The organism is Pantoea sp. (genome assembly GCF_028283705.1).
In the GTDB taxonomy this organism is placed as follows: Bacteria; Pseudomonadota; Gammaproteobacteria; order Enterobacterales; family Enterobacteriaceae; genus Pantoea.
Genome location: NZ_JAPWKD010000034.1, coordinates 455,883 through 513,553, shown reverse-complemented (window position 1 = coordinate 513,553; position 57,671 = coordinate 455,883). Strand labels below are relative to the sequence as shown.

General features: G+C 55.7%; 45 protein-coding genes, 3 tRNA genes and 1 pseudogene (2 of these 49 cut by a window edge). 15 read left to right on the top strand and 34 right to left on the bottom strand.

The window, feature by feature from the left end; genetic code table 11:
• Both relA and rlmD read right to left on the bottom strand, forming a co-directional pair.
• Positions 1-1,575 carry the 5' portion of a GTP diphosphokinase gene (relA, locus tag PW844_RS29105; RefSeq protein WP_299460302.1) on the bottom strand. 660 nt of this gene lie to the left of the window's left edge, so only the first 1,575 of its 2,235 coding nucleotides appear in the window; it begins with the start codon at positions 1,573-1,575; its stop codon lies off the left edge, out of view.
• A 32-nt stretch (positions 1,576-1,607) separates the two neighbouring features.
• The gene (rlmD, locus tag PW844_RS29100) at positions 1,608-2,924 is read right to left on the bottom strand and encodes a 23S rRNA (uracil(1939)-C(5))-methyltransferase RlmD (RefSeq protein ID WP_299460299.1); all 1,317 of its coding nucleotides are present in this window, start codon (positions 2,922-2,924) and stop codon (positions 1,608-1,610) included.
• An 80-nt stretch (positions 2,925-3,004) separates the two neighbouring features.
• Between rlmD and barA the strand changes: the two genes are divergently transcribed.
• Positions 3,005-5,728: a two-component sensor histidine kinase BarA gene (gene barA, locus PW844_RS29095; protein WP_299460296.1), complete on the top strand. Its 2,724-nt coding sequence runs from the start codon at positions 3,005-3,007 to the stop codon at positions 5,726-5,728.
• An 81-nt stretch (positions 5,729-5,809) separates the two neighbouring features.
• Here barA and PW844_RS29090 read toward each other — a convergent pair whose 3' ends face one another.
• From PW844_RS29090 to PW844_RS29065, 6 genes are all read right to left on the bottom strand, one after another.
• Entirely contained in the window at positions 5,810-6,949 is a 1,140-nt protein-coding gene (locus tag PW844_RS29090) for a glycerate kinase (RefSeq protein WP_299460293.1), read from the bottom strand.
• Positions 6,950-7,035: 86 nt separating this feature from the next.
• Positions 7,036-7,920, bottom strand: a complete 885-nt coding sequence (gene garR / locus PW844_RS29085; RefSeq protein ID WP_299460290.1) for a 2-hydroxy-3-oxopropionate reductase — start codon at positions 7,918-7,920, stop codon at positions 7,036-7,038.
• Between the two features lie 20 nt (positions 7,921-7,940).
• Positions 7,941-8,711 (bottom strand): 2-dehydro-3-deoxyglucarate aldolase, encoded by a 771-nt coding sequence (gene garL / locus PW844_RS29080; RefSeq protein ID WP_299460287.1) that lies wholly within the window; start codon positions 8,709-8,711, stop codon positions 7,941-7,943.
• A 25-nt stretch (positions 8,712-8,736) separates the two neighbouring features.
• On the bottom strand, positions 8,737-10,068 hold the full coding sequence (gene gudD, locus PW844_RS29075) for a glucarate dehydratase (protein ID WP_299460284.1): 1,332 nt from the start codon (positions 10,066-10,068) through the stop codon (positions 8,737-8,739).
• A gap of 10 nt (positions 10,069-10,078) precedes the next feature.
• On the bottom strand, positions 10,079-11,425 hold the full coding sequence (locus PW844_RS29070) for an enolase C-terminal domain-like protein (protein WP_299460281.1): 1,347 nt from the start codon (positions 11,423-11,425) through the stop codon (positions 10,079-10,081).
• A gap of 9 nt (positions 11,426-11,434) precedes the next feature.
• A complete protein-coding gene (locus tag PW844_RS29065; RefSeq protein ID WP_299460278.1) occupies positions 11,435-12,781 on the bottom strand; it encodes an MFS transporter in 1,347 nt (448 codons plus the stop codon).
• Positions 12,782-13,292: 511 nt separating this feature from the next.
• Here PW844_RS29065 and garD point away from each other — a divergent pair.
• Positions 13,293-14,852, top strand: a complete 1,560-nt coding sequence (gene garD / locus PW844_RS29060) for a galactarate dehydratase (protein WP_299460275.1) — start codon at positions 13,293-13,295, stop codon at positions 14,850-14,852.
• 43 nt (positions 14,853-14,895) lie between these two features.
• On the opposite strand, the gene PW844_RS29055 is transcribed toward garD, so the two are convergent.
• The 4 genes from PW844_RS29055 to syd all read right to left on the bottom strand — a co-directional run bounded on the left by PW844_RS29055 (position 14,896) and on the right by syd (position 17,600).
• Positions 14,896-15,342, bottom strand: a complete 447-nt coding sequence (locus PW844_RS29055; RefSeq protein WP_299460273.1) for a flavodoxin — start codon at positions 15,340-15,342, stop codon at positions 14,896-14,898.
• Between the two features lie 12 nt (positions 15,343-15,354).
• Positions 15,355-16,134, bottom strand: coding sequence for a tRNA pseudouridine(65) synthase TruC (gene truC, locus PW844_RS29050; RefSeq protein WP_299460270.1), 780 nt, complete (start codon positions 16,132-16,134; stop codon positions 15,355-15,357).
• The gene (locus PW844_RS29045) at positions 16,134-16,463 is read right to left on the bottom strand and encodes a YqcC family protein (protein WP_299460267.1); all 330 of its coding nucleotides are present in this window, start codon (positions 16,461-16,463) and stop codon (positions 16,134-16,136) included. The genes truC and PW844_RS29045 overlap by 1 nt, the downstream gene beginning before the upstream one ends.
• Positions 16,464-17,051: 588 nt before the next feature.
• Positions 17,052-17,600 (bottom strand): SecY-interacting protein, encoded by a 549-nt coding sequence (syd, locus tag PW844_RS29040; RefSeq protein WP_299460264.1) that lies wholly within the window; start codon positions 17,598-17,600, stop codon positions 17,052-17,054.
• Between the two features lie 62 nt (positions 17,601-17,662).
• Between syd and queF the strand changes: the two genes are divergently transcribed.
• From queF to xni, 3 genes are all read left to right on the top strand, one after another.
• Positions 17,663-18,508 carry an NADPH-dependent 7-cyano-7-deazaguanine reductase QueF gene (queF, locus tag PW844_RS29035; protein WP_299460261.1) on the top strand — a complete coding sequence of 282 codons (846 nt, stop codon included), beginning with the start codon at positions 17,663-17,665 and terminating at the stop codon, positions 18,506-18,508.
• 186 nt (positions 18,509-18,694) lie between these two features.
• A complete protein-coding gene (ppnN, locus tag PW844_RS29030; protein ID WP_084876493.1) occupies positions 18,695-20,059 on the top strand; it encodes a nucleotide 5'-monophosphate nucleosidase PpnN in 1,365 nt (454 codons plus the stop codon).
• Between the two features lie 35 nt (positions 20,060-20,094).
• Positions 20,095-20,853: a flap endonuclease Xni gene (xni, locus tag PW844_RS29025; RefSeq protein ID WP_299460253.1), complete on the top strand. Its 759-nt coding sequence runs from the start codon at positions 20,095-20,097 to the stop codon at positions 20,851-20,853.
• A gap of 150 nt (positions 20,854-21,003) precedes the next feature.
• On the opposite strand, the gene rlmM is transcribed toward xni, so the two are convergent.
• The 4 genes from rlmM to PW844_RS29005 form a co-directional block, all read right to left on the bottom strand.
• Positions 21,004-22,104 (bottom strand): 23S rRNA (cytidine(2498)-2'-O)-methyltransferase RlmM, encoded by a 1,101-nt coding sequence (gene rlmM / locus PW844_RS29020; RefSeq protein WP_299460250.1) that lies wholly within the window; start codon positions 22,102-22,104, stop codon positions 21,004-21,006.
• Positions 22,097-22,492, bottom strand: a complete 396-nt coding sequence (locus PW844_RS29015; protein ID WP_208716287.1) for a DUF423 domain-containing protein — start codon at positions 22,490-22,492, stop codon at positions 22,097-22,099. The genes rlmM and PW844_RS29015 overlap by 8 nt, the downstream gene beginning before the upstream one ends.
• Before the next feature lie 50 nt (positions 22,493-22,542).
• Positions 22,543-23,460: a transcriptional regulator GcvA gene (locus PW844_RS29010; RefSeq protein ID WP_084876498.1), complete on the bottom strand. Its 918-nt coding sequence runs from the start codon at positions 23,458-23,460 to the stop codon at positions 22,543-22,545.
• A 336-nt stretch (positions 23,461-23,796) separates the two neighbouring features.
• Positions 23,797-24,021: a YgdI/YgdR family lipoprotein gene (locus PW844_RS29005; RefSeq protein WP_013510266.1), complete on the bottom strand. Its 225-nt coding sequence runs from the start codon at positions 24,019-24,021 to the stop codon at positions 23,797-23,799.
• A 211-nt stretch (positions 24,022-24,232) separates the two neighbouring features.
• Between PW844_RS29005 and csdA the strand changes: the two genes are divergently transcribed.
• A complete protein-coding gene (gene csdA, locus PW844_RS29000) occupies positions 24,233-25,438 on the top strand; it encodes a cysteine desulfurase CsdA (protein WP_299460237.1) in 1,206 nt (401 codons plus the stop codon).
• A gap of 4 nt (positions 25,439-25,442) precedes the next feature.
• Entirely contained in the window at positions 25,443-25,889 is a 447-nt protein-coding gene (gene csdE / locus PW844_RS28995) for a cysteine desulfurase sulfur acceptor subunit CsdE (protein ID WP_299460234.1), read from the top strand.
• Here the strand turns inward: csdE and tcdA are convergent.
• Together tcdA and mltA are read right to left on the bottom strand one after the other, a co-directional pair.
• Positions 25,886-26,692: a tRNA cyclic N6-threonylcarbamoyladenosine(37) synthase TcdA gene (gene tcdA, locus PW844_RS28990; RefSeq protein WP_299460231.1), complete on the bottom strand. Its 807-nt coding sequence runs from the start codon at positions 26,690-26,692 to the stop codon at positions 25,886-25,888. The two genes, csdE and tcdA, sit on opposite strands and share 4 nt — an antisense overlap.
• A 44-nt stretch (positions 26,693-26,736) precedes the next feature.
• On the bottom strand, positions 26,737-27,885 hold the full coding sequence (gene mltA, locus PW844_RS28985) for a murein transglycosylase A (RefSeq protein WP_299460228.1): 1,149 nt from the start codon (positions 27,883-27,885) through the stop codon (positions 26,737-26,739).
• 204 nt (positions 27,886-28,089) lie between these two features.
• On the opposite strand from mltA, the gene PW844_RS28980 reads away from it, so the two are divergent.
• From PW844_RS28980 to PW844_RS28970, 3 genes are all read left to right on the top strand, one after another.
• Positions 28,090-28,166: transfer RNA gene (locus PW844_RS28980), tRNA-Met, on the top strand.
• Between the two features lie 55 nt (positions 28,167-28,221).
• Positions 28,222-28,298, top strand: a tRNA-Met gene (locus tag PW844_RS28975).
• 55 nt (positions 28,299-28,353) lie between these two features.
• A tRNA-Met gene (locus PW844_RS28970) sits at positions 28,354-28,430 on the top strand.
• Between the two features lie 75 nt (positions 28,431-28,505).
• Here PW844_RS28970 and amiC read toward each other — a convergent pair.
• A complete protein-coding gene (gene amiC / locus PW844_RS28965; protein WP_299460225.1) occupies positions 28,506-29,750 on the bottom strand; it encodes an N-acetylmuramoyl-L-alanine amidase AmiC in 1,245 nt (414 codons plus the stop codon).
• 232 nt (positions 29,751-29,982) lie between these two features.
• On the opposite strand from amiC, the gene argA reads away from it, so the two are divergent.
• The gene (gene argA, locus PW844_RS28960; RefSeq protein WP_299460223.1) at positions 29,983-31,311 is read left to right on the top strand and encodes an amino-acid N-acetyltransferase; all 1,329 of its coding nucleotides are present in this window, start codon (positions 29,983-29,985) and stop codon (positions 31,309-31,311) included.
• Between the two features lie 43 nt (positions 31,312-31,354).
• Here argA and recD read toward each other — a convergent pair whose 3' ends face one another.
• From recD to rppH, 12 genes and pseudogenes are all read right to left on the bottom strand, one after another.
• Positions 31,355-33,184, bottom strand: coding sequence for an exodeoxyribonuclease V subunit alpha (gene recD / locus PW844_RS28955; protein WP_299460220.1), 1,830 nt, complete (start codon positions 33,182-33,184; stop codon positions 31,355-31,357).
• Positions 33,181-36,720 carry an exodeoxyribonuclease V subunit beta gene (gene recB / locus PW844_RS28950; RefSeq protein ID WP_299460216.1) on the bottom strand — a complete coding sequence of 1,180 codons (3,540 nt, stop codon included), beginning with the start codon at positions 36,718-36,720 and terminating at the stop codon, positions 33,181-33,183. The genes recD and recB overlap by 4 nt, the downstream gene beginning before the upstream one ends.
• The gene (gene ptrA / locus PW844_RS28945) at positions 36,717-39,614 is read right to left on the bottom strand and encodes a pitrilysin (RefSeq protein ID WP_299460213.1); all 2,898 of its coding nucleotides are present in this window, start codon (positions 39,612-39,614) and stop codon (positions 36,717-36,719) included. The genes recB and ptrA overlap by 4 nt, the downstream gene beginning before the upstream one ends.
• Positions 39,615-39,720: 106 nt before the next feature.
• Positions 39,721-43,102, bottom strand: a pseudogene (gene recC, locus PW844_RS28940) (exodeoxyribonuclease V subunit gamma).
• 82 nt (positions 43,103-43,184) lie between these two features.
• Entirely contained in the window at positions 43,185-43,448 is a 264-nt protein-coding gene (locus PW844_RS28935) for a prepilin-type N-terminal cleavage/methylation domain-containing protein (RefSeq protein ID WP_299460210.1), read from the bottom strand.
• The gene (locus PW844_RS28930; protein ID WP_367187774.1) at positions 43,375-43,884 is read right to left on the bottom strand and encodes a DUF2509 family protein; all 510 of its coding nucleotides are present in this window, start codon (positions 43,882-43,884) and stop codon (positions 43,375-43,377) included. The genes PW844_RS28935 and PW844_RS28930 overlap by 74 nt, the downstream gene beginning before the upstream one ends.
• The gene (locus tag PW844_RS28925; protein WP_299460207.1) at positions 43,881-44,420 is read right to left on the bottom strand and encodes a prepilin peptidase-dependent protein; all 540 of its coding nucleotides are present in this window, start codon (positions 44,418-44,420) and stop codon (positions 43,881-43,883) included. The genes PW844_RS28930 and PW844_RS28925 overlap by 4 nt, the downstream gene beginning before the upstream one ends.
• Positions 44,411-44,881: a prepilin-type N-terminal cleavage/methylation domain-containing protein gene (locus PW844_RS28920; protein WP_299460204.1), complete on the bottom strand. Its 471-nt coding sequence runs from the start codon at positions 44,879-44,881 to the stop codon at positions 44,411-44,413. Before PW844_RS28920 ends, PW844_RS28925 begins: the two co-directional genes overlap by 10 nt.
• A gap of 180 nt (positions 44,882-45,061) precedes the next feature.
• Positions 45,062-45,856: a thymidylate synthase gene (gene thyA / locus PW844_RS28915; RefSeq protein ID WP_299460201.1), complete on the bottom strand. Its 795-nt coding sequence runs from the start codon at positions 45,854-45,856 to the stop codon at positions 45,062-45,064.
• The gene (lgt, locus tag PW844_RS28910) at positions 45,853-46,734 is read right to left on the bottom strand and encodes a prolipoprotein diacylglyceryl transferase (protein WP_084876511.1); all 882 of its coding nucleotides are present in this window, start codon (positions 46,732-46,734) and stop codon (positions 45,853-45,855) included. The genes thyA and lgt overlap by 4 nt, the downstream gene beginning before the upstream one ends.
• Before the next feature lie 111 nt (positions 46,735-46,845).
• On the bottom strand, positions 46,846-49,092 hold the full coding sequence (ptsP, locus tag PW844_RS28905; protein WP_299460192.1) for a phosphoenolpyruvate--protein phosphotransferase: 2,247 nt from the start codon (positions 49,090-49,092) through the stop codon (positions 46,846-46,848).
• A gap of 12 nt (positions 49,093-49,104) precedes the next feature.
• Positions 49,105-49,632, bottom strand: a complete 528-nt coding sequence (gene rppH, locus PW844_RS28900; RefSeq protein ID WP_208716303.1) for an RNA pyrophosphohydrolase — start codon at positions 49,630-49,632, stop codon at positions 49,105-49,107.
• Between the two features lie 684 nt (positions 49,633-50,316).
• Between rppH and mutH the strand changes: the two genes are divergently transcribed.
• The 4 genes from mutH to PW844_RS28880 all read left to right on the top strand — a co-directional run bounded on the left by mutH (position 50,317) and on the right by PW844_RS28880 (position 53,405).
• A complete protein-coding gene (gene mutH, locus PW844_RS28895) occupies positions 50,317-51,003 on the top strand; it encodes a DNA mismatch repair endonuclease MutH (RefSeq protein WP_299460184.1) in 687 nt (228 codons plus the stop codon).
• A 171-nt stretch (positions 51,004-51,174) separates the two neighbouring features.
• Positions 51,175-51,885, top strand: a complete 711-nt coding sequence (locus tag PW844_RS28890; protein WP_299460180.1) for a TerC family protein — start codon at positions 51,175-51,177, stop codon at positions 51,883-51,885.
• 117 nt (positions 51,886-52,002) lie between these two features.
• Entirely contained in the window at positions 52,003-52,221 is a 219-nt protein-coding gene (locus PW844_RS28885) for a YgdI/YgdR family lipoprotein (protein WP_084876516.1), read from the top strand.
• 143 nt (positions 52,222-52,364) lie between these two features.
• Positions 52,365-53,405 carry an NADP(H)-dependent aldo-keto reductase gene (locus PW844_RS28880; protein ID WP_299460175.1) on the top strand — a complete coding sequence of 347 codons (1,041 nt, stop codon included), beginning with the start codon at positions 52,365-52,367 and terminating at the stop codon, positions 53,403-53,405.
• 58 nt (positions 53,406-53,463) lie between these two features.
• On the opposite strand, the gene lplT is transcribed toward PW844_RS28880, so the two are convergent.
• The 3 genes from lplT to PW844_RS28865 form a co-directional block, all read right to left on the bottom strand.
• On the bottom strand, positions 53,464-54,654 hold the full coding sequence (gene lplT, locus PW844_RS28875; protein WP_299460172.1) for a lysophospholipid transporter LplT: 1,191 nt from the start codon (positions 54,652-54,654) through the stop codon (positions 53,464-53,466).
• Positions 54,651-56,801, bottom strand: coding sequence for a bifunctional acyl-ACP--phospholipid O-acyltransferase/long-chain-fatty-acid--ACP ligase (gene aas, locus PW844_RS28870; protein WP_299460170.1), 2,151 nt, complete (start codon positions 56,799-56,801; stop codon positions 54,651-54,653). The genes lplT and aas overlap by 4 nt, the downstream gene beginning before the upstream one ends.
• A gap of 178 nt (positions 56,802-56,979) precedes the next feature.
• Positions 56,980-57,671 carry the end of an efflux transporter outer membrane subunit gene (locus PW844_RS28865; RefSeq protein ID WP_299460167.1) on the bottom strand. 715 nt of this gene lie beyond the right edge of the window, so the window shows 692 of its 1,407 coding nt (coding positions 716-1,407); the start codon falls outside the window, past its right edge; its stop codon occupies positions 56,980-56,982.

Below are 57,671 nucleotides of genomic sequence, written 5' to 3'. Positions count from 1 at the left end.
CAGGCTGATATCCAGCTGAGTCAGCTCAGTATCCAGAATCTGACGACCGGCGATAATATTCTTGTCGCGATCCTGTTTACGGAACCAGTTATGTATCTTCGAACGACCACGGCTGGTGGTGATATAGCCGAGATTCGGGTTCAGCCAGTCACGGCTGGGGTTCGGCTGCTTCTGGGTGATGACCTCAACCTGGTCGCCCATCTGCAACTGATAGGTGAACGGGACGATACGGCCACCAATTTTGGCACCGATGCAGCGGTGACCAATATCGCTGTGGATGTGGTAAGCAAAATCGAGCGGCGTTGAACCCGCAGGCAAATCCACCACGTCGCCCTTCGGGGTAAACACGTAAACCCGGTCGTCAAACACCTGGCTACGCACCTCTTCCAGCATTTCGCCAGAATCTGACATCTCTTCCTGCCAGGTGATCAGCTTACGCAGCCAGGCAATACGTTCTTCATGACCTGCCGCACCACGCGCGTTGCTGCTGGTTGGGCCTTCTTTGTATTTCCAGTGCGCCGCCACGCCCAGCTCAGCATCTTCATGCATCTGCCGGGTACGGATCTGGATTTCAACCGTTTTGCCCTGTGGCCCCAGCACCACGGTATGGATGGACTGATAACCGTTAGGTTTCGGGTTGGCAACGTAGTCGTCGAACTCACTCGGCAGGTGGCGATACAGGGTATGCACCGTACCCAGCGCGCCATAGCAATCCTGCAAGCGTTCCGCCACGATGCGCACTGCTCGCACATCGAACAACTCATCGAACGCCAGCGATTTTTTCTGCATCTTGCGCCAGATGCTATAGATATGTTTCGGGCGACCATACACCTCGGCACGCACACCCTCTTTCTGCATCTCTTTGCGCAGGTTATCGACGAAATTTTCGATGTATTGTTCGCGATCGATACGCCGCTCATGCAGCAGCTTAGCGATACGTTTGTATTCATCAGGATGGAGATAGCGGAAACAGTAATCCTCCAGTTCCCACTTGAGCTGGCCGATACCGAGACGGTTGGCGAGTGGCGCGTAGATGTTGGTGCTCTCTTTGGCCGCCAGCACGCGTTCGTCTTCAGGGGCATCCTTCATTTCACGCAGATGCGCGATACGTTCTGCCAGTTTGATGACCACGCAGCGGAAATCTTCCACCATCGCCAGCAACATGCGGCGCACGTTATCGACCTGCTCGGAAGCCATCGAATCGTTGTGGATCGCTTTCAGCTGACGAATCGCATCCATATCGCGCACGCCATGCACCAGCGAGACGATACCTTTACCGACGGTCTGCTCCAGCTCCTCTTCGCTGACCACATCCGCATTGGCGAGCGGGAAGATCAGCGCGGCGCGCAGGCTGTCGATATCCATACTGAGCATGGTGAGGATTTCTACCATCTCAATACCGCGCCACAGCAGCAGAGCCTGTTCAGGATGGTCGTGCGTTTCGGCTTCACAGTAGCGCCAGGTGTCAGCCAGACGCTGACAGGATTGCGGGTTAGCAATACCTAAACTGGCAATCCACTGGTCGAGGGCAAATTCCCCTGCCGTATTCAAATGCGCACTTCTAACCGCAACCATATCCTCTCCTGCCACAGCGACATGAATGTCGCTTATGTTTTGCTGAACAGCACCATGGATTCGAGATGACCGGTATGAGGAAACATATCCAGCATCGCGACCCTTTCCAAATGGTAGCCTGCTGACAGTAATGTCTGACTGTCGCGGGCAAGTGTCGTTGGGTTACAGGAAACATAGACCACGCGTTCCGGCGCAAGTTTAACAATGTGCGACATCACAGCTGCCGCCCCGGCTCGCGCCGGATCCAGTAACACCTTATTAAATCCCTGCGCAGCCCATGCCTGGCGCGCAACATCTTCCTCCAGGTTGTGCTGGAAAAAGCGGACATTTTTCAGATTATTCAGGTCTGCATTATACGCTGCCTGCCGTACTAATGCTGCAACGCCCTCCACACCCACGGCATTTTCTACGAACTTTCCTACAGGAAGCGTAAAGTTACCCATACCGCAAAACAGATCCAGCACCCGGTCATGCGGCTGTAAATCGAGCCAGTCGATGGCTTTTGCCACCATTTGCTGATTCACTGCATCATTGACCTGAATGAAATCCTGCGGACTGAAGGTCAGCTTCAGGTTGAACGACTGATAATACGGCTCGCTGGCGCTCAGGGCCGTCAGATCATCGCTGCCATCGGCGAGAAACAGCATCAAATCATGTTCATGCGAAAAACGTTCCAGTTTTGCACGATCCGTTGCGGACAATGCATCAAGATGGCGCAGCACCATCATCGGGCCATTATCCGCCAGCACCAGCTCAACATGGCCCAGCCGCTTCACCGCATTTAATGTGCTCAGGCAACAGTGCAACGGCGTCAGCAACGCTTCAAGGTCGGGCGCCAGAATGGGGCACTGGGTTAACTCCACCAGGTCGTTACTGGCGGCTTTGCGGAACCCCATCTGCAAACGTTGTTGCTTCGGCTGCCACTGCAATCCCAGGCGGGCACGGCGGCGATACCCCCAGTCGGGGCCGCTGATGATCTCATCGACCGACACCGGCAAAGGCGCATCGCGGCTCAGCATGCGTGCCAGCGCTTTGGCTTTACTCTGCTGCTGGAGCGCGACGGAGACGTGCTGCTGCTGACACCCGCCACAAACGCCAAAGTGTGGGCAGCGCGGCGTCACGCGTTCCGTACTGGGGTGGCTGATGCGCGTCGCTTTCGCTCTGGCGAACTGACGTTTATCTTCCACTACCGTGACTTCTGCCTGCTCACCCGGCAGTGCGCCGCTGACAAACATCGCTTTACCATTATGGCGCGCCACACCTTGTCCAAAAGGATCAAGGTCTTCAATGGTGACGGTAATGCGTTGCTTTGTCGTCACCCGCTGTTTTGCGGAGTAAAATTGCGCCATAGTGTTGTAAATTCTCTATTCTGATTGGGTTGTGCAGTTTGCACAGGGATAAACTTGCCAGGAGCCGCCAGGCCTTAATTATGACCAAATACAGCCTGCGGGCGCGAATGATGATTTTGATACTGGCACCCACGCTGATGATCGGCCTGTTGCTCAGTACTTTTTTTGTGGTTCATCGTTATAACGAATTACAGCATCAGGTGCGCGACGCAGGGGCGAATATTATCGAGCCGCTGGCGGTTTCCGCCGAATACGGCATGACCTGGCACAACCGCGATGCGATTCGCGAACTGGTCAGCCTGCTGCATCGGCGACATTCCGATATTGTCCGTGCGATTACGGTTTTCGACAACAACAATCACATCTACGTCACCTCGAATAACAATCAAAACCTCAGCCTGTTACAGAAGGAGGATATCTCCACGCTGGAAGATGGGGTCTCGGTGGAACGCCGTGGCAATCTGATGGTGCTGCGCACCCCTATCGTCGCGGAACGTTATTCGGTGGATGAATTGCCCGGAGAAGACGCTAAACCTGCCGGGAATCCGCTGGGTTATGTGGCGATTGAGCTGGATCTGCAATCGGTGCGCCTTGAGCAATACAAAGAGGTGTTTGTCGCCACCCTGCTGCTGCTGTTTTGCCTGTGCATCGCGATGCTGTTTGCCTATCGCCTGATGCGCGATGTCACCGGCCCGATTCGTAATATGGTCACCACCGTTGACCGCATCCGTCGTGGCCAGCTCGATAGCCGCGTCGAAGGTTACATGTTGGGTGAACTCAGTATTCTGAAGAATGGTATCAACGCCATGGCCATGTCGCTGACCGCGTACCATGAAGAGATGCAGCAGAATATCGATCAGGCCACCTACGATCTGCGTGAAACGCTGGAACAGCTGGAGATTCAGAACGTAGAACTGGATCTGGCGAAGAAACGCGCCCAGGAGGCGGCACGCATCAAATCCGAGTTCCTCGCCAATATGTCGCACGAGCTGCGCACGCCGTTGAACGGGGTGATTGGCTTTACCCGCCAGATGCTGAAAACCGGTCTGAGCACCAACCAGCGCGATTATATGAGCACCATCGAGCGCTCAGCCGCGAACCTGCTGAGCATCATTAATGACGTGCTCGACTTCTCCAAACTGGAAGCGGGAAAACTGGTGCTGGAATCCATCCCCTTCCCGCTGCGCGCAACGCTGGATGAAACCCTGGTGCTGCTGGCTCCCTCGGCACACGAGAAGGGGCTGGAAATCACCGTCTGCCTGGAAAAACAGGTGCCGGACAACGTGATTGGCGATCCGCTGCGTCTGCAACAGATTCTGATCAACCTGATCGGCAACGCCATCAAGTTTACCGAGCAGGGCCACATTGACCTGCGTGTCGAGCTGCGCAACGCCAATGCCACCCGCGTTGCGCTGGAAATCCAGGTACACGATACCGGCATCGGTATCTCCGGGGAACAGCAAACACAGCTGTTCCAGGCGTTCCGTCAGGCCGATGCCAGCATTTCACGCCGCCACGGCGGCACTGGACTGGGGCTGGTGATTACCCAGAAGCTGGTACACGAGATGGGGGGCGAAATTGCCTTCCACAGCCGTCAGGGGCAGGGGTCCACCTTTTGGGTGCATATTCAGCTCGATCTCAATCCCAACGCCCCTTCCCTGCCGCGCGCGCTGGAGGATTTGCGCCCATCACAGTTAGCCTACGTGGAACCGCATCCGGCGGTGGCGAAAGCGGTGCTGGAGATGCTGAGCGGCACACCGTTGCAGGTCCATCACGTCGAAAGCCTTGAGGCTCTGGGGGATGAGCACTCCCCACTGCTGCTGATGGGTCTGCCGGTGTCGGCTAAAACTACGCCCGTCATGCCCGATGAGATGATTAACCATTTGCTAAGCCGCGCTGATTCGGTGCTGCTGGCGTTGCCCAGCGAAATGATGCTGCATGCCGACGAGCTGCGTAAACGTGGTATCGCGGGTTGCCTCACCAAACCGGTGTCACTGACCCGGCTGTTGCCGATGCTGCTCGATTTTCATAGTCGCCAGCGCGAAGCGGTGCCGCGTCACAGCCGTCAGCCACTGACGGTCATGGCGGTGGATGACAATCCGGCCAACCTGAAGCTGATCGGCGCACTGCTTGAGGAGCAGGTTGAACACATTATTTTGTGCGATAACGCCGAACAGGCCATCCGCCAAGCGCGCACCCACGCGCTGGATGTGATTCTGATGGATATTCAGATGCCGGAGATTGACGGTATCCGCGCCAGTGAAATTATCCGCAGCCTGCCGCTGCACGCATCAACACCGATCGTGGCAGTCACCGCCCATGCGCTGGATGGTGAACGTGAGCAGTTGATCAATGCCGGTATGAACGATTATCTGGCGAAGCCGATCGATGAAGACAAGCTTAGCCAGCTGCTGCGGCGTTATACCCCACAAAGCGTGCCCGTTACCCCGGCTCCTGCGCTGGCCCCGTCGCTGGACTGGGCGCTGGCATTACGCCAGGCGGCAAACAAGGAAGACCTGGCGCGCGATTTGTTGCAGATGCTGCTGGATTTCCTGCCGGACGTGGCTGAGCGCGTGGAAGGTTGCATGGAAAACAATGACGTGACCGGACTGCGGGAAATTATTCACAAGTTACACGGCAGCGCCAGTTACAGCGGCGTACCGCGCCTGAAGGCGCTGTGCCAGCAACTGGAAAAGAGCCTGCATCAGGAGAGTGATATCGCCGCGCTGGAGCCGGAACTGCTGGAACTGAGCGACGAAATGGAGAATGTGGCCCGCGAGGCAAGGAAGTTACTGCACACATAAAGTGAAAATGCAGGGTGCGCATTAATGCGCACCTTATTGATATTAGGAAATTTTTAATCATCGGCGGCATAAATGCCGCCGCTACAGACCTTGTCCGGCTTTGAGAGTGGCCGCCACATTACGTGCCGTCATACGCACATTTTGCGCGGCGTTTGCCAGCGCCTCCTCCAGCGTACAGATACCAAACAGCACGCTAAACACTGCATCCAGCCCGTGTTCATGCACCACACCGACATCGGCCGTCAGGCTGCCCGCAATGCCAATCACCGGCTTATTAAACTGTTTCGCCACCTGCGCGACACCGATAGGCACCTTACCGTTGATGGTCTGGCTGTCGATGCGCCCTTCCCCGGTAATCACCAGGTCGGCATCCTGCACTTGTTCGGCTAAGCCCAGCGCTTCGGTGACAATTTCTATACCGCGCCGTAACTCGGCCTGGCAAAAAGCGTGCAGAGCCGCCCCCATCCCCCCCGCCGCGCCGCCACCCGCGATATGCAGCACATCAATATCCAGATCACGATGGATAATGTCGGCATAGTGCGCCAGCGCCTGATCCAGCTGCTCAACCAGCTCCGGCGTCGCCCCCTTCTGCGGGCCAAAAATCGCCGAGGCACCTTTTTCGCCGGTCAGCGGGTTGGTGACATCGCAGGCCACTTCAAAACGACACTGTCGGATGCGCGCATCTAAACGATCGATTTCAATTCGCGCCAGCTGCGGCAACGCTCCCCCGCCGTAGGCAATTTCGTGGCCCTGATTATCCAGCAGACGAGCGCCTAGCGCCTGCATCATGCCGGATCCACCGTCGTTGGTTGCGCTGCCGCCAATACCAATGATGATGTGACCCACCCCTCTGTCCAGCGCGTTTTTAATCAGTTCTCCGGTACCAAATGAGGTGGTGATCAGCGGGTCGCGGCGTGACGCAGGAACCAGCTCCAGGCCACTGGCGGCAGCCATCTCAATAAACGCGGTACGCGTGTCGCTAGATAAACCGTAGAACGCATCAACAGGCTCTCCCAGCGGTCCGGTGACCGTCAGCCTGACAATGCTTCCCTGCGTTGCCGCCACCATCGCTTCTACCGTGCCTTCTCCACCGTCGGCGACCGGTATTTTTACGTAGTCAGCTTCAGGGAAGATGTCGCGGAATCCCGCTTCAATCGCTGAAGCCACTTCCAGGGCGGATAAACTCTCTTTATATGAATCCGGTGCGATTACGATTTTCATAGGCAATCCGAGCGCGGTTGATGACGGAAATCCGTCCTGCTAAGGCAACCAGGCCGTCCGGTATCAGCAGATACCGGACGTGCGAGTTACCGGGTGATCTCAACTTTCGCTAATTTTTCATAATAGCAGGCCAGCGCGCTGTGGTCGGCCGTACCCAGACCATCGACCTTCAGCACCTGCATCATCTCCATCACCGCAGCGGTGAGCGGCAGATGTGCACCGATACCATGCGAAGTATCCAGCGCATTGGCCAGATCCTTGATATGCAGATCGATACGGAAGCCGGGTTTGAAGTTACGATCCAGCACCATCGGCGCTTTGGCATCCAGCACCGTGCTGCCTGCCAGCCCGCCACGAATCGCCTGATAAACCAGCTCCGGGTCCACGCCCGCTTTGGTTGCCAGCGACAACGCTTCAGACATCGCGGCAATATTCAGCGCCACAATCACCTGATTCGCCAGCTTAGTCACGTTGCCCGCGCCAATCTCACCGGTGTGCACCACTGAACCCGCCATCGCTTTCATGATGTCGTAGCATTGGTCAAACACCGCTTTATCACCGCCCACCATCACCGACAACGTACCTTCGATGGCTTTCGGCTCGCCACCGCTGACTGGTGCATCCAGCATTTTGATGCCTTTCTCTGCCAGCGCAGCGTGCACTTCACGGCTGGCCAGCGGCGCGATAGAACTCATGTCGATGACGATCAGGCCCGGTTTGGCACCATCGATGATGCCATTTTCGCCCAGGCACACTTCTTTCACCTGCGGCGAGTTCGGTACCATGGTGATCACCACATCAACCTGCTGTGCCACTTCTTTTGCCGTCTTCGCGCTGGTTGCGCCCAGCTCAATCAGTTCAGCTTCGCTGGTCGCGTTGTTGTCACGTACCACCAGCGAATAACCCGCTTTCAGCAGGTTTTTACTCATCGGTTTGCCCATGATGCCGAGGCCGATAAATCCAATTTTCATGACGTTTGCCCTTTAGTCAGTTACTTCTTAAATTTGTCGCACAGCGCCTGTGTGGCGTTGCGGAAAACACCCAGATCGCTGCCGACGGCAACAAAGCTGGCTCCCCATTCCAGATAACGACGCGCGTCCGCTTCAACCGGAGCCAGAATGCCGCTCGGTTTACCGGCTGCTTTGGCGCGCTCAAAAATGTATTTGATGACTTTCAGTACTTCCGGGTGGGCAGGCTGGCCGAGATAGCCCAGCGCGGCTGAGAGATCACCCGGGCCGACAAAGATGCCGTCCACGCCCTCAACGGCGGCAATCGCATCAATGTTGTCTACCGCTTGCTGGGATTCGATCTGCACCAGTACCGTGATGTTGTCGTTGATGGTGGCGTTATAGTCCGGCAGCGTGCCGTACATGTTGCTACGATGCGAAACCGAGACACCGCGAATACCGGCAGCCGGATAGCGGGTTGACGCCACGGCACGCGTTGCCTCTTCGGCGGTTTCCACGAACGGGATCAGAAAGTTGTAAAAACCAATATCCAGCAGGCGTTTGATGATGATCGGCTCGTTGCACGGCGGACGGACCACTGGCGCGCTGTGGCTGCCCTTCAGCGCCATCAGTTGCGGAATGAAGGTGGTGATATCGTTCGGGGCGTGTTCGCCATCCAGCACCAGCCAGTCAAATCCTGCCAGGCCCAGCACTTCAGTGGTGATCGGATTGGCCAGCGCACACCAGCTACCAATCAGGGTTTCTCCTGCCAGCAAGCGGCGACGAAAAGCATTCGGCCAGGCTGTATTACTCATTATCTTGACTCCTGTAACGGAAAAATTAGCGCACCAGACATGGACGTTTGTTATCAAAGGTCCAGTTGGGCACAAGGAATTGCATCGCCTGGGCGTCATCTCGCGCACCCAGACCGTGTTTCTGATACAGCGCATTAGCCTGCATCACCTGATCCATATCCAGCTCTACGCCGAGACCCGGTTTCTGCGGTACCTGCACCATGCCACCCTTGATCTGCAACGGTTCTTTGGTCAGGCGCTGATTGCCTTCCTGCCAGATCCAGTGGGTATCGATGGCGGTAATCGCGCCCGGCGCAGCGGCGGCCACATGGGTGAACATCGCCAGTGATACGTCAAAATGGTTATTGGAGTGCGAACCCCAGGTCAGGCCAAAGTCATGGCACATCTGCGCCACGCGTACTGAACCCTGCATGGTCCAGAAATGCGGATCGGCCAGCGGGATATCCACTGATTGCAGCGACAGGGTATGTCCCATCTGACGCCAGTCGGTGGCGATCATATTGGTGGCGGTCGGCAGGCCGGTGGCGCGACGGAACTCCGCCATCACTTCGCGACCTGAATAGCCCTGTTCGGCACCGCACGGATCTTCGGCATAGGCCAGCACCCCGTTCAGCTGTTTACCCAGCAGGATGGCTTCGTTCAGCGACCAGGCACCGTTAGGATCGAGCGTAATACGCGCCTGCGGGAAGCGTTTCGCCAGCGCGGTGACCGCCTCGGCCTCTTCACCGCCACGCAACACGCCACCTTTTAGTTTGAAATCATTGAAGCCGTATTTTTCATAGGCGGCTTCCGCCAGACGTACCACCGTGTCCGGCGTTAACGCCTCTTCATGGCGCAGGCGATACCAGTCGCATTTATCGTTTTCCTGGCTCTGATACGGCAGCGAGGTTTTCCGGCGGTCACCGACGTAGAACAGATAGCCGAGCATTTCTACGCGGTCACGCTGCTGACCTTCTCCCAGCAGCGACGCCACATTAACGCCGAGGTGCTGGCCCAGCAGATCAAGCAGCGCCGCTTCGATGCCGGTCACCACATGGATAGTGGTGCGCAGGTCAAAAGTCTGAGAGCCACGCCCGCTGGAATCGCGGTCGGCAAAGGTGCTGCGCACCAGATTGAGAATGTTTTTGTATTCACCAATGTTTTTCTGCACCACCAGCGCCGCTGCATCTTCCAGCGTCTGACGAATTTTTTCGCCGCACGGAATCTCCCCAACCCCGGTATGACCCGCATTGTCTTTGATGATGACGATGTTACGGGTGAAGAACGGCGCATGCGCACCGCTCAGGTTGAGCAGCATGCTGTCGTAACCGGCCACCGGGATGACCTGCATGGATGTGATTTTCGGTGTCTGACTCATTTCCTGCTCCTTATGCTTTGCTGCGACCGAAGGCCGGACGCTTACGGTCGAACGACCAACCGGGAACCAGATATTGCATTGCCGTGGCGTCATTACGCGCGCCTGCCGGCAGAGATTTGTACAACGCGTTAGCCTGTTGCAGACGATCCCAGTCCAGCTCAATGCCGAGACCAGGCTTATCCGGTACAGCGATTTTGCCGTTGCGGATTTGCAGCGGTTCTTTGGTCAGGCGCTGGTCGCCCTCCTGCCAGATCCAGTGGGTATCGATGGCAGTCGGTTTACCCGGTGCCGCTGCGCCCACATGGGTGAACATCGCCAGTGAAATGTCGAAATGGTTATTGGAGTGGCAGCCCCAGGTCAGGCCCCAGTCGTCACATAATTGCGCGACGCGCACAGCCCCGCTCAGCGTCCAGAAATGCGGATCGGCCAGCGGGATATCGACGGAATTGAGCATCACCGCGTGGTTCATCTCGCGCCAGTTGGTGGCGATCATATTGGTGGCGACCGGCAAACCGGTGGCACGGCGGAACTCCGCCATCACTTCACGACCGGAATAGCCCTGCTCGGCACCGCAGGGGTCTTCCGCATAAGTCAGCACATCTCCCATGCCTTTACACAGGCCAATCGCCTCGTCGAGCAGCCAGGCCCCGTTGGGATCGACCGTGATGCGCGCATCCGGGAAGCGTTTTTTCAATACCGCCGCTGAAGCAATTTCCTGTTCGCCCGGCAGCACGCCACCCTTCAGTTTGAAATCTTTAAAGCCGTATTTATCCTGCGCCGCTTCAGCCAGACGCACCACCGCTTCGGGGGTCAGCGCCTCCTGATGCCGCAGGTGATACCAGTCATGGCTGGCCCCTGCGCCGCTCAGGTAAGGCAGATCGGTTTTGCGCCGATCGCCGATATAAAACAGGTAACCCAACACTGTCACTTCATCACGCTGCTGGCCGGGACCGAGCAGTTCCGCCACCGGGACACCGAGGCATTGCCCCAGCAAATCAAGCAACGCAGCTTCCAGCGCGGCCACCGCATTGACACGCAGTTCGAAGGTCCACGCGCCTTTGCCAAAGGTATCAAAATCAGCGGTCTGATTACCTTTGTGCACCTGCTGCACCAACCGGTTCATACGTGCCACCTGCTGGCCTTTCACCTGCGGAATGGCCTCAACCAGCGTCTGATAAATGGTTTCGCCGCCTGGCGCTTCACCGACGCCGGTATGCCCGGCGCTGTCCGTCAGCACCACGATGTTGCGGGTGAAACAGGCGCTGTGCGCGCCCCCGATGTTGAGCAACATGCTGTCGTAACCGGCAACCGGGATCACCTGCATATCAGTAATCACCGGCGTACTTTGCGTATTCATGCTCTGTCCTTATGCCCGATGTTTCAATTCGATACGTTTGATATCCCCGGCAATCACCAGGAAACTGAACGCGGCGACGAAGGCGTGGATACCGACATAAATCAGCGCCCATTCGAACGAACCGCTGGTGGCAATGATGTAGCCAATGGCAATCGGCGTCACAATCCCGGAGAAGTTACCGAACATGTTGAACAGACCGCCGCTCAGGCCACTGATTTCTTTCGGTGCGGTATCCGCCATCACCGCCCAGCCCAGTGCACCGATGCCTTTACCAAAGAAGGCCAGCGCCATCACAAATACCACCACCCATTCGGTATTGACGTAGTTACACATCACCATGCTGATCGACATCAGCATGCCAACCACAATCGGAGTCTTACGGGCAATATTCAGGGAGCCGGTTTTGCGCATCAGGTAATCCGAGATCACCCCACCGAGTACGCCGCCGAGGAAGCCGCATATCGCCGGAATCGACGCGACAATCCCCGCCTTGAGAATTGACATCCCGCGCGCCTGCACCAGATAAACCGGGAACCAGGTAATAAAGAAGTAGGTCAACGCGTTGACGCAGTACTGGCCGAGGTAGATACCCAGCATCATCCGGGAGGTCAGCAGTTGTTTGATTTGATAGAACTTCTCGCTCCAGCTGACCTTATGTTCGGACTTTTTCGCGTCCATATTGATCAGTGCGCCGCCCTGCTCCATATATTCCAGCTCGGCTTTGTTCACGCCTGGATGATCGTTCGGATCGTGAATCACCTTCAGCCAGATAAAGCTAAGGATGATGCCCAGACCACCCATGAACCAGAACACATGCGCCCAGCCCACTTCGGAGGTCAGCCAGCCCATAATTGGCGCGAAAATCACCGTGGCAAAGTATTGGGCGGAGTTAAAGATAGCCACTGCGGTGCCGCGCTCCTGCGCCGGAAACCACGCAGCCACAATGCGGCTGTTGCCAGGGAAGGAAGGCGCTTCCGCCAGACCCACCAGGAAACGCAGCATAAACAGCGAAGCGATAATGCCAAAACCGCTGAACAGATCAACGAAGCCTTGCAGGAAGGTAAACAGCGACCAGGTAAAGATGCTCCAGAAGTAAACGCGTTTCGAACCAAAGCGGTCGAGCAACCAGCCGCCAGGGATTTGGCCGATAACATAAGCCCATGAGAACGCGGAGAAGATATACCCCAGACCCACCGAGTCGAGGCCAATATCTTTGGACATAGCAGAACCGGCAATCGAGATGGTTGCACGGTCGCCGTAGTTGAATGAGGTGACGATAAATAACATCACCACAATCCAGTAACGGGCATTGGTGCGCTTTTGCACCGCTTCCGCTGTCTGGCTAAAACTATTCATGATGCACTCCTGAAATATAGCAGACGCTACATTCACTCTGACTGCATACACATCGCGTTGGGTATCAGAATGATATTGGGTTAAACACGGCGATTTTTTTATGGGCAATACGATGATGCGTCGTGACTCATAACCTAACGTTGGATAACGAGAGTCAGTATAGGAACAGCGGGAAAGCGAAACACTGGATGAAAGCCTGATGATTTAACGACATGTGGACGTATTTTATGGCGTTTGCACATAACGCTGCGGCGTGGCTCACGGAACTGTCAAATTCCACCCCGTAGCGGTTAATAAACACACAGCTTAGTCATGCTTTGTGAGTCCCTTCACTTGTGTTTGGTTAAACGACCCAAATTGAGGCAATAAAATCACTGAAAGCCAGTCAGTTGCACAATGTATCGCGCAATACCCCTGCATATACTAAGGCTGGCAAAAAAACGATGAAGTGACGGAAGCAATCAATGACACCGCGCTGCCACGCACAGCGCGATTGAACGGAAGGTGAGTAATGAACCGACCTGTGAGCGAGAAACCGCTTTATATAAAAGTACACGATAGCGACAACGTCGCCATCGTGGTCAATAACCAGGGGCTGCCGGCTGGCACCCGCTTTGCAGATGGTCTGCAACTGGTTGAGCATGTGCCCCAGGGCCATAAAGTGGCGCTGGTGGCTATCCCTGAGCAGGGCGAGATTGTGCGTTACGGTGAAGTCATCGGCTATGCCTTGCGCGCCATTGCCCAGGGCAGCTGGATCGACGAATCCCTGGTGGCGCTGCCGGAAGCGCCACCGCTTGCCAGCCTGCCGCTGGCAAACAATGTCCCGGCAAATTTACCCCCACTGGAAGGTTATACCTTCCAAGGTTATCGCAATGCCGATGGCAGCGTGGGGACGCGTAACTTACTTGGCATTACCACCAGCGTACACTGCGTTGCCGGGGTGGTGGATTATGTGGTGCAGATTATCGAACGTGACCTTCTGCCGCGTTATCCCAATGTCGATGGTGTAGTGGCGCTCAACCACCTTTACGGCTGCGGCGTGGCGATTAACGCTCCGGCAGCCGTGGTGCCGATTCGCACCATTCATAACCTGGCGCTGAACCCCAATTTTGGCGGCGAAGTGATGATCGTCAGCCTCGGTTGCGAGAAACTCCAGCCAGAACGTCTGCTGACCGGCACGCCCGATGTTCAGGCCATCTCACTGGATGACCACGATATTGTGCGTTTGCAGGATGAACGGCTGGTGGGCTTTGGCGCGATGGTGGATGAGATTTTGCAGGTTGCCGAACGCCATCTGAAACGGCTTAATCAACGCCAGCGCGAAACCTGCCCGGCATCAGAACTGGTGATAGGTACGCAGTGTGGCGGCAGCGATGCGTTTTCCGGCGTCACCGCCAATCCATCCGTGGGGTTTGCTTCTGACCTGCTGGTGCGTTGTGGTGCGACGGTGATGTTTTCTGAAGTCACCGAAGTGCGCGATGCCATCCATCTGCTGACGCCACGAGTCGTTGATGAGGCGGTAGGTAAACGACTGCTGGAAGAGATGGCCTGGTATGACAACTATCTGAGCATGGGACAAACCGACCGTAGCGCCAATCCTTCTCCCGGCAATAAAAAAGGCGGACTGGCCAATGTGGTGGAGAAAGCGCTGGGTTCGATTGCAAAATCCGGCCGCAGCCCGATAGTTGAGGTTTTGTCGCCCGGCCAGCGTCCGACTAAACGCGGTTTGATCTATGCCGCGACACCCGCCAGCGACTTTGTCTGTGGTACGCAGCAGATGGCCTCAGGCATTACCTTGCAGGTGTTCACCACCGGCCGCGGTACCCCTTATGGCCTGGCGGCGATTCCGGTTATCAAGATGGCAACGCGCAACGCACTGGCTGAGCGCTGGCATGACCTGATGGATATTAACGCGGGCACCATTGCCACCGGCGAGGAAAGTATTGAACAGGTTGGCTGGCGACTGTTTGAACTGATTCTGGATATTGCCAGCGGACGCAAGCAAACATGGTCAGACCGCTGGGGGATCCGCAATCAGCTGGCGGTGTTTAATCCAGCGCCAGTGACGTGATTTAGCGAGTGCATAAGGTCGCCATTGTTGGCGACCTTTTTTATTACAGCAACTTACCCCAGCTTTCCACCCACGGCGTAGTGACGGATTCTGGCTCCGGGTCTTCTGTCGCATCCACCGTTAAGACGTCGCCGATGCGTTTGGCACTCTGCTCCTGCAACAGGGCATCAAACGTCTTACCTGCACCGCAGAAGTTATCGTAGCTACTGTCACCCAGCGCAATCACGCCATAACGCAGCTCCGGCTGATAGCCGAGCTGATCTTTTACCGCGTGATACAGCCCGGCGATACTGTCAGGAAAATCACCCTGCCCGGTGGTTGAGGTGATAATCAGCACCACATCCTGTTGGTAATCCTGCCACTGCGCCAGTGAAGGATCTTCAAAGACTTTGACCTCATGGCCCTGCGCCTGCAACACCGGCTCTGCTTCTTCCGCCACCAGCAACGCATTGCCGTATACCGTACCTACAAAAATGCCAATCTTTGCCATTGTGCTGCTCCTTTATTCTGTTGGCTTATCCTGGACTGCCTCGTCGGCAAACTCAACCCTGGGAACATCAGGCATCTGCTCCTGCCAGCCAAACTGTTGTAGCATCTGCTGCCAGACCGTATCCAGCCCGGCGCGGATCACCAGCGGCTCACCCGTTACCGGATGATTGAGGCTCAGTGCGCTGGCATGCAGCATCAGACGATCCATACCAAAATGCGTCGCTGCACCACGGTTCTGACGCAAATCGCCGTGGGTGGTATCGCCAATGATGGGATGACGCAGGTGCGCCATATGGCGACGAAGCTGATGTTTACGTCCGGTGCGCGGTTGCATCTCCACCAGGCTATAGCGCGAGGTGGCGTAACGGCTAATCGCCACCGGCATCTCGACATGCGCAAGTAGCTGATAATCCGTCACGGCCGGCTGCGGACCACGTGGTTCTGTGGCGAATTTATCGGCAATTTTATCCAGTTCTTCCACCAACGGATAATCCAGCGTACCGCTTTCGCTCAGCCAGCCTCGCAACACTGCATGGTAGGTTTTGCGGATTTGGTGCTGCTCAAATTGCTGCGATAGCAACCGGCCCACCTCACTCGACAGCCCCATCAGCAATACGCCGGAGGTGGGACGATCCAGCCGGTGAGCAGTAAAGACATGCTGACCAATCTGGTCGCGCACCGTCTGCATCACCACCACTTTTTCTTTGCGATCGAGCCAGCTGCGGTGCACCAGCCATCCCGCAGGTTTATTGACGGCCACCAGCCACTCATCCTGGTAAATAATTTCCAGCATCAGGCAGAAGGTTCCGCAAATAAGGCGTCGAGCTGGCTTAGCGTCAGCAATAGCATCGGATGGCCCGGTGTAGTGGGAGGGAGCGCCATTTCAAAATAGTGCGCGACAGCAAAGTTTTGCGGCAACGGCGCATCAGCGGCAATTAATGCCTGCATACGGGGGATTAGCACCCATTGCAGCCACTCAAGCGGTGCCAGTGTATCCAGACAGAAGGGTTGCGTGCTGGCAAAAGCTGCCTCATCAGGGCATTGCGTCTGCCAGTGGTCGTGCTCGCGCATCACTGCTTCGACCTGCTGCAGCCGCTGCAAAATAAGTTGTTGCGACGACATGCGCCACCTCCAGAAAAAAATCGGGCGGCAAGCATATCACTTGTCGGGCCATGCTCAAAAAAGCATAAAAAAAGGGAGCACTGTGACTACAGTGCTCCCGGTTCGTTTGCAGCATTCCCGCCACCGCTGTGCTCCCTGCTCATCCATGACAACTTTTCCCGTGCTATCCATCGCTTGTCATCATGACATTGGTCCTTAGCATCCTGGCCCGCCACATCCCGCGTGGCTCTCATTCTCCATCCTGGAGGTGTCCCTTACTCAATCCTGAGTGTCCTGCTTCGTCCTGAAGCCTTCCTTGTGACGCAAACTCCGTTACGTTCCCGCCTTCCTGGCTGATGCTCTCCTGAACATCACTTAATCCATGGCTTCCTGCCAGTGGTGACTATTCTGGCAGAAACTATCGCGTTAACAAGGTACTAAGGGCCGTTACCTCAGCCCGTTATCTTTTTATTTTAGGACAGTTGCCATAAACTCATGATTCACAATATTTTTACAAGCCTGCCGTCCGGAAGTCTTCAGTAAAATTTGCCGATCTCTCACACACCATGTAAGAGATCTCTCACAAAATAGCAGGCCGAAGTCTGCAAATCAGTCGCTAACCGGTTGTAATTCATTAAGAAACATCTGAATTTCAGGGGACAGTATCTGCCGTTTTTTACTGCCAGGATGCTCCAGAATAACTTCACCGGTAAGATTACACAGTGAAATGACATCCTGCTCAGAATCGGTGGTGGCGATAAATAATGTCGGACTTTGCTTCAGGCGACGTTTCATCACCAGATGACCAATTAAATTCTCCTGCAGCCGTGTGAAATCCTCTTCACTCCACACCTGTAACAAGGTAATGGATTGCTGCTGAAAACGCGCAGCCATATCACCCGCAAACTGCGTGGTATAAAAAGCGGTAATCGCTGGCTGAAGTTCGATATCCAGCGCGCACTCAACGGCGGCGAGTGTAGCCGGTGAGGTAAACGGCTGTGGTTGCCACAATACCCGATCATCCAGCGTGGTCTGGATGCAGGGAGAAGGAACACCCAACAATTCGCTGCTCGCAGGTAAATGTCCGGTGTTCTGACGCCATTGCGCACAATAACGGTCGGTAAAATCGCGCAAAGCATCCGCGGTTTGCTGCATCATTCATCTTCTCGCTTCTGATAGGTTACACTTAACCCCTTTGATGGATTTTAGTGGTAACCGTTATGTCTACTGAACAACAGGATCAGGTATTAAGTAGCCTGACCTTGGGTAAACCCACAGCGTATGTCGATCATTACGACAATTCACTGCTGCAGGCGGTGCCGCGCAGTCTGAATCGCGAACCGCTGGGGCTGTTTCCTGATAATCTGCCGTTTCACGGTGCAGATATCTGGACGCTGTACGAACTTTCCTGGCTTAACAGCAAAGGTGTACCGCAGGTGGCGGTGGGTGAAGTGGTCCTCAACGCCGCGAGCCGCAACCTTATCGAGTCAAAGAGTTTTAAACTCTATCTTAACAGTTTTAATCAGACGGTTTTTGCCGACTGGGGTGACGTCCGCCAAACGCTTGAGCGCGATCTCAGCGCCTGTGCCGAAGGTGGGGTGAGCGTAGCATTGTTCCGCATCAGTGAAATCGAAGGTCAGCCCATCGGCCATTTTAACGGTGAGGTCATCGACGAACAGGATATTGAAATCCGCGATTACGCTTTTAATGCTGAACATCTCGCCCAGGCCGCAGGCAACGACATCATCGAAGAAACGCTGGTCAGCCATGTTCTGAAATCGAACTGCCTGATCACCCATCAACCCGACTGGGGTTCCGTGATGATTCACTATAAAGGGCCACGCATCGATCGTGAGGCCTTGCTGCGCTATCTGGTCTCGTTCCGCCAGCACAACGAGTTTCACGAACAGTGTGTCGAGCGTATTTTCAATGATATTCAACGCTTTTGCCAGCCAGAAGCCTTAACCGTCTACGCGCGCTACACACGCCGCGGGGGTCTGGATATCAATCCGTGGCGCAGCAACGTTCCCTTCTCCCCGGGCTATTCCCGTCTGGTACGCCAGTAACAGATTGCGAGACGCCTCGCAGGCCGCAGCACGGATGCGCGGTTCCACTTGAGCATTCACCGCGGACAAGGCTACTCTGTCGAAGGCGCGGGCAATAAAGCATACGCGACCAGGGATAATCGTCACTGTGCCCAGCGAGTCAGGCATAGCGTCATCAGTCACGCACTTGCGTGTAAAGGAGTTCTCTTGATTACTCACATTAGCCCTCTTGGCTCCATGGATCTGCTTTCCCAGTTGGAAGTCGATATGCTGAAGCGCACCGCCAGCAGCGACCTGTACCAGCTGTTTCGCAACTGTTCACTCGCGGTGCTCAATTCTGGTAGTCAGACCGACAGTAGTCATGAACTGCTTTCCCGCTTCGAAAGCTTTGATATCAACGTATTGCGCCGCGAGCGTGGTGTTAAACTCGAACTGATCAACCCACCCGAAGACGCATTTGTCGATGGTCGTATCATCCGCTCATTGCAGGCCAACCTGTTTGCCGTATTACGCGACATCCTGTTTGTAAACGGGCAACTTTCTGCGGCAGAACGTTTCCAGAACCTGGATGCAGACGATTCCGCCCACATCACCAACCTGGTCTTTTCGATCCTGCGCAACGCCCGCGCGCTGCATGTAGGTGAATACCCGAATACCGTGGTGTGCTGGGGTGGTCACTCCATTAACGCGGTGGAATATCAGTATTGCCGTAACGTGGGTACGCAACTGGGTTTGCGTGAGCTGAACATCTGTACCGGCTGTGGACCGGGCGTGATGGAAGCGCCAATGAAAGGTGCCGCCGTCGGCCATGCCCAACAACGCTACCGCGACAGCCGTTTTATTGGACTGACCGAACCGTCCATCATTGCCGCTGAACCACCGAATCCGCTGGTCAATGAACTGATCATCATGCCGGATATCGAAAAACGCCTCGAAGCCTTTGTGCGTATCGCACACGGCATCGTGATTTTCCCGGGTGGTGTCGGTACCGCAGAAGAGTTGTTGTATCTGCTGGGCATTCTGATGAATCCGCAAAACAACGATCAGGTACTGCCTCTGATCCTGACCGGTCCGCAGGAAAGCGCCGATTATTTCCGCGTTCTGGATGATTTTATTGTCAGCACGCTGGGCGAAACCGCGCGTAAACATTACAAAATCATCATTGATGATGCCGCAGAAGTGGCGCGTCTGATGAAAAAAGCCATGCCGCAGGTGAAGGAATATCGTCGTGAAACCGGCGATGCTTACAGCTTTAACTGGTCCATTCGTATCGTGCCGGATCTGCAACTGCCGTTCCTGCCAACCCACGAAAACATGGCTAACCTGAATCTGTATACCAACCAACCCGCAGAAAAACTGGCAGCGGACCTGCGTCGGGCTTTCTCGGGTATTGTCGCCGGTAACGTGAAAGAAGTGGGCATTCGCGAAATCCGGGAAAAAGGACCGTATAAACTTCACGGCGATCCGGACATCATGCATCGTATGGATGAACTGCTACAGGGCTTCGTGGCCCAGCATCGCATGAAGCTGCCGGGCACCGCTTACATCCCCTGCTACGAAATCATCAAATAACTCAGGAAGGCAGCCTGTGGGCTGCCGCTATCATCATGTCTTTACACCTTCTTATTGTTGATGCCCTGAACCTGATCCGTCGTTTGCATGCCGTTCAGGGCTCGCCATGCCGCGATGCCTGCGTGGCTGCGTTACATCAGTTACTGGGCCATACCCAGCCTACCCATGTCGTGGCGGTGTTTGACAGTGCGGAGCGTCAGCCTGGCTGGCGTCATACGTTGCTGCCGGACTATAAAGCCGGTCGCCCGCCGATGCCGGAAGATTTACAGCGGGAAATGCCCGCTATTCAGCAGGCATTTCAGGCGGCGGGCGTCAGTTGCTGGATTGCCGATCAGGATGAGGCCGATGATCTGGCTGCCACACTGGCAGTAAAGATGGCAGATGCTGGACATCAGGCAACCATTGTCTCGACTGACAAAGGTTACTGCCAGCTACTGGCACCTAACATCCGTATCCGTGATTACTTTCAGAAACGCTGGCTGGATGTGCCTTTTATTGAACAGGAATTTGGCGTAGCTCCTGCGCAATTGGTGGATTACTGGGGGTTATGCGGCATCAGCAGCAGCAAAATTCCTGGTGTGGTCGGAATCGGACCAAAGAGCGCACGCGAATTACTGTTGCAGTTTGGCTCGCTGGAAGCGATTTATCAGCAGTGCGATCAGGTACCGTCGAAGTGGCAGGGAAAATTGCAGACGCATCGTGAAATGGCAGAGATTTGCCGCCAGGTAGCCACCCTGAAGTGCGATCTGGTTCTGCAGGGCAATCTGAACACCCTGCGTTACAGCCCTCAATAACTCAGGTTACAGGTGTCGAACCTGTAACCTGAAGCCCTGAGTATTTGCATTAAGCCGTAGCGGCGCGATGTATCGCGCACAAAATTGCGTGATACATCACGCCGCTACAGATTGCACTAACCCTCCCGGCATTAAAAATCCAGGAAAGGATCATCTTTCATCGCGACGCCCACCTGCCGCCGCCCAAATCCGGCGCACATGTACCGTGACTTCTTCACGATCGTGATACAGCTGGCGCGCCTGAATCTGGGCGTTGATGCCCTGTTCCTTCAGGGTGGCATCGATCATCGCCAGATTCTGCGTCACTTCTTCATAGCGCTTTTTCATTGGCAGCTTGAGGTTAAAGATAGCTTCGCGGCACCAGCCGTTCACCAGCCACTCGCTCATCAGGCTGGCAACGCGCACCGGTTTTTCCACCATATCGCACACCAGCCAGCTGATGTTGCTACGCGGCGGTCGGAAGCGGAAGCCATCTTCACGGCAGTGCGTCACCTGTCCGGTATCCATCAGGCTGGGAGCCATGGGGCCGTTATCCACCGCGTAGACCATCATGCTGCGCTGGACCAGCTGATAGGTCCATCCGCCTGGACAAGCCCCCAGGTCCACCGCCCACATGCCGCTGGCCAGACGCTCATCCCATTCGTCTGCCGGGATAAAGACGTGAAACGCCTCTTCCAACTTCAGAGTGGAGCGGCTGGGCGCATCTGACGGGAATTTGAGACGCGGAATACCCATATAGAATGGGGAGTTATTTTGCGGTAATGAATAGCCAACATAGCATGTGCCCGGCGCAATAAAGAACACATGGACCACCGGACGTTTCGGGCTTTCATAATTGAGCAAAATACGATTTTCACGCAGGCTGGCACGCAGCGGTACGGTAAATTTGCGGCAGAATTTGGTCAGCTCTTTCGCTTCATTGGTGTCCGGTACTTCCACCCGCAGCTCACCGCCCTTTTCAACCACGCCCATCAACATCCCGACAATCGGGGAAATACGATCGTCCGGCGGCAGGTCACGCAGCAGTTCACCGACCACCACCATCTGACGGGCGAAAATCAGTTCCGCAAAAGGCAGCTGACTGATCAGTTTTTCCGCATCTTCTTGCTGATAGCACTCGAACAACACGTAACCCGCATCGTCTTTGACGCGCGGGAAACCATAGATTTCGCGCTCCGCAGCCTTAGCACTGATCTCTGCTGCACACTCTTTCTCAAAGCCGGGACGGCAATAGAGTAAAACTTTATTCATGGCGTTCTGCCTTTCGTTTCAGACGCAGTGCGCCAATCAACATCAAAAACCAACCAATCAGGAAGCCAAGGCCACCGACTGGCGTTATAAATACCCAAAACTTCAGGTGCGACAGCGCCAGACAATAGAGGCTGCCGCTGAATAAAACGGTACCGAGCGCCAGTGCAGCGCTGCTCCAGTAAAACCAGATATTGGCACGACGTAACATCGCCGAGGCAAGACCAATAATCGCCAGCGTATGATACGCCTGATACTCAAGGCCGGTATGAATCCACGCCATCTCGGCTGGGCCGAGAGATTTGCTCAGCACATGGGCACCAAAAGCACCAAAAGCCACCAGCGTGAAGCCGCTGATGGCTGCAAAAATAAACATGGCACGACTGGACATCTAACAATCCTCAGAGTGTATACGCACGTCACTGTGCAACAATCAACGCGTTAGTGATCGTAACGAAAACGAAACTTCTCTTGTTCGGTTGCGGCTTTGGCCAGGATCCACTGTCGAAAGGCGGCTATTTTACCCAGTTCTGCCTGGCTGTCATGACAAACCAGATAAAAAGCATTTTTACTGACCAGTACGTCATTAAAAGGACAGACCAGACGACCGGCTTCGATTTCACTTTGCGCCATCACATTATTGGCCAGCGCGACGCCCTGGCCGTGAATAGCTGCCTGTAACACCATGGCGCTGTGGCTGAAAATCGGGCCCTGCTGCACATTAATGTGCTGCAAGCCTAGCTGACGCGTATAAGATTGCCAGTCCCGCCGCGAAGCATCATGCAGCAGCGTAAAGTGCGCTAAATCAGCCGGTGATTTCAATGGATGATCGCCTGTCAGCAGCAATGGCGAGCAAACCGGCAACAAATATTCGGCGTAAAGTTTTTCTACCCGCAACCCTGGCCAGTTACCGCGACCATAGAAAATCGCCACATCCACATCGTCCGCCAGTTTCTCTTCATCACGATCGACGGCCTGAATACGCACATCGATGCCCGGATAAGCTGTATTAAAGCTGGAAAGACGTGGCACCAGCCACTGAATCGCGAAACTTGGTAGCAGGCTCACGGTCAATGCACCTTTGGCGCTACGCGCCTGGAGTTTACGCGTCGCATCGTTCAGCGCGGAGAAAATCTCCTTAATATCCAGATAGTAGCTTTGCCCTTCTTCAGTCAGCAAAAGCGAACGATTCCTCCGGCGAAACAGCTTAAGACCGAGGAAATCTTCCAGAGATTTAATCTGATGACTTACAGCTGCCTGGGTAACAAACAGCTCTTCAGCAGCTTTAGTGAAGCTCAAATGACGTGCCGCCGCATCGAAGACGCGTAAAGCATTGAGCGGGGGAAGGCGTTTTGACATGGTTTTCCGTATCCGGGTCAACAGAGTAATACAGCAACTTATGAGAAGTTGTCAGGTATTAGTTTTATTAATCCGAGACATTATAAATTGTCCGTTGAGGAAGCTCCAGCAAATACCTATAGTTGCCGCACTTCCTGAGCCGGAACGAAAAGATTTCTGGAAACGTGCGTTAATTCGCAGACTTCTGGAGAGCTTTTGGCTTGTGGTCGTGATGTTGTGTTTGCATTTTGATCTGACGATTGCAGATCAAACTTTTAATTCCTGTAGATTTACCCTGTCTGTCCATAGTGATTTTACATAGCACCGCAAATTGCGGTGCTTTTTTTTATCTGTCACTTACTGGCCCATCTCAACCATCTCTTTGACATCTGAGCGGTTAATCTGCTGCTGGTTGCCATTGGCATCTTTATAGCTGATCATACCGGTATCATCGTCAACTTTGGGTTTGCCTGAAGCAACAATGGTGCGACCATCATTGGTATGCATCACGTAATTGCTTGAACAGGCGGCCAGGGTAAAGGCCATGGTACATACGGCCAGCACTGCGGCGAGTTTTTTCATTTTCTATCTCCTTGCAGATTGATTGCATCAAACCACCCGCGGGACGCTGAACAGAGGCAGCTTAAAAAAGTGAAATCGACTGGTTAAGGTCGATTCTAAATGCGGGTTTTGGTTTAAACCTTGCAACAATTAGCATAACGCACTTTTCCAGCTTTGCCAGGTAACAGACCGACTTTCAGTCTGGTCCTAAATTCATCACAACAGGCCGGATATGACTATTTTTACACCTTCCGCTTTTCGCCAGCAGTTTCCAGCGCTGGCCGATGCTGGAGTTTATCTCGACAGTGCCGCCACCGCCCTGAAGCCACAGGCGGTGATTGAGGCCACTCAGCAGTTCTATTCCCTGAGCGCCGGAACCGTACATCGCAGCCAGTTTGCAGCCGCGCGTGCCCTGACAGAGCAATACGAGCAGGCACGAGGTCTCGTCGCCCGCTGGCTAAATGCCGCAGACGATCGCCAGATCATCTGGACGCGCGGCACCACGGAAGCCATCAATCTGGTGGCAAACAGCTGGCTGTCTCCGCGCCTGCAACCCGGCGATGAAATCGTTGTCAGCGAAGCGGAACATCACGCCAATCTGGTGCCTTGGCTGATGGTGGCAGAAGCGAAAGGTGCCAAAGTGGTGAAATGGCCGCTGGGCGCGGATCGTCTGCCCGACATACAGCAGTTGCCCGGATTATTGAATGCACGCACCCGGTTGCTGGCGATTGGTCAGATGTCGAATGTCACGGGTGGCTGCCCGGATCTGGCGCAGGCAATTCGGCTGGCGCATAGCGTGGGTGCCAAAGTGATGGTGGATGGTGCCCAGGGCGTGGTGCATTGCGCACCTGATGTTCAGGCACTGGATATCGATTTTTACGCGTTCTCGGGTCATAAACTCTATGGCCCGATGGGCATCGGCGTGCTGTATGGCAAGGCAGAACTGCTGGAAGCCATGTCACCCTGGCAGGGCGGCGGTAAGATGTTAACACAGGTGGATTTTAACGGTTTCACGCCACAGCCGGTGCCATGGCGCTTTGAGGCTGGCACACCTAACGTCGCAGGGGTGATTGGTCTCAGCGCTGCCCTGCACTGGCTAAGCCAGCACAACGCGGAAAAGATGGAAATGTGGAGCCAGCAGCTGGCGAGCCTGGCGGAAGAACAGTTGAGCGCCCTGCCCGGTTTTCGCAGTTTTCGCTGTGGCAGCAGCAGCCTGCTGGCATTTGATATCGCAGGTATCCACCACAGCGATATCGTCACGCTGCTGGCAGAACACGGCATCGCCTTGCGTGCAGGTCAGCACTGTGCTCAGCCACTGATGGCGGCACTGGGGGTCAGCGGCACACTGCGCGTCTCATTCGCCCCCTATAATAATTTACAGGACGTGGACGCGCTGGTGCGTGCCATGCACAGCGCTGTGGAATTACTGAGTGAGTAACCTGATGAGTACATCCCTGCTCGCCCCGCACCCGTTTGGTGATCTGATTACGGAAACCAGCCTGACGGAGAAATTCACCCATTTTCACCAATGGGAGGATCGCTATCGCCAGCTGATTCAGCTGAGCCGTCAGCTCCCGGCGTTAGCGGAAGAGTTGAAAACACCCGAGATTGAACTGAGTGGTTGCGAGAATCGTGTCTGGCTGAGCAGTCAGCTGCAAAGTAATGGCACGCTGCATTTTTATGGCGACAGTGAAGGACGTATCGTGCGCGGCCTGCTGGCGGTGCTGCTGACCGCCGTAGAAGGAAAAACGCCAGCCGCCCTGCTACAACAGGACCCACTGGCGTTGTTTGATACCCTCGGGCTGCGTGCGCAGCTCAGCGCTTCACGCAGTAGCGGTTTGCAGGCGCTGGCCGACGCCGTACAACGTGCCGCACGCCACTACGCTTAATCCCCCTGGCGTGCCGCGCGGGCGAGAAACTTTTTCAGCGCGTGCGAAACCGCGATAAAACCAAAGGTGGCGGTCACCATGGTGGCCGCACCAAATCCCGCCGCGCAATCCATGCGTTTCGGGCCTTCGGCCGTGCTACGTGAGGCACAGACACTGCCGTCCGGTTGCGGATAAACCAGCGCTTCGGTGGAAAACACGCAATCGATGCCCAGCTTACCTTTGCTGTTTTTCTTCACACCGAAATCGCTTTTCAGTCGCTCACGCAATTTCGCCGCCAGCGGATCCTGAATCGTCTTCGCCAGATCGCTGACCTGGATCTGTGTCGGATCGATCTGCCCACCAGCCCCACCGGTGGTAATCAGCGGGATCTTGTTGCGGCGACACCAGGCAATCAGCGCCGCTTTTGGCCGCACGCTGTCGATGGCATCAATCACATAATCAAAGCCGACGGGCAGCAGTTCGGCGGTATTTTCCGGGGTAATGAAATCATCGATGCAGATCACCTCGCATTCCGGGTTGATCGCGCGGATACGATCCGCCATCACCTCGGTTTTAGCCTGGCCTACTTTGCCCTGCAACGCGTGGATCTGCCGATTGGTGTTGGTAATACAGACATCATCCATATCGATCAGGGTGATTTTGCCGATCCCGGTGCGCGCCAGCGCTTCTGCCGCCCAGGAACCCACGCCGCCAATACCAATCACACAAAAATGGGCATCAGCAAAACGCTGTAACGCGTCCTGCCCATACAAACGCGCCGTGCCGCCAAAGCGTTGCCGCCAGGCGTCGCTAACCACTGTCATAACCAACCTTTTGTTCATGCGGACCAGCCAGCCCGCAGAGAAAATTAATTCGAACCTAACAACATCGAACCATTATTACCGCTTTGCGTGTTACTGAACAGCGGCTGGCCTGCCCCCGGTGCCGATTTTAGCACCCAGACACGGCCATAATGGTTATAGAAACCGGCCAGATGGGCGGCATCCGGACCCACGCCCTGATAGATGTCGAAATGCTGGCCCTTGATCGCGCCGCCGACATCCAGCGCCACCATCAGACGCATTTCATATTTACCGTTGAACTTGCCCTTCTCATTTAACTGCGGCACTTCCGCAAGCAGCGCCGTCCCGGCGGGGATTAGTGAACGGTCCGATGCGACGGAGGCTTTGGCAATCAGCGGCACGGCGCTGGCACCACGCACCGGTACATACTCTTCCGGTTTGAAGAACACGAAGGATTGGTTGGTTTCCAGCAACGCACGTACTTCTTCTGGCGAATGGTCCTGCGCCCACTGACGAATGGCCTGCATCGACATATCTTCGCGCTTCACTTCACCACGATCGATCAGTTCTTTACCGATGCTGTGGTAAGCCCAGCCGTTTTTACCGCCGTAGCCGAAGAAACGCAGTGGCCGGCCATCCCCGAAATCAACATAGCCGCTGCCCTGCACATCCATCATAAAGTTGTCGATGAGCGAATTGCTCCAGGCAATCACGTAGCGATCATCAAGACCACCACTATAGATAGAAGCGCGGCTTGGTAATTTTTGCCCGCTTCTGCGGGGTGGCATACGGTAAATCGGGTACTGGAATTCGCCCTGACGGGTGTAACGCGCCTCCACAACCGGCGTGTAGTAGCCGGTGAACTGCACGTTACCGTAGTTATCGGTGCCTTCCATCTGATAGGCGTTCAGACCGAACTGACGTAGCTGGCGGGTATCGCCGCCCGACATCAGCCAGTTCTCAATCGCGCTATAGGTACCGGTGTTGCGACCATACAACCCGCTAGACGCAGACTGGATCTGACGAACCTGATCGCCAAAGTCTCTGCCGTTAACCGGACGCCCTTTGGCATTAGGCTGATTCACCAGCGCCAACGGCTCATCCAGCTTACCATCAATATATTGCTGACCACGGTCCGTAGGTTTGGAGCTACAACCCGCCAGCAGCGCGAGAAATGCGCCAGTAAGTGCCAGCTTTACACGATTTGCTTTCATGACCTTCTCTTTTTATCGGTTGTTTGCACCGCGACGATAGCAAAGGGGCAGCCAGAATGAAATCGGCCACCGGGTATCGCGTCCACAGCTGTATAGTTAATAACCTAACGGCGAATTTATTCACCAACTAACTGGAAATTTTGTGCTTTCTGTCAAAAAGGGGTTGCATCACAGCGCACCCGGAGTATAGTGCGCATCCACGGACGCGGGGTGGAGCAGCCTGGTAGCTCGTCGGGCTCATAACCCGAAGGTCGTCGGTTCAAATCCGGCCCCCGCAACCAACTCTTCTTAGTCATGAAGAGAGAAAATGTAAAAAGTCACACAGCGACAAACGGACGCGGGGTGGAGCAGCCTGGTAGCTCGTCGGGCTCATAACCCGAAGGTCGTCGGTTCAAATCCGGCCCCCGCAACCAACTCTTCTTAATCATGAAGAGAGAAAATGTGAAAAGTCGCACAGCGACAGACGGACGCGGGGTGGAGCAGCCTGGTAGCTCGTCGGGCTCATAACCCGAAGGTCGTCGGTTCAAATCCGGCCCCCGCAACCAATACAACCAGACACCTTAACGGGTGTTTTTTTGTTTCTGGCGTCCGGTAAATTGTGGCTTCCCTGCCACAATCCTTTAGCGATGCGCCAGCACCGCCCCTTTCTCAAAATACGCTTTGATGCCATGCAGAATGGCTTCCGCCACCTGATGCTGATAACGCGCGGTACGCAGTTTCCTTTCCTCTTCCACATTACTGATAAACGCGGTTTCCACCAGAATTGACGGGATATCCGGCGCTTTCAACACCGCAAATCCGGCCTGATCCACCGTGCGTTTATGCAGATGATTGATGTGCCCCATACGCGATAACACTTCTTTGCCGAACTTCAGGCTGTCATGGATGGTCTGACGCTGCACCATATCGAACATGGTGTGGTCGAGGTAGCGATCGCCGCTCATGCTAACGCCGCCAATCAGATCCGATTCATTCTGGGTTTGCGCCAGAAAACGGGCGGCGGCTGAGGTCGCCCCGCTGGTCGAAAGCGCAAACACGGACGAACCCCGTGCCGCCCGGCTGGTAAAGGCATCGGCATGGATCGACACAAACAGATCGGCACGCTGCTTACGCGCTTTTGCCACCCGGACCCGCAACGGGATAAACACATCCTCATTGCGCGTCATATAGGCTTTCATATTGGGTTGTTTGTCGATCAACGCCTTCAGATAACGTCCCATCTTCAGCACGATATCTTTTTCCCGCGTTTTGAGTTTGCCATGGGCACCGGGATCTTCCCCGCCATGTCCCGGATCGATCATGATAATAATCGGCCGATCGCGTCCGGCTTTGCCCGGCAGCGGTGCCTGGGCAGGTTGATCGCGTTCCAGATCGCCCTGGTTGTAATCCTGCAGTAACGCCAGTAAGGGATCCTCTTCCGGCTGCTGCTGACTGGGATAGAGGTCCACCACCAGCCGATGTCGTATCCCGGCCACCGGTGCTAAAGTGAAGGTACGCGGTGCCACGCTGCGCTTCAGTTCCAGCACGATGCGTACCGTATTCGGGTCGAACTGACCCACGCGTGCGGTCCGGATATAAGGATCATCAACGCGTACCAGTTTATCTACCCCTTTCAGTACCGGATTGATATGCAGATTGTCGATGTCGATAACCAGACGATCGGGATTGCTGAGGGTGAACTGCTTGTATTGCAGGGGAACGTTCGATTCCAGCGTAACGCGTGAGTAGGTCGATGAAGGCCAGATACGTACTGCCACGATATGCTGGCTGGCCGCCAGACCACTGCGGCTGACACTGAGCAGCCATAACGCACCCGCGCCCTGTAATAATCGTCGTCGTGAAAAAAAGGGATTTACTCCGGACATGACGCTCCAGCTACTGTGTAATGTCTAAAATATCGCCAGTTAAGTAAAAGAAGATGAAAACTTTATCCCGTCCATGGAGCCTTTTCACTTCGGAAAAGCCAGATAATGCAGGCTGTTAGCGCAGGTTGCATCAGGAAAATCGTAAAGTAACGTCAGGTCTGGCGCTTGCATTACGCCGCGATAAAGCATAAAAATACAAAAATTTCGAATAATCATTCACAGAGGGTTTGCCGTGAAGGAACGTAGTACCGAACTGGTTCAGGGTTTTCGCCACACCGTTCCCTATATAAATGCCCACCGTGGCAAGACCTTTGTCATCATGTTGGGTGGTGAGGCCATTGAACATGAAAACTTCTCCAGCATCGTTAACGATATCGGCTTGCTGCATAGCCTGGGCATTCGTCTGGTGGTGGTGTACGGCGCCCGCCCACAGATTGACGCCAGCATGGCGCAGCAGCAGCTGGAACCGATTTATCATAAATACACACGGGTGACCGATGCCCAATCGCTGGAGCTGGTGAAGCAAGCGGCGGGCCGTTTGCAGCTGGATATCACTGCGCGACTTTCAATGAGCCTCAACAACACGCCGTTGCAGGGCGCGCATATTAATGTGGTCAGCGGCAACTTCATCATTGCCCAGCCGCTGGGCGTGGATGACGGTGTGGATTACTGCCACAGCGGGCGCATTCGTCGTATCGATGAAGAAGCGATTCACCGCCAGTTGGATAACGGTGCCATTGTGTTGCTGGGTCCGGTTGCGGTTTCCGTGACGGGCGAAAGCTTTAACCTGACGTCAGAAGAGGTCGCCACACAACTGGCGATCAAACTCAAAGCGGAAAAAATGATTGGCTTCTGCTCCGAACAGGGCGTGACCAACCGCGATGGCGATATTATTTCCGAGCTGTTCCCTAACGATGCCCAGGCGCGTATCGATGAAATGGAAAATGACGGCGATTTTCTCTCCGCGGCGGTGCGTTTTCTGCGTGGCGCGGTGAAAGCCTGCCGTAGCGGCGTGCGTCGCAGCCATTTGATCAGCTATCAGGAAGACGGTGCGCTGTTGCAGGAGTTGTTCTCACGCGACGGTATCGGTACGCAGATCGTGATGGAATCCGCCGAACAGATTCGCCGTGCCACCATTAATGATATCGGTGGCATTCTCGAACTGATTCGTCCGCTGGAGCAACAGGGAATTCTGGTACGCCGTTCACGCGAGCAGCTGGAGATGGAGATCGACAAGTTCACCATTATCGAACGCGACAACCTGACCATTGCCTGCGCGGCACTGTATCCCTTCCCGGACGAGCAGATTGGTGAAATGGCCTGCGTGGCAGTGCACCCCGATTATCGCAGTTCATCGCGCGGCGAAGCGCTGCTGCAACGTGTGGCTTTACAGGCCCGACAGATGGGCCTGAAGAAGCTGTTCGTGCTCACCACGCGCAGCATTCACTGGTTTCAGGAACGTGGCTTTACACCGGTGGATATTGAGTCGCTGCCGGAAAGTAAGAAGAAGATGTACAACTATCAGCGTCGTTCTAAGGTGCTGATGGCCGATTTGCGTTAGCCTAGCAACCGCCCCTATCGTAGCGGCGCGATTTATCGCGCCGCTACAACCTCTCCAGCAATCCGCTGCGGCGCTGGGTGCGCAACTGCACTGCACGCCGGAACACGCTATCATCGCTGTATAACGTCAGCTGCTGCCGGGCGCGGGTAATGGCGGTATAAATCAGTTCACGCGTCAACACCGGTAAAAATTGCGCAGGCATCACCAGCGCGGTGTGATCAAATTCCGAACCCTGTGATTTATGCACCGTCATCGCCCAGGCGGTATCATGTGCCGGCAAGCGACTGGGTTGCACCGCTTTGATAGTGCCATCCGGTAACGGAAAGAACACCTTCAGTACCTCTTCCTCGTCGGGTAACGTGATACCGATGTCGCCATTAAACAAACCCAGCGCGCTGTCGTTGCGCGTCACCATCACCGGTCGTCCCTGATACCAACGGCTGCCGCCCGTCGGACGACGGATCAACTGCAACTGAATCAGTTTTTGTTCAATGCGCTGATTAAGTCCCTGCACACCAAACGGCCCTTCACGTAATGCGCAGAGCAGCTGATAGCGGCCAAAAGCATGGATAATATCGACGGGATCAGCCCGCCCGGCCACCAGCTGCAGATAAGGCCGATAGCCCTCCGCTACCTGCGCCAGCATTGCCTGATAGGCCTGCGTGTCGCTAAGCGGCTGGCGGGTAATATCGCTAAAACCTGCGCCAAACACGCGCTCAACGTCCGCCACATCACCCTCGTTCACCGCTGCCGCCAGCTTGCCAATGCCTGATTGAGCATCAAAGCGATAGCTTTTGCGCAGCAGACAGATGGCGTCCCGCACCAGCGGCGCTTCCGCGTCTTCCCTGCCCGGCACTTCGCAGCCGGTGAGCAGGCTAAGCTGAGTTGCCCGTTCCGGGCTATAACCGGCTTCGGCACAGCGACAGATATCCCCCAGCACCGCTCCCGCTTCGACCGATGCCAGCTGATCGCGATCGCCGAGAAAGATCACCCGCGCCTGCGGCGGCAAGGCAGCGATCAGATTCGCCATCATGCCGAGATCGACCATTGAGGCTTCATCCACCACCAGCACATCCAGATGCAACGGGTTACCCGCGTGATAGCGCAGGCGCTGCGTCTCCGGCTGGGCACCCAGCAGGCGATGCAGGGTGGTGGCTTCAGCCGGAAAAGCTTGCCGCTCCGTATCGCTAACCGGGAGCTGTCGCAGCGCTTTGCCCAATGACTCCGTCAGGCGCGCGGCCGCTTTCCCGGTCGGCGCGGCCAGCTGAATACGTAGCGAACCGTCACTCAGACGAATCAGCGCAGCCAGCAGTTTCGCAACAGTCGTGGTTTTGCCGGTGCCGGGACCGCCGGAAATCACCGCAGTTTTTTGTGTCAGCGCCACCGCAGCGGCAATCTTTTGCCAGTCATCTGGCTGTACGCCAAACAGCTGGTCCAGCACCTGGCGTATCGCCTCGGGGGCAAATTGCTGTGGCGCGGCATCAGCACGAAAAAAGCGTGCCACCTGGCCTTCGTTTTGCCACAGCCGATGCAGATAAAGCCGCTGCTGCGCCAGCACGACAGGGGTGGCTTGCGCGCTATCGCTTAGTGCGGACCAGCCCTGAAATACCGCCAGCCAGTCCTGCGGCTCAGCGGCCGCCTGCCAGATGGCCTGCGCCAGCTCAGGATGGCGACCATTAAATAATTCATCACGCGTCAGTTGCGTCAGCGGCAGACAAACGTGCCCTTCTCCCGCTTCGGCACTGAGACATGCCGCGGCCAGCAGACGCGCAGGCTGGCTATCATCAGCCACCAGACAAGCAAACTGGATATCAAGCGGACGCAGTAAACGCAGTTCCATCGCCTGAGTCAGCAATGCGGTCATGCTACTCATGATGTCACTCCCTGCCCGCGAAACAGGCTATCCAGTTGTGCAATAAACTCGCCGGATGGCTTGGTGTGAAACACACCATTGTCAGGCGAGCTGCCATCCATACCACGTAAAAACAGATAGAACACCCCACCAAAATGCTGCTCATAATCGTAATCAGTCAGCCGATGGCGCAGATAACGGTGCAGCGCAAGGCTATACAACTGGTACTGTAAATCGTAGCGGTGGTCGATCATCGCCTGAGCCATCGCCTGCGGCGTATAGGCGGTATGGCTATCACCCAGCCAGTTGGATTTGTAATCCAGCAGATAATATTTACCCTGCCAACGGAACACCAAATCGATAAAGCCCTTCAGCATGCCTTGCACCTGACGAAAATCGAGGACCGGGGCATGCTGCGATAACCCATCATGGCTGCGCACCAGTGCATCCATTTCTTCAGCGCGCAGCAGGCCATTAATCGGCAGATAAAACGCCATCTCGACCAGGCGATGTTGTGGCTGAATACCCGCCAGATGAATCCCCTCAGCATTAAGCGGCGTACTCACAACCCTGGCAATCCAGTCACTGAGCATCGGCTGCCAGTGCGGCGGATAACCCTTCTGTTGCAGATGCTGCAACAGCAGTTCTTCGCTGGGTGGCTGGGTAAAATCCAGCGACTCAAACAGTTCATGCAGGAAAGTACCAGGCGCCGCGCCGCGTGGGAAATGGTGTGGCGTTAGAGCGGAAGGTTGTGGCTCGCCCGGTTCGTCTGCTGCCGCGTCCACATCAAACCCCGGCATCACTTCCAGCAAACGGCTGCTGCCGTGCTGTTGTAAACCGGAGTAGCTGGTCACGCGCCAGGGATCGGCCAGCGCACGTGTCACTTCACGCGCATTTAACGTCGTCTCACTGACGGCCTGAGATTGCCAGCGCGTCGCATCAGCATCACCGGCAGACACCACCTCAGTTGCTGCATCATTCATTTCTGCCAACAGTGCAGCCAGTTGCTCCGCCGTCGCGGCCTCACCGCGTTGCAGCAGAAAACCAAGCGCACTTTTATGCAGATCGCTTGCGCCCTCTTTCTTACGCGTGCCGCGAAACAGCGGCGCCACGCCAACGCTACAGTGATAAACCGAACGCGTCAGCGCCACATACAACAGACGCAAATCTTCCGCCAGACGCTCCTGCTCGGCTAACTCCAGGCTAGCCTCATCGTTTTGTAAATCCAGCACCGCACCAAAGCTTTCCCGGTCGTGATACAACGCGGTATCGGCCTCACGGAAACCGGCGGCAAAAGGCAGCCATACCAGCGGATACTGTAAGCCTTTCGATTTATGGATAGTGACAATCTGCACCAGATGACGATCGCTTTCCAGACGCAGCTGCTGGCTGGCCGCCTGGCTATCAGGACGGGCAATCTGCTGCGCCAGATGGCGTACCAGCGCATGTGGGCTGTCGAGCTGGGATGCAGCCTCCTGCAACAACTCGCCCAGATGCAACAAATCGGTCAGACGGCGCTCACCGTTTTCCGAAGCCAGCAGATTTTCCGCCAGCTGCCGCTCCTGCATCATTTCGCGCAGCATCGGCAGCACACCACGTTGCTGCCACAGCAGTTGCCAGCGTGCAAAAGTGTCAACCAGTTGATCCCAACCGCGCGCATCCTGATCGAGTGCATCCAGTTGCGCCGCATCAAAAGCAAACAGTGACGTTGCCAGCGCAGTACGCAGCATCCGCTCCTGCTCCGGTGCCAGCACCGCCTGCAACAACCACAGCAACTCGCGCGCTTCCGGGGTGGTATAGACGCTGTCGCGATTCGACAGGTACACCGATGGAATCGCCAGTTGGTTCAGCGCTTCGCGAATCAGGTTCGCCTCGTTACGGCTGCGCACCAGCACGGTGAGGTCCGAAGCCTGTACCGGGCGCAATGCCGGGGCTTTCCCCAGCAACGCACGCTGTTCATGACCCGCCTGCAACCAGCGGCTGATATCCGCCGCACACTGCTGCGCCATCAGTTGCTGGTAATCACCCACGCTGCACCCCTCACCGGGTTGCAGCCAGAAGCGTAATGCGGCCTGCGGTTGCTGATCGAGATTCAGCGTCAATGCCTGATTTGGTTTAGCAAAGTGCACCGGCAAAAACGGAATATCGGCAAATAAAAAGGGCGCATCGAGGCGGCTAAAAAGCCGGTTTACGCTTTCGACCATTGGCGGTGATGAGCGCCAGTTGGTATCGAGGGTATAGTGGGCACTCACATCATTACGGGCACGTATATAGGTAAAAATATCCGCGCCACGGAACGCGTAAATCGCCTGTTTGGGATCGCCAATCAGCAACAATGCATGCTCTGGCTGGTTAACGTAGAGCGTGCTGAAAATACGATATTGCAGTGGATCGGTGTCCTGAAACTCATCAATCAGCGCCACCGGAAAGCGCTGACGAATCGCCTGTGCCAGCTGCGGGCCCGCGGGCTGTTGCAGGGCTTCATCCAGTCGGCTCAGCAGGTCATCAAAACCCAGCAGCGCGTGCAGCCGTTTTTCTTTCCGCACCGCGCTGCGCACTTCAGTCAGCGCCCTGGCAATCACCAGATCGCGCAGAGAAATCGGCTGCGCCAGAAACTGGTCAATCGCGACAAATAATGCATGCTGGGGAGCGTCACCTTTTTTGGTCTTCTCAAGCAACACCTGCTGACCAAAACGCGCCAGTTCCGCTGGCACCTGATAATCATGGGTATCGCTTTGCGCCCACAGCGAAACTTTGCTGACCCAAAGCGGCAGATTTTTGCTGCTGTAGCTGCGCTTATCGACCCCGGACTCGCCAATCAGGTTAATGACTTCTTCACCCACTGCCGCCCAGCACGCTTTGATGTCAGAAATACGCGCCAGGTTTTGCGCATGGCGTGCCGACAGCGTTTCGTCAGGTGCCGGGGGAGACTGCAATGTTGGGGTCTCGCCCTGTAGCCAAGGGCGTAAGGTTGTCAGCAGCTGCTCCGGGCCGCTCCATTCCGCCACGATGGCTCGCGCCACATCCAGCGTCAGCGGATAGCAGTGGCGTCGCCAGAAATCTGCCGTTGCCTGTTTCAGCAACAGCTGTTCATCCTCGATCAGCTGCTGTTCAAACAACATGCCGGATTCAAACGCATTAAGGTTGAGCATGCGCTGGCAAAAGCCGTGAATGGTGAAAATCGCCGCTTCGTCCATCTGCCGCTCTGCCGCCAGCAGCAGAGAAGCCGCCTCGGCCGGTTGTGGCATTTCCTGTAGCAATTGCGCCAGCATCGGGTTGTTGCTGTGCCCGCGAATGCAGGCCAGCCGCAATTCGTGGATATTCGCCCGGATACGACCACGCAGCTCGGCAGTAGCCGCTTCGGTGAAGGTCACCACAAGAATCTCTTCAACCGAGAGCGGACGGGTATAAGCCCGCTCTCCCCCTAACCCAAGCAGCAAGCGCAGATAAAGCAGGCCGATGGTAAAGGTTTTTCCGGTCCCTGCTGAGGCTTCAATCAGCCGCTCGCCACGCAATGGCAGCGTCAGCGGATTGAGCGATTCAGGCAGTAAACTCATTTGTCATCACTCTTCACTGGCAGCGACTGCTGCAACTGCGAAACTTCCTGCCAGGTGGTCCAGTCAGGCAACTGGGCATAATCGTCTTTCACCGTGCCATCATGGCTGCCGCCAATCTGTGAAATCATCGCCATGCCCTGTTGTGCCAGCACTCCCTGATGGAAGAAATCAGCCAGGCCGGAAGGAGTCAGCTGTTTGATCTGTTCAATCACGTTTTCACGGGTATCAAAGGCAAAGTTCTGTCGATTGAAATCACGGTTGTAGCGATTGGCCTCTTCATCCAGCGTCTGCGGACGCTGTTGCAGATCGTTGATCATTGCCTGTTGATACTGGGCAAACTCTTCCGGTTTCATATCACGCAGGCGTTGTTCGGCCTGTGGATAGAAGGCCTGGAAGCGCTGCAACAGGTAAGCCGGTTGCTTGCTGTTGCTTTGCAGCAGGAAACCGATGCCCCACTGACGTCCCACCGGCATCTGGAAGGCAAACACCGCATAACCCAGCTGCTCCACCGTGCGCAGCTGGTTATAGAACCACGGTTGCACAATCTGGCTGAGCATGGAGCTGCTCGCCATGCTCTGGTATTCGCTGTAACCAAGCGGCACATAGAGCGCAGCCAGTGCCGAATCGGTGCTGCTGCCCGCTTTTTGCAGGTTGGCTTTGACCGGCTTATCAATCGCCACATAGTTGCTGTGCCAGTAGGAATGACCGTCACTCTGCAACTGCTGCTTCAGATCTTCGCCCAGCTGTTTGACCCGATCAGCAGAGAGATTCCCGACCACGATCATTTCTGGCGTGGCGTGGTGAATCAGCGCATCCCGATAGTCGGTTACCTGCTGCAGAGTGATATCTTTCACCAGCTTACGACGCTCCTCACGCTGGGTATAAGGAAGCTGCGACAGCATCTGCATCGGCTGAATCGCCAGCTCAAACGCTTTGCCTTTATCAGCCGATTCCAGTTGGTCAAGATACCAGGACTTCGCCTGTTCCAGTTGCTGCTGGGTTGGCGTGAAGGTGGCGTAACCTTCCACCAGCTTTTTCAGCAACTCTGGCAGACGCTGGGTGAAACCGCTGGCGTTAAACTCCAGACCATCGTTTTCACCGGTAGAGAAGCTGATCCCCCCGACTGATGCCTGCGAGTTCAGCTGATCCAGCGCCAGGCTGGAGAGATAATCATTCAGGCCAAATAACACCTGATGCTGTGCATCACTGATCGCCGCTTTATTTCGCAACGCCAGGGTGATCGCCGCTTTGGGTTCACTGGCGTAGTACTGACTTGGCATCCAGAAAATACGCATGCTGTCGCCAGTGGTTAGCGCAACGGGATGGGTGTAGGTTTTGCCATCGGACGGCATGATAGAGAAGTCCGATGGGATATAAGGGTTCAGGGTGGGTAATGACAGCTGAATCGCACTGGCGCGCTGCTTCCAGTCACTGAACTGCGCATCGCTGATTTTATCGACCTGGTAAGGCGCATTAACAAAGTAGGCTTCTTTGTTATGCGGCTCCTGCGGGCTGATATACCAGATACGGGCATTCTGCAGCGTCATCTCCGCCAGACGCGCCTTGATGGCGGCCGGATCATAGTCATCGGCCAGATACGGGGCATCCAGCGCATGCTCAATCGGCACCCGTAGCATGGTATCAACCAGCCATTCGATGTAATCCATGTCGCGGGTGATGGAGGGATAACGGAAATCCAGCGCCAGCACATGGGAAACTTCATCAAAATAGCCTTTATCGATGCCTTTGCTACGCAGCATATCGAGATAGCTAAATATTGCTGCCACCACCTCATCACGCTGTGCCAGACCTTTGTCGGTCAGCGAGACGGTAATGGCAAACACGCCGCTGGTGCGTTCGGTCATCGGGTCAGCACCGGCATTGACACCGTCCGCCAGCCCTTGCCGTTGCAGCCAGTCATTCAGGGTGTTTTTGCTGCGATTCCCCAGCACGTAGCTTATCAGCGTGTCGGTCTTACTGCGGAAACGGTCACTGTTATTAGCAATCCGGAACTCTACTTTCAGCTGCTTCCGCGGCTGGGCGGGCACGTAGTGAATGATGATACCTTTCTGCGCATCGGTCACCACCGGTACACTGATATCCGGCACGCTGGCCTGGTGATTCGCTACGCGACCAAAGGTTTTTGCGGCGATATCCGCCATCTCCGGCAGCGGTTTGTTGCTGTAAATCACCGCTTTCATCAGGTTGGCCGAGTAGTGGCTATGGTAGAAATCAAGCAACGCCTGATGCAGCTGGCTGCCAGGTTTGTCCTTCAGCGTATCAAGATTTCCGCCGGAAAAACGCGCACCGGGATGTGCCGGGTTGAGGGTTTCTGCGCCCACCTGAGCCATACGCAGGCCATCGCGCGAGCGAGCCATCGTCAGCTCGGCATTGACCGCGTGGCGCTCACGATCGGCATTGACCGGATCGAGTAACGGCTCGGCAATGGCATCCGCCAGACGATCCACCGCCGGTTGCAACGCATCGTTCTCCACTTCGAGATAGAACGCCGTGCGATAGGACGCGGTACTGGCGTTATGGCTGCCACCGTGTTTTTTCAGGAATTCTGCGAGATTATCCGGCTGGGGATAAAGTTTCGATCCCATCAGCACCATATGTTCGAGATAGTGCGCCAGGCCCAACTGCTGACCAGGATCGTCCAGCGATCCAATCGGCAATGTCAGTGCTGCCAGTGACTTAGGCGCGGCGGGATCGGAGACCAGCAGGACGGTCATACCGTTTGTCAGCGTTATCGCCTGATAGGCGCGTGGATCGTGATCGCTTTTACGAATGGTTTCATTGACTGGCTGCCAGCCGCGCTGCTCGTCAGCCACGGCAGTCAAAGCCGTGACGCTCAGCAGCAGCGCCGCTATCCAGCGTGCGTAAATCCGCATTTAAACCCCTTACGTTACCCTTTACCGCTGGCTGTGCACCCGGCGGTCAAAAAAATGACTTTTTATTATGGTGAGGACGACATCCTGTAGCATCGTCACCCAATTGCTATTCATCATCGTGATGCGCGAGACGCACCGGCAAATACCAGCGCCGGGCAGCATCAGTGATTGCCTGAAGTGCCGTGTCATCAAGCACACGACTCAGGCGCTGCAGGTAAGGATCACTGCCCTCACCTTCCAGCTGAAAACCACCCTGCCAGGCCTGTATCAGCCGGCCGCGTGCTTTTTTCTGCGTAACCTCGTCATCCAATAGCTGACGGGTTTTCGCATCAAAACTCGCTTCCAGCCAGGCTCCACCAGATTTGTTCAGCAGCATAAGCGGCTGTGCCAATCCGGCCCGATACCCGGCCATATACTCCTGCAACAGGCTCAGCGCCTGCTCTTTGCCAATCGCGCTAAAACGCCAGCGACTTTGTTTACGACCATACATACGGCTTTCACCGCTGCCACCCAGGGCACAATAAACCAGATGCTCCAGCCACAGCAGTAAGCCATCATTCATATTGAGCACACCGGGACGCCAGCGCAGCAGTCCATCAGCTTGCACCTGAGTTAGCCAGCCGGTCAACTGCACATCGCCCAACGGCAGATCCACCTCCCAGCTTTCCGCTGCCTGGCGCTGTCCACTGACTTCAGCCGCAACTTCCTGCATCTCTTCGGTCTGGCTTTGCCAGAAAAGTTCCCCAAATGCGCCATAAGGAAGATTTCCTGCTGCGCGATGGCGGGCATACAGCTGCGCCGGATCCTCACCTGCCACCAGGGTATTCAGTAACTGCGCGTTGATCTGATAGCGTTCAAGGCTGTCGGGAGAGAATGGTTCGCTGTCAGGCAATTCACTCTCTTCCATCCAGAAAGCCACGCCCAGACGCTGTTGAAACCAGGCGCGTACCGGATGACGCCAGAAACGCAGCAATTGTTCCAGCGACACTGTGGTCAACGGCATCGCAGCCAGCGGCTGGACGAAGTCCGGTTGTGCCTCTCCCCGCCCGGCAGCAGCAGGCAACCACTCTGCGGCAAAACTTTGCCCATAGCTGCCCGGCTGGAAATTTTCTGCGGCAAACGGCATCCGGCTATGCAAGCGTTTGTAAATGTCCACGTACCCGCTGCTCGCTGATATCCGGTTCAGACCCTTCATCCCCCGGCAGACAGAAACTCTGGCCAAGATAATCAACCAGTTCCGTCACCAGCACCGATGGATAACGCTCGGTATTGTCCTGAATGGCACGCCCGATATAGCTGATATACAACTGTTCCTGGGCCGAAATCAGCGCTTCGAGGAACAGATAGCGGTCATCGTCTCGTCGGCTGCGATCTCCTTTGCGCATTTGTTGCTGCATCAGGTCAAAGCCCAGTGGTGCCAGCGTGCGCGGATAGACACCGTCGTTCATGCCCAGCAGGCATACCACTTTGAAGGGTATTGAACGCATGGGCATCAGCGTACAGAAATTAACCGGCCCGGCAAGAAAACGCTGGCTGATACGTTGCTGGTCGAGACGTGAACGCAGTTCATCGCGCAGTAACGTGACCGGAATCGGCTGGGCATACGCCGCCTGCATGCCTTGCTCAATAATCTGCTTCCACTGGTTTTCCACCAGCATCAACGCCGCTTCACTTTCGCTATCGCCACTAAAGAAGCTATCCATTAATTCACGGCATAGCGGCAGCCAGTCGTTAAGGGGTCGTTCCTGTGCCAGCCGTGCGCGCCAGGCCTCCAGCCGTGAAAGCAACTCCGCCAGATGGCCCGCCAGCTCGGCAATCAATCCGGTGGATTCGTCATAAGGCAGAATCCCCTGCCAGTCACCGTTACGGCTTTCCAGTGCGTAACCCAGAAGCATGCGTTGCAAACCAAAATGCCAGGTGTGCTGGCCGGTGACCGGCAGTGCCAGTGCCTCGACGCTGGCATCATCCAGCCCCCAGCGAATCCCGGACTCCATCACCCAGCGACGCAGCAGGCGTAAGCCGCTTTCATCTACTGAGCAGCGCTGCGCCAGCGCCGGGACTTCCAGCAACGCCAGCACCTCTTCCGAAGCAAAACGGCTTTCCGGTAACGACAACAAACTCAACAACGCCAGAATTGCCGGGTGTGCCTGACTGGCCCTGCGGTCAGAGATGGCAAACGGCAGATAGCGGGATGAGGGGGCGCTGGCGAACGCCGCCTGGATAAAAGGCGCGTAACTGTCGATATCTGCCACCATCACGATGATATCGCGCGGTTTCAGTTGCGGATCGGCCTCCATCAGGGCTAATAAATGATCCTGTAGCACTTCGACTTCGCGCTGCGCGCTGTGGCAAACCTGAATCGTCAGCGAGCGATCCTGTGGATCCAGCAGGCGTTTGCCCTGGCTACCTGCCAGCTCTCCGGCACTCACACCAATCACCGCATTATCTTCCAGGTTGAGTAAATCAGCCTGCAACGCATGTAGCAGATTATCGGGAGGGATATCGACAAAGGCATCAATATCGTTAGCGGCAGATTCCATCTGGCTGAGCAGAAACAGGTTATCGCGCCCCAGCTTGCCCCACGAAGCCAGCAGCGGATTGGTTAACTGTTGCTCACCAGATTCATTAAACAGCGCGGACGCTGCCGCAGGATCACGAAACAGGGGTTGCTGTTCATCGGAATGAATACGGCGACGCTTGCGGCTCTGGAGTTTAGCCAAAAACGCATAATCCTGAATGTCCCCCCAGTAATCACGGCAGGGATTGGTGAACAACAGATGAATATCGATATGGCGACCCAGCGCTTCCAGGGCCTGTAAATACACGGGCGGGAGCGCAGAGATGCCGCAGATAAACACCCGTTGCGGTAGACCTGGCGGTGGGCTGCTGGCCTGCTCCAGCGTCTGGATAAAGCGGGCATATAAATTGGCACGATGCCACAATGGCTGGCCGAGGCTGGCAGTAAAACTGACCAGATCACACCATAACGCCGCCTGCCACTGCTGCGACTCCCCTAAGCCTTCGATCAACTCACCACGTTCCCAGCTGTTAAGCCAGTCAGCGCGATACACCAGATACTGGTCAAACAGGTCGGCGACACGGGCACTGAGTTGATACAACTTGCGCTTATCCGCATCGTCATGCAGGTAGTGACGCAGCGACTGAAAGGCGTCCTGCTCCAGCAACGTGGGCAGACGATGCATCAATTTCCAGCTCATGCTGGCTTTGGTAAAGGCGCTTTCCTTTGGAATATCCGGCAGCACCTGTACAAACATGTTCCAGATAAAGGTCGCGGGCAGCGGGAAATCAATGTTCGCCGCAATGCCAAAACTGTGCGCCAGTTCCATCTGTAACCATTGCGCCATACCGGGGCTTTGTACCAGCACCTGCTCAGCAGCAAGTGGATCGGTAAGCGGTTGGTTTTCAATCAGAATTCCAGCCAGATTTTTAAGCAGGTCAAGCTGATTGGAGTGGTAAACCCGGAACATGAAGTCTCCCATAGAAAAGTAAAACTGCGCAGCCTGGTCACTCTACCCTGTATCGCCTGGGATGCCTACCGCAAGGACGCAATCAGGGAAAAGGACAATTCAGCCGCACCAGTGAAGCCTCGCGCTGTTGCGGGCTGCTAACCGTCACCCGTTCCAGTATGCAGCTGCCTGGCTGAGGTTGCTGCTGGCGCTGAATTCGCCAGCCTGCAACTTCGCGACCAAGCAACGCCTGACCTGCAACCTGCCATACCTGACGCTGCTGCCATTGCTGGCTAAAACCCAGCGCCAGCGCCCGATGATAATGCAGCAGCGCGCTGATGCTCATCGCCAGCAGCAGCATCGCCACCAGAGTTTCCGCCAGGCTGAATCCTTGCTGCTGCCTGACACAACGCGGCGTCCGCCAGCGGGCAGTAATCAATCCAGCCATGCGCCCGGAACCTGATTTGATTTCCCTGTAACGAGACCCAATGCCAGAGCGCCAGCTCGCGCCCGGTACCACTTCCCTGTAATAACCCACGGTCGTCCTCCATGCGTAGCAGACAGCTGCGCCACTGCTCCGTCACCCACCACTGGCATTGCCAGCCCGGCGTCTGCGGCCAATGCTGTACTTTGCCCCATTGCAACGCCCCGGCAGCCCGCCAGAAATCCTGGTGATGCTGCTGTTCATCAGCGACCAGAACCATATCCTGCGCCAGTCGGGTACGGGTGGCATGTAAGGTTAGCCCGCCCATCAATAGCACCATCAGCACCATACCCAGAGTGCTATTACCCGCCTGTTTCACAGGTTTTCTCCCATCACCCAGCTCTCCAGTGCCACCGATTGCTTACCCGCTTTGCCCGTCAGTTGTACGATCAGACGCTCTGCCTGGCGCTCGACTCTGAAGTGGGTAACGGTCAGAAATTCAGGATCGGTTAAACGTTCCCAGCCCGCGCTGTTGCATTCATCGACACCACGCTGCATCTCGACCTGGCCGCTGCGTAAGCGATAGCCATAGAAATCGCTATCGCTATGGCCGACACCTTCCCAGCGACCATTACTGTTTTCATCCCAGCGCAGCAGGATACAGCTGCCGTTTTCACTTAACGTGAGCGCCGGACCGCTGCACTCGCCGTTGCAGTAACCCGCGCGGCGCAGCGCCTTTTGCAGCGTTTGCGTGATTTGCTGTAGCTCCTGCTGCAACTGGACTCGCTGCTGTAAACCCAGATTTTCCGCCAGCAGCAGCGGCAAAAACCGTCCCACGCTGAGCATCAGTACCGCCCCAACCGCCATCGCAATCAGCATTTCCAGCAGGCTGAACCCCGCCTGCCTTATTCGCATCCCTTCTCTCCCGCCGGACAGGCACGAATGCGCGCGCGGGCTGAGATAATCACCCGCCAGCGCCCGGCGCTGCTTTCAATATCAATACTGCCTGCCCGTGCCACATCGCGACGACCATAAAACCCTGGTTCGCCGGTGATACTGACGAGACGCACGCCCGTATGTGGTGGTGTAAAGATCCAGCGTGATGCTGACAGGCATCCGTCCACCGGATGCGTTCCGCTGCCGATACAACCAGGATCACCGGATTGCAGCCACAGGCTGGCATCCGTGTTATGCCAGCTGGCATAGGCACGCAGCCGCAGCAAAAAGCCCTGGAGTTGCAGTACGCTTTCCCGTAACTGCTGATGCTGCTGCCAGCGTTGCCAGCCCTGTAAAGTACCGAGGCTAAGCACGCCGGCGATCACCATCACCAGTAATAACTCCGGCAGGGTAAAACCGTTTTCATCGTTTCTGTTCATGGCCATCAGGCTGCGCTGAAGGCCTTAACGGCTCAAGCAGGAAAGCAGCATTCTGGAAAAGCGGGCGCAGGAAAAGAGAGGGAGATGGCAGAGAAATACAGGATTTTGCGAGGCGTATTCCAGAGGATGAAACAAAAAAGCCCTGCACTCAGGCAGGGCTTTTGGCAAATATTCTCAGGTTTAAATCGCGACTGGCGCTTTGATCGCCGGATGCGGATCGTAACCTTCAATCTCGAAATCTTCGAACTGATAATCAAAGATCGAGGCTGGCTTACGCTTGATAACCAGCTTCGGCAGCGGACGCGGTTCGCGGGTCAGTTGCAGGCGCGCCTGTTCCAGGTGGTTGCTGTACAGATGGGTATCGCCACCGGTCCAGACAAAATCGCCCACCTCAAGGTCACACTGCTGCGCCACCATATGCACCAGCAACGCATAGCTGGCGATGTTGAATGGCAGACCCAGGAAGATGTCGCATGAGCGCTGATACAGCTGGCATGAAAGCTTGCCATTCGCCACGTAGAACTGGAAGAACGCGTGGCACGGAGCCAGCGCCATCTTATCCAGTTCACCCACATTCCACGCCGAAACGATGATGCGGCGCGAATCCGGGTCGCGTTTCAGTTGCTCAATCACGCGGGAAATCTGGTCAATCTCTTCACCGCTGGCGCAGCCCCAGCTACGCCATTGTTTGCCGTAGACCGGGCCAAGATCACCGTTTTCATCCGCCCATTCATCCCAGATGGTGACGTTATTGTCTTTCAGGTAACCAATGTTGGTTTCACCTTTCAGGAACCACAACAATTCATGGATGATGGAGCGCAGGTGGCATTTCTTGGTGGTCACCAGCGGAAAACCATCCTGCAAATTGAAACGCATCTGGTGGCCAAAAATGGAGAGCGTGCCAGTGCCGGTACGGTCGGCCTTTTCTGCGCCTTCATTCAGCACATGTTGCATCAGATCCAGATACTGTTTCATTTTACCTCTCGCGGTTGTTGCTGTGGGTGACGACGATACGCCCAAATCATCATAATCACGCCAGCCAGAATCATTGGAGTCGAGAGAATCTGCCCCATACTGATACCGCCGTCGAACAGACCCAGCTGTGCGTCCGGCTGACGGAAGAATTCAACAATAATACGGAATGCGCCGTAGCCAATCAGGAACAGTCCCGACACGCTGCCCATCGGGCGTGGCTTGCGGATAAACAGGTTGAGGATGATGAACAGCACCACCCCTTCCAGCATCAGTTCATACAGCTGCGACGGATGACGCGGCAGTACACCGTAGGTATTCAGCAGGGATTGATACTGCGGGTTAGTGGCCGCCAGCGCCACGTCTTCGCTGCGCGAACCCGGGAACAGCATGGCGAATTTAAAATCAGGTGCCACACGGCCCCACAGTTCACCATTGATAAAGTTACCGAGACGACCCGCACCGAGGCCAAATGGGATCAGCGGTGCAATAAAATCAGAGACCTGGAAGAAAGTACGTTTGGTACGACGGGCAAAGATCAGCATAACCACGATCACGCCCATCAGACCGCCGTGGAACGACATCCCGCCATCCCAGACTTTGAACAGATACAGCGGATTCTCAAGGAACAACGGCAGGTTGTAGAACAACACATAACCGATGCGGCCACCGAGGAATACGCCGAGGAAACCCGCATACAACAGGTTTTCCACTTCCTCTTTTTTCCAGCCGCTGCCTGGCTTGTTGGCACGACGCACCGCCAGCCACATAGCGAATATAAAGCCCACCAGATACATCAAACCGTACCAGTGGAGCGAAATCGGCCCGACGGAGAAAATCACCGGGTCAAATTGGGGAAAAGCGATATAGCCGTTAGTCATCTTTCACCATGGAATTTTCTGCCCTGAAAACGGTGTGGCCAGGGGCAATGCAATAAAGGCTGCGCATAATAGCACAGCGGTGTTTTCATAAATGCCGCAGAAATGTAAACCTTAGCGACCACCGCGAATCAATCCACCCAAGCCGCGTCGCTCCATAAAAGCGGATACCTGATGGCGGACTTCCGAAGCGGTGTGGGCCGCCACGACCTGCTCGCTCAGCTTCTGCGTTTCTTCTTTGTCGAGATGACGCAGCAGATATTTCACGCGCGGGATATTTTTACCGTTCATACTGAGGTGGCGATAGCCTAGCCCCACCAACAGCGCGACACACATCGGATCGCCAGCCATTTCACCACACAGTCCCAGTTCCAGCTTGGCCTTGTGGGCTTCCTGCGCAATGGTTTGCAACGCGCGCAACATCGCCGGATGCAGCGGATCGTAAAGATTCGCCACACGGGTATTGTTGCGATCCACCGCCAGCAGATACTGGGTCAGATCGTTGGTGCCAACCGAGACAAAATCGACACGATCCGCCAGATGCGGGATCAGAAACAGCATCGACGGTACTTCGATCATCACGCCAATGCGCGGCTTCGGAATGATGTAACCAAGCATCTCTTCCACCTCCCGCCCGGCACGATCAATCAGACGGCGCGCGTCCTCGATCTCATCAATATGGCTGATCATCGGCAGCAAAATGCTGAGATTGCCCGAGGCCGCATTGGCGCGCAGCATAGCGCGCACCTGCACCAGAAAGATTTCCGGCTGGTCGAGGGTTAAGCGGATACCGCGCCAGCCGAGGCAGGGATTCTCCTCACTGATCGGCATATACGGCAGTTGCTTATCCGCGCCGACATCCAGCGTGCGCAGCGTCACCGGCTTGTTGTGGAACAGTTGCAACATGCCCTGATACTGCGCCACTTGCTCCTCTTCCGACGGGAAGCCGTTTTGCAGCATAAAGGGAATTTCGGTGCGGTACAGGCCAATACCATCGACCCAGCTGTCGAGCGCGCGCTCATGCTCCGGGCTGAGACCGGCATTGAGCATCACCTGCACGCGTTCGCCGCTTTTCAGCTCGCCCGGCTGCTCAACCACATCTTCAGCCATTTTGCTCAGCGCGTTTTCTTCGCTGATCAGCCTCTGATATTCCTGCACCAGCACCGGCTCAGGATCGATCAGCAACTCGCCGCGATAACCATCGACAATCAGCAAGCGTTTGTTGAGCTGGGCAGGCAAGATATCTGCACCCATCACCGTCGGGATACCCATAGCACGCGTCAGGATCGCCGCATGGGAGTTGGCCGCGCCGTCGCGCACTACCACGCCTGCCAGCCGCTCGTGAGGCAGTTCGGCTAGCGTGGTTGCGGTGAGCTCATCAGCAACCAGTACAAAACGTTCCGGCCAGGCATTGGTGCCCACCAGGGAATCATCAAGGTGGAACAGCAGACGCTGGCCCAGCACACGCAGATCCCCGGCCCGCTCGCGCAGATATTGATCCTGCAAGCTGGCAAACTGGGCGGCAAACTTCTCGATCACCGTTTTGACTGCCCATTCCGCGACAGATCCGCGTTCGATCTCGGCAAACAGATCTTTTTTCAGGCGCGCGTCAGTCAGCAGGTGCGAATACAAATCGAAGATCGCTGCGCTCTCTTTTTGCACGCTGGCGGTGAAACGTTTACTGAAGCGGCGGAATTCATTGGCGGCTTCGCTCATAGCGACGGCCAGACGGTCGCGTTCACGCTGCACATCCAGCGTTGAAGCAGCGGAAACCTGATCAAGCAGAGGCTGTGTCTCATCGACCCAACCCGGCGCTACCGCCACACCAGGCGAGGCAGCAATAGCTTTTACCCGTGACTGACGGAATTGACCAAAGAGCTGACCCAGCTGCGATTGCGACAACAATGCCGCCATCTGGGTTGCCAGCGTCACCAGAAAAGATTCTTCGCTTTCGTCGAACTGACGATGCTCGCGCTGCTGCACCACCAGCACGCCCAGCAGCTGGCGGCGGCTGATAATGGGCACACCGAGGAAGGAGCGATAGCGCTCCTCTTTCACTGAAGGAATGTATTTGAAGCTGGGGTGGCTCTGCGCATCAGCGAGGTTGATCGGCTCGGCCAGACGGCCAACCAGACCCACAATACCCTCGTCAAATGCCAGCGTGACCGTGCGACCACGCGGTTTTTTCAGCCCGCGTGTTGCCATCAGGTAATAGCAGCGACGATCGTGATCAGCGAGGTAGACCGAGCAAACCTCGGTCTCCATCGCAAGGCAAATTTCGTTTACCAGAAGGTCGAGTGCTTCATTCAGACGCGGCGCACTCGCCACTTTTTCTACTATTTCGCGCAACTGAGTGAGCATAAAGGGCGTGGCCTATCCTCTCTTACGTCGATGGGCTGCGGCATTGCGCGGCCCTGCACTCTCCTGCATAGTCATCACCACGCCAGCGAATTCCTTCATTACGCGACGGTAGACGTCACGTTTGAAGGAGACAACCTGACGCACCGGATACCAGAAGCTGACCCAGCGCCAGCCGTCAAACTCTGGCGTGCTGCTGTGTTGCACATTGATATCCGCGTCACTACTCATCAACTGCAGAAGAAACCACTTTTGTTTCTGGCCGATACACACCGGCTTTGTGTCCCAACGCACCAAACGTTTTGGCAATTTGTAACGTAACCAGTTACGGGTTGAAGCAAGTATTCGAACATCTTTACGGTGCAAACCCACTTCTTCAAACAGTTCGCGATACATCGCCTGTTCTGCGGTTTCACCGGGATTGATGCCTCCCTGGGGAAATTGCCAGGAGTGCTGTCCAAAGCGCCTGGCCCATAACACTTGTCCTTGCCTGTTACAGATTACGATACCAACATTCGGGCGGTAGCCATCATCATCGATCACTGGACTACCTCAAAGCTAAATTTGAATAGCTTGATTGTTTCACACTCCTTACAGGCGGTAAACCACTGGATATCCGGGGTGATGACGGAATAATTACAGGATAACTCACAGAGTTTAGCCAGGTTATGAACAGGGGTGTCGATTTCATGGCGATTTTATTCACCTTTTCTGTGGATAGCTTTGTGCAGAACACGGGAATTAATTGAATAACCGCTTCGGAAAAGTCTTATCACAACAGGACCAGACAATAATAAAATCCAATGTTTTCTTATGGATAAAAGATAATTCCCGGGATTTACAGGCAAAAATATCCGGGACGCATAACCGCCTGCTGGCAAACTGGTCAAAGATCGACCTCCGTTGTTTTTATCCACAGAGAATGTCCTAAACCTGGTCAGAAATGGGAAAAAAAGCCAGCAAATCGCTAAAGTCAAGGCTGTAAATGGAAACAGGGGTTGGTTAAAGCCGGGGTTATCCCATCTTTCTGTGGATAACTGGGTTTAAGATCCTGTTTATTGTCGATAACAAACCGGGATAACCTGCCGTGCCCTTGCCAGCCGTGGATGAGCAGCAAATAAAAAAGCACGCTGAATCATGCTATTATCAGCAAAATAAGTGGCTGCATTTTGTGGACAACCTGCGCACGCCATTACTGCCTATCTTTTAATCAAAATGAGTAAAACCATGAGTTCCCCTGCTTTACTGCCTGAGCCACCAAAAAATGAAGCGGAATTGCTGCAACGCGCCCGGCAGCTGGCGGGGCAAAGCTTTGCTGCTCTGGCTGCGCAGCTGGGTCTGCCCATGCCTGCCAATCTGAAGCGGGATAAAGGCTGGGTGGGGATGCTGCTGGAGATGCACCTCGGTGCCAGCGCAGGCAGTAAAGCGGAGCAGGATTTTGCTCACCTCGGTATCGAGCTGAAAACCATCCCGGTCGATGCACTGGGGAAACCGCTGGAAACCACCTTTGTCTGCGTCGCTCCGCTCACGGGCAACAGCGGCGTCACCTGGGAAACCAGCCATGTGCGCCATAAGCTGGCACGCGTATTGTGGATCCCGGTGGAAGGCGATCGTGCATTGCCGCTGGCGGAGCGGCGCGTTGGATCGCCGCTGCTGTGGCATCCCAGTGCCGAAGAAGAGGAGCAACTGCGCCATGACTGGGAGGAACTGATGGATATGATTGTGCTCGGCCAGGTGGAACGCATCACCGCGCGTCACGGTGCCTGGCTGCAACTTCGCCCGAAAGCCGCCAACAGCAAAGCGCTGACCGAAGCCATTGGCGAGCATGGAGAGCCTATAATGACGCTACCTCGCGGCTTTTATCTCAAGAAGAGTTTCACTGGCCCACTGCTGGCGCGCCATTTTTTGCTGTGAACATGTCGATACACGAAATCATTCGAGGTGCAGCAAGGCGGCAAGTGGGTGAATCCTCAGGAGCTTACATAAGTAAGTGACTGGGGTGAGCACACGCAGCTAACGCAGCTGCAACTTGAATGATGAAGTGTATAATCGCCGTTTACTTTTCGTTTAGGATTGAATGTACACATGTTTGACTGGATTGCTGATCCCAACGCCTGGCTGGCGCTGGGGACATTAACCATTCTGGAAGTGGTTCTGGGCATCGATAACATTATTTTCCTTTCCCTGGTGGTGGCGAAGCTCCCCAAACATCAACAAAATCGCGCGCGCCGTCTGGGTTTGATGGGTGCCATGCTGATGCGCCTCGGGCTACTGGCCTCGATAGCCTGGGTGGTGCGACTGACCAATCCGCTGTTCTCGATCATGGACCACGCCTTCTCCGCGCGTGATTTGATTCTGCTGTTTGGTGGCCTGTTTCTGCTGTGGAAATCCAGTATGGAGATCCACGAAACCATTGAGGGTGGTGAAGAAGAGCATAAAACCAACGTGCATTCGTTCCTTGGTGCCATCGTGCAGATCATGCTGCTGGACATTATTTTCAGCCTCGATTCGGTGATTACTGCCGTGGGTCTGTCGGACCATCTGATTATTATGATGATGGCGGTGGTGATTGCCGTACTGATGATGATGTTCGCGGCGCGGACCATCGGCGAGTTTGTTGACCGTCACCCTTCAGTGAAAATGCTGGCGCTGGCTTTTCTGATTCTGGTCGGCTTTACCCTGATTCTGGAGAGTTTTGGCGTCCATGTACCAAAAGGTTACATTTATTTTGCCATGTTCTTCTCGATGGCAGTGGAATGCCTGAATCTGATGCGCAGCAGGAAAGGCGCGGCCTGAGAAAGTCAAGGGCGAGTCATGCTCGCCCGTTGCTTTTCGGAATGATGTGATTACCCCCAACGCCAAAACCATTTATTACTACACTTTTGCTGTTGAAGTTGTGTAAGGGAGTCGCGAATGAAAGGGTTGGTAAGTGCAATGGGGCTGGTGCTGGCGGCAGTAGTATTGAGTGGCTGCAGCAGTGATTACGTGATGGCGACCAAAGATGGCCGCATGATTATGACGGAAGGCAAACCAGCGATTGATAAAGACACTGGCCTGGTGCAGTACAAAGACGAGCAGGGCCATGAAATGCAAATCAATGGTGATGAGGTCTCTACCATCATTGAGCGTTAAGTGCCAAATTTCATCGCCTGCGGTATTTTTCCAGCTGTGCAGGCGATTTCCCGAACTTTCCCCCCTTCCTTCCGCGCCGTTTCACGCGCTATAGTCCCACAGGACACAACATTCCATTCCATAATGAAAAAAGGAAGCCGGCAATGCACTATCACCGTATCCCCCATAGCACGCTGGAAGTGAGTCAGCTGGGGTTGGGAACCATGACGTTTGGTGAGCAGAACAGCGAAGCCGACGCTCATGCGCAACTGGATTATGCTGTCAGTCAGGGGATCAACCTGATTGATACTGCTGAAATGTATCCGGTGCCGCCGCGCCCGGAAACCCAGGGGTTAACTGAACAATATATTGGCAGCTGGCTGAAGCAGCGTGGCAGCCGTGACAAGATTATCCTGGCAAGTAAAGTCGCAGGCCCGGTACGCGGCGCTGATGCGTCGATTCGTCCTAACCAGGCACTGGATCGTAAAAATATCCGTGAAGCGCTGGACGCCAGCCTGAAGCGCCTGAACACCGACTATCTCGATCTTTATCAGCTGCACTGGCCGCAACGTCAGACCAACTTCTTTGGCAAGCTGGGTTATCAGTACACCGAATCCACCGTGCCGGTCACGCTGCTGGAAACGCTGGAAGCGCTGACCGAGCAGGTACGCGCGGGCAAGATTCGCTATATCGGCGTGTCGAACGAAACGGCCTGGGGCGTGATGCGCTATCTGCAACTGGCAGAGAAGCATGAGCTGCCGCGCATCGTGACTATTCAGAACCCGTATAGCCTGCTGAACCGCAGCTTTGAGGTAGGTCTGGCGGAGATAAGCCAGCATGAAGGCGTTGAACTGCTGGCTTACTCCAGCCTGGCGTTCGGTACCTTAAGCGGCAAGTATCTCAACGGGGCAAAACCGGCCGGGGCGCGTAATACCCTGTTCAGCCGGTTTACCCGCTACAGCAGCGAGCAGTCACAGCTGGCAGTAGCGGCGTATGTGGAGCTGGCGAAGAAGCACAATCTCGACCCGTCGCAGATGGCGCTGGCCTATGTGCGTCAACAGCCGTTTGTTGCCAGCACCCTGTTGGGTGCGACCACGCTGGAACAGCTGAAGACGGATGTGGAGAGTTTTAATCTGACGCTGAATGCGGATGTGCTGGAAGGCATTGAGGCGATTCATCGTCAGTTTACTTACCCGGCACCTTAACCCGCTGCCAGCCAAAATGCGCGATAAATCGCGCTGCTACAATTCGTTCCAGGCGCGGCTAACGCCGCGCTTTCCACCACAACACGACGATCGCCACGGCGAAAATCGCGCCAAACCCGATACCGGTCGCCACCGCCGGAGCACCCAGCTTAATCGCCAGCGTATACAGACCCAGCATCAGCAACATCGCGGTGTTTTCACCGAGGTTCTGCACGGCAATCGCATTACCCGCGCCGACGCTCGCCTTGCCACGTTCCTGCAATAACGCGTTCAGCGGCACGACAAAGAACCCGCCCAGCGCGCCAATCAGCATCAAAATCAGGTAAGCAGGCAGCAAACTGTGCTGCATTGAGAACACCACCACCATCACACCAATCAGCACCCCGGCAGGCATACAGCGGCGCACCGTTTGTAGTGTCACCAGCTTCGCCGCTGCCGCCGCGCCAATCACGATACCGATCGCCACCATGGCATTTAGCGTGGTCGGCGTTTTGTTATCGCTGATTCCCAGCGCCACCGGCACCCACAACACCAGCAGAAAACGCAGTGTCACCCCGGCCCCCCAGAACAGGCTGGTGCCCAATAGCGAGAAGCGGGTTTCGCCGTTGCGCCATAACAGCACCGTAGCATCAATGAAACTGCGCAGCATTACGCCAAAATGCCAGCTCTGACCAGGACGTGCCGCCCTCAGGCGCGGGATAAACAGGTTCGCCACCACGGCTAGCCCGTAAGTCAGCGCACACACTGCCAGTGCCGCCAGCAGATGCCAGTCAGCAAGAATGCCACCCGCCACCGAGCCCAACAGAATCGCGGCGATGGTCGATCCTTCCATCAATCCGTTAGCTTTCACTAACTTCTCACCACGGGTGATTTCGCCGAGGATGCCATACTTCGCCGGGGAATAAGCCGCCGCCCCTACGCCCACCAGCGTGTAGCCAAGGAACGGGTTGAAGCCGAAACAGATAATCAGCGCCCCCAGCAGCTTAAGGCTGTTAGCGAACATCATCACCCGGCCTTTGGCAAAGCTGTCCGCCATCTGCCCGACAAAGGGGGCGAGCAGAATGTAAGTGGCGACAAACAACATTTGCAGAATCGGCTGGCTCCAGTCGGGATAGAACTGATTTTTCAGCACCGCCAGCGTGGCGAACAACAGCGCGTTGTCGCCAAACGCCGAGAGAAACTGCGCCACAATCACTGCCGTCATGTTACGTGACAGCAGGGGTGCATCCGGGTTTACCGCCTGGCTCATGCCTGTTCCTCTTCGGCCAGTTTTTTCAGGCTGACATAGTCAGGTTTACCGCTGCCCAGCATCGGCAATTGTTTCATTACGCGGATATCACGCGGTAACGCCAGCTCCGTTGCGCCGAGTTCACGCAGCGCCTGGTGCAGTTTGTCACGATTAAGTTCACTGTCGGTGGTGAACAGCACCAGCGCTTCACCGCGGCTGCCGTCCGGCCGCAGGGACGCCGCATGTTGTTTCTCCGGCGAGGCTTTCAGGGCGATCTGCTCGACACTCTCCAGCGAAACCATCTCACCGGCGATTTTGGCGAAGCGTTTCGCCCGTCCCTGAATCTGGCAGAAACCGCCCTCATCAAAGCTGACGATATCGCCGGTGTCGTACCAGCCCGCTTCCATTTCACCTTCGCCGTTATCGGCTACCGGCAGTTCCAGCGCGCCTGGGTTTTCCACGCGCAGATAGCCGTTCATTACGTTGGGACCACGCAGTTGCAGGCGACCGCCCTGCTCGATGCCTGCCACCGAAATCAGACGCGAATCCATCCCCGGCAGGATACGTCCCACGGTGTGCGATTTCGCCGCCATTGGCACGTTAATCGCCACCACTGGCGCACACTCGGTCACACCGTAGCCTTCAAGAATACGGATGCCGTATTTTTCCATGTAGATCTGGCGCGTCCCTTCCTGCAATTTTTCCGCACCGGCCACCACATAACGCAGACGGGCAAAATCGTAAGGGCTGGCGAACCGCGCATAGTTGCCGAGGAAGGTTGAGGTGCCAAACAGCACGGTACAGTTGCGGTCATACACCAGCTCGGGCACTACACGGTAGTGCAGCGGGCTGGGGTAGAGGAACACCTCTGCCCCGGTCAGCAATGGCGTGAACAGACCCACAGTCAGACCAAAGGCGTGAAACAGCGGCAGCGCCGACATAAAGCGGTCACGCGGGGTGAAATCCGCCACGGTACGAATCTGCTCGACGTTAGCCAGCAGACTTTTATGGGAATGCACCACCCCTTTAGGATGGCCTTCCGACCCTGAGGTAAACAGTACCATCGCCGCATCTTCCGGCTGTTGCGCCACCTGTGCGCGACGCGGCATCAGCAGATGGGTCAGGATCCACAATTTGTCTTTGGTGGTGACGGTGTCGCGCAGGTCTTCGAGGTAAATCCACTTCACCTCACTCAACCCCTCTGGCAAATGCCACAGGTTGCCTTTATCCAGGAACTGGCGCGAGGTGAACACGGTTTTCACCTGCGACGCGGTCAGCGCCGCACGCATTCCATTGACCCCGGCGGTGTAGTTGAGCATCGCCGGAACGCGTCCACGCAGTGACGCCCCGAGAATCGCCGCTGCTGTCACCGTGGCATTGGGCAGCAGCAGACCAACATATTCCCCCTGCTGGCTGTAACGTTCGAGGATACGCCCGACGCCCAATGCTTTTTTCAGCAGGCCGGTATAGCTGTCGGTTTTGAAGTTGATGTCTTCGATGCAGGGCTTAAACAGGCCGTAACGGGTGCGTGCATTAAGGAACGCAGTGAATAACGTTTCACGCGGACGCACCGCCATGCGCGCTTCCATCATCACATGATGTAAGTGCTCACCAGCCAGCAGACGACGGTCACGCGCACGTGGCGCTTCTGGCATCGGGATCACGGTGGCTGGCAACACAGTCAGGGTGATGCGGGGGAACAGGCGACGTTTAAACACCCCGGCGAGGCGGCCAAACGGGGTATATTCCGCGCCTTCGATACGCATTGGCACCACGCTGGCCCCCGATTTTGCCGCCACAAAACCGGCGCCGCTGTAGATCTTCATCAGCGAAGCGGTAACGGTGATACGGCCTTCCGGGAAAATCACCACCGGACGACCTTCGTTGATCAGGCGGACCAGATGCTTTATCGACATCGGTTTGGTGGGATCGAGCGGCACGAAGTCGATCATTGGCTTCAGGATACGCATAAACCATTGATCGCTGATCGAGGAATAGACAGCAAACACCGGTTTAATTGGCAGGAATAAGGCTACCAGCACACCATCAAGAAATGACATGTGGTTGGGGGTGATCAGCACTTTAGGTTTGTGCAGTGCAGCCAGATCACCGCGCAGCTCGACGCGCCATAACAGGCGGCAGAGGAAACGCAGGCAGGTGAATAACATGCCAGCTCCTTAGCAGTCGTGAAAAATGGCCCCTACGATGCAGGATTCGCGCATTTTCGACAAGTGGGAGCTGCTGCAATGCGTGATAAATACGCACCAAACCGTAGCGGCGCAATTTATTGTGCAACCGCGCGCGATGAATCGCGCCGCTACAATAGGTGCCAGTTATGAGTAATGTTTACGGTTTCATTTCATCCTGCCATCCACCGCCCAGCGCAGCAATCAACTCCACACTACTCACCCACTGAGTACTCTGCAACGACAGCAAACTCTGCTGCTCACTCAGGCTGGTATTCTCAGTCGTGGCAACGTCGAGATAATCAATCATCCCCGCCTCATACTGATTACGCGTCACCCGCGCCGATTCCTGCGCTGCGGTGGTCGCCAGCTGCTGTGAAACAATCTCGCCTTTCAGCGTGTTCAGCTCCACCAGGTAATCCTCCACTTCCTGCATCCCTTGCAGCACCGACTGCCGATAGCTGGCCACGCTGGCATCGTAGGAAGCACGTGCCTGCTCCACTTTCGCCGAAGTCGCGCCAAAGTCGAGCAAGGTGCCACTCAGCTCCGGCCCCAGCGACCAGACACGGTTGGGCAGCGAGAACAGGTTGCTGAAGGTGGAAGAACTGACACCGCCGCTGGCGCTTAAGGTCAGGTCCGGGTAGTAACCGGCAATCGCTACGCCCACCGCAGCGTTCGCTGCTGCCACGTTACGTTCGGCATAGGCGATATCCGGGCGGCGCTGCAACAGCTGCGACGGTACGCTGTGCGGGATATCCGGCAGGGTGGCATCCAGCTTCGCCACCGGCAGAGAGAAATCGGCAGGTGCGCGGCCCAGCAGCAACGCGATGGCGTGCTCCAGCTGCGCGCGCT

Excerpts from the sequence above, each read along its gene's own strand:
- rlmD (WP_299460299.1), bottom strand. The coding sequence starts at position 2,924 with ATGGCGCAATTTTACTCCGCAAAACAGCGGGTGACGACAAAGCAACGC.
- barA (WP_299460296.1), top strand. The coding sequence starts at position 3,005 with ATGACCAAATACAGCCTGCGGGCGCGAATGATGATTTTGATACTGGCA.
- PW844_RS29090 (WP_299460293.1), bottom strand. The coding sequence starts at position 6,949 with ATGAAAATCGTAATCGCACCGGATTCATATAAAGAGAGTTTATCCGCC.
- garR (WP_299460290.1), bottom strand. The coding sequence starts at position 7,920 with ATGAAAATTGGATTTATCGGCCTCGGCATCATGGGCAAACCGATGAGT.
- garL (WP_299460287.1), bottom strand. The coding sequence starts at position 8,711 with ATGAGTAATACAGCCTGGCCGAATGCTTTTCGTCGCCGCTTGCTGGCA.
- gudD (WP_299460284.1), bottom strand. The coding sequence starts at position 10,068 with ATGAGTCAGACACCGAAAATCACATCCATGCAGGTCATCCCGGTGGCC.
- PW844_RS29070 (WP_299460281.1), bottom strand. The coding sequence starts at position 11,425 with ATGAATACGCAAAGTACGCCGGTGATTACTGATATGCAGGTGATCCCG.
- PW844_RS29065 (WP_299460278.1), bottom strand. The coding sequence starts at position 12,781 with ATGAATAGTTTTAGCCAGACAGCGGAAGCGGTGCAAAAGCGCACCAAT.
- garD (WP_299460275.1), top strand. The coding sequence starts at position 13,293 with ATGAACCGACCTGTGAGCGAGAAACCGCTTTATATAAAAGTACACGAT.
- PW844_RS29055 (WP_299460273.1), bottom strand. The coding sequence starts at position 15,342 with ATGGCAAAGATTGGCATTTTTGTAGGTACGGTATACGGCAATGCGTTG.
- truC (WP_299460270.1), bottom strand. The coding sequence starts at position 16,134 with ATGCTGGAAATTATTTACCAGGATGAGTGGCTGGTGGCCGTCAATAAA.
- PW844_RS29045 (WP_299460267.1), bottom strand. The coding sequence starts at position 16,463 with ATGTCGTCGCAACAACTTATTTTGCAGCGGCTGCAGCAGGTCGAAGCA.
- syd (WP_299460264.1), bottom strand. The coding sequence starts at position 17,600 with ATGATGCAGCAAACCGCGGATGCTTTGCGCGATTTTACCGACCGTTAT.
- queF (WP_299460261.1), top strand. The coding sequence starts at position 17,663 with ATGTCTACTGAACAACAGGATCAGGTATTAAGTAGCCTGACCTTGGGT.
- xni (WP_299460253.1), top strand. The coding sequence starts at position 20,095 with ATGTCTTTACACCTTCTTATTGTTGATGCCCTGAACCTGATCCGTCGT.
- rlmM (WP_299460250.1), bottom strand. The coding sequence starts at position 22,104 with ATGAATAAAGTTTTACTCTATTGCCGTCCCGGCTTTGAGAAAGAGTGT.
- PW844_RS29015 (WP_208716287.1), bottom strand. The coding sequence starts at position 22,492 with ATGTCCAGTCGTGCCATGTTTATTTTTGCAGCCATCAGCGGCTTCACG.
- PW844_RS29010 (WP_084876498.1), bottom strand. The coding sequence starts at position 23,460 with ATGTCAAAACGCCTTCCCCCGCTCAATGCTTTACGCGTCTTCGATGCG.
- PW844_RS29005 (WP_013510266.1), bottom strand. The coding sequence starts at position 24,021 with ATGAAAAAACTCGCCGCAGTGCTGGCCGTATGTACCATGGCCTTTACC.
- csdA (WP_299460237.1), top strand. The coding sequence starts at position 24,233 with ATGACTATTTTTACACCTTCCGCTTTTCGCCAGCAGTTTCCAGCGCTG.
- csdE (WP_299460234.1), top strand. The coding sequence starts at position 25,443 with ATGAGTACATCCCTGCTCGCCCCGCACCCGTTTGGTGATCTGATTACG.
- tcdA (WP_299460231.1), bottom strand. The coding sequence starts at position 26,692 with ATGACAGTGGTTAGCGACGCCTGGCGGCAACGCTTTGGCGGCACGGCG.
- mltA (WP_299460228.1), bottom strand. The coding sequence starts at position 27,885 with ATGAAAGCAAATCGTGTAAAGCTGGCACTTACTGGCGCATTTCTCGCG.
- amiC (WP_299460225.1), bottom strand. The coding sequence starts at position 29,750 with ATGTCCGGAGTAAATCCCTTTTTTTCACGACGACGATTATTACAGGGC.
- recD (WP_299460220.1), bottom strand. The coding sequence starts at position 33,184 with ATGAGTAGCATGACCGCATTGCTGACTCAGGCGATGGAACTGCGTTTA.
- recB (WP_299460216.1), bottom strand. The coding sequence starts at position 36,720 with ATGAGTTTACTGCCTGAATCGCTCAATCCGCTGACGCTGCCATTGCGT.
- ptrA (WP_299460213.1), bottom strand. The coding sequence starts at position 39,614 with ATGCGGATTTACGCACGCTGGATAGCGGCGCTGCTGCTGAGCGTCACG.
- PW844_RS28925 (WP_299460207.1), bottom strand. The coding sequence starts at position 44,420 with ATGCGAATAAGGCAGGCGGGGTTCAGCCTGCTGGAAATGCTGATTGCG.
- PW844_RS28920 (WP_299460204.1), bottom strand. The coding sequence starts at position 44,881 with ATGAACAGAAACGATGAAAACGGTTTTACCCTGCCGGAGTTATTACTG.
- thyA (WP_299460201.1), bottom strand. The coding sequence starts at position 45,856 with ATGAAACAGTATCTGGATCTGATGCAACATGTGCTGAATGAAGGCGCA.
- lgt (WP_084876511.1), bottom strand. The coding sequence starts at position 46,734 with ATGACTAACGGCTATATCGCTTTTCCCCAATTTGACCCGGTGATTTTC.
- ptsP (WP_299460192.1), bottom strand. The coding sequence starts at position 49,092 with ATGCTCACTCAGTTGCGCGAAATAGTAGAAAAAGTGGCGAGTGCGCCG.
- mutH (WP_299460184.1), top strand. The coding sequence starts at position 50,317 with ATGAGTTCCCCTGCTTTACTGCCTGAGCCACCAAAAAATGAAGCGGAA.
- PW844_RS28890 (WP_299460180.1), top strand. The coding sequence starts at position 51,175 with ATGTTTGACTGGATTGCTGATCCCAACGCCTGGCTGGCGCTGGGGACA.
- PW844_RS28885 (WP_084876516.1), top strand. The coding sequence starts at position 52,003 with ATGAAAGGGTTGGTAAGTGCAATGGGGCTGGTGCTGGCGGCAGTAGTA.
- PW844_RS28880 (WP_299460175.1), top strand. The coding sequence starts at position 52,365 with ATGCACTATCACCGTATCCCCCATAGCACGCTGGAAGTGAGTCAGCTG.
- lplT (WP_299460172.1), bottom strand. The coding sequence starts at position 54,654 with ATGAGCCAGGCGGTAAACCCGGATGCACCCCTGCTGTCACGTAACATG.
- aas (WP_299460170.1), bottom strand. The coding sequence starts at position 56,801 with ATGTTATTCACCTGCCTGCGTTTCCTCTGCCGCCTGTTATGGCGCGTC.